The sequence below is a fragment of the Bradyrhizobium sp. SZCCHNRI20481 genome (assembly GCF_032485055.1).
In the GTDB taxonomy this organism is placed as follows: Bacteria; Pseudomonadota; Alphaproteobacteria; order Rhizobiales; family Xanthobacteraceae; genus Bradyrhizobium.
On record NZ_JAUEUE010000018.1, the window covers coordinates 112,769 to 169,824 of the forward strand.

The following is a 57,056-nucleotide window of genomic DNA, read 5'->3' on the forward strand; positions in this document are numbered from 1 at the left end:
TTGCGGCGATGCTGATGCTGGGGGCGGAGGGCGTGCTGCTCGGCACGCGCTTTTATGCCAGCCGGGAGGCTGCCGGCGCCGACGAGGCCAAGCGGCGGATCTGCGCGGCAAAATCCGGCGAGACCGTGCGCGGCATCATCTTTGATCTGTCGCGCAACAATGTCTGGCCAGCGCCGTTCACCGGCCGCTGCCTGGTCAACGATCATGCGCGCCGCTGGATGGGGCGCGAGGTCGATCTGCTGCAGCAGGTCGAGACCGTCTCGGCCGACTATATGAAGGCACGCGCCAACGGCAATTTCGACATTGCAGCGGTCATCGCCGGCGAGGCGGTCGGTCTGATCCATGATATCCCACCGGCCGGCGAGATCGTCGCGCGCATCGTCAGCGAGGCCGAGCACATTCTTCAGGGACGGCGCAATTCATCCGCCGTCTCAGCCGAGCAATAGGAGCAGACCATGTGGCCCGATCGCCGTTTCGCTGATCTCGTCAAGACCGACCATCCGATCGTGCTCGCCCCGATGGCGGGCGTGGCCGACGCCGAGCTTGCGATCGCTGTGGCCGAAGGCGGCGGGTTGGGGTCGCTGGCGTGTGCGATGATCTCTGCCGACAAGATGCGCGAGCAGGTCAACATCTTCCGCCAGCGCATTGCCGCGCCGATCAATGTGAATTTCTTCTGCCACACCGCGGTCGAGGCCGATGCGATCAGCGAGGCCGGCTGGAGGCGGCGGCTGGCCTCCTACTACCGCGAGTACGGCATCGATCCCGATGCGGAGGTCCAGGCGGCCAATCGCGCGCCGTTCGATGAAGCGATGTGCCTTGCCGTCGAGGAGCTGAAGCCGGAGATCGTCAGCTTCCATTTCGGCCTGCCTGAGCCCGGGCTGCTCGCGCGCGTGAAGGCGACCGGCGCGGTCGTGCTGGCGTCGGCGACCGTCGTGCGCGAGGCGGTCTGGCTGGAGCGGAACGGCGCCGACATCATCATTGCGCAAGGTGCCGAGGCGGGCGGCCATCGCGGCATGTTCTTGACAGACAAGCTCGCCGAGCAGGTCGGCACGTTTGCTCTCGTGCCGCAGATCGTGGACGCCGTGAAGTTGCCGGTGATCGCGGCCGGCGGCATCGCCGATGCGCGCGGCATTGCCGCTGCGTTCGCACTCGGCGCCTCCGGCGTGCAGATCGGCAGCGCTTTTCTGCGCAGTCCCGAATCCAAGGTCAGCGTGCCGGCGCGCGCGGTGCTGGCCGCCGCCAGCGACGAATCGACCGTCATCACCAACGTGATGACCGGTCGGCTCGCCCGCGGCGTCGCCAACCGGGTGATGCGCGAGGTCGGGCCGATCTCGCCGGATGCACCGGCCTTTCCGCATGCGGCGACGGCGCTCGGACCGCTGAAAGCCGCAGCCGAGAAGCAGGGCCGGGTCGATTTCACCAATCTCTGGGCCGGGCAGGCGCTCCCGCTTGGGCGCGAGATGCCGGCGGCCGAACTGACGCGGATGCTGGCCGCACAGGCTCTGGCGCGGCTGCGGAGCATGGCGGGCTGACACCTCGGGCGGGATGTTGCCCCAGGAAAGTCCAACGGCTGCCGGTTGCGGCGCGAAAGCGGGCTCTGCTATAGGGCGGGTTCACCTTGTCCCGTGAGGCCCTATATAATGTCGGTCGATGCCGCCACCGTCCGCCGGATCGCGCAATTGGCGCGGATCGCTGTCACTGACGCCGAGGTCCCGCATCTGCAGGGCGAACTCAATGCGATGCTGGCTTTCGTCGAGCAGCTGTCGGAGGTCAATGTCGAGGGCGTCGAGCCGATGACCTCGGTGACGCCGATGGCGATGAAGAAGCGTCAGGACGTCGTCAATGACGGCGAGATCGCCGACGACATCGTCAAGAACGCGCCGGCGACCGAGAACCACTTCTTCCTCGTGCCGAAGGTCGTGGAATAGCCAAGGGGTTGGATTGGTCGCTGCTCCGGCGCGATCGACCCGAGCCGTAACCGACAAGCGAGCCAACGCCATGTGCCTGCTCTGCGACGATGAAGCGGCCTACAAGGCCTATATGGACTATCTCGACGCGATGGAGCGGCAGGGCAAGGCCGCCGATCCGGACAAGGCCGTGAACGAGATTCTCGACCAGCTCGAAGCGGCCGCCAATATCAAGAAAGCCTCCCCTGCGAAGAACAAGTTCTTCGCGGACGACCCGGCCGACGACAAGACGCTTTCTCCTTTCTTCTGCAGCCCGATCAACAAATGACCGATTTGACTTCGCTGACGCTCGCCGATGCCCGCAAGGGCCTCGCGAGCAAGACCTTCACGTCGCTCGAGCTGACCGACGCCCATCTCAAGGCGATCGAGGAGGCGCGGGCGCTCAATGCCTTCGTGATGGAGACCCCGGACCAGGCGCGCGCGATGGCGCGCGACGCCGACGCCAGGATCAATAAGGGCGAAGGCGGGCCGCTGGCCGGCATTCCGCTGGGGATCAAGGATCTGTTCGCCACCAAGGACGTCCGCACCACGGCGTGCTCGAAGATCCTCGGCAATTTCGTGCCGCCCTACGAGTCGACCGTGACCTCGCAGCTCTGGCGCGACGGCGCGGTCATGCTCGGCAAGCTCAACAATGACGAGTTCGCCATGGGCTCGTCGAACGAGACCTCGTGCTTCGGCCCGGTCGGCAACCCGTGGCGCCGCGAGGGCTCCAACACCACCTTGGTGCCGGGCGGCTCGTCCGGCGGCTCGGCTTCGGCGGTGGCCGCGCTGCTCTGCATGGGCGCGACCGCAACCGACACCGGCGGCTCGATCCGCCAGCCGGCGGCGTTCACCGCCACCGTCGGCATCAAGCCGACCTATGGCCGCTGCTCGCGCTGGGGCATCGTCGCCTTTGCCTCATCGCTCGACCAGGCCGGGCCGATCGCGCGGACTACCCGGGATGCGGCGATCCTGCTGCGCTCGATGGCCGGCCACGATCCGAAGGATACGACCTCGGTCGACATCCCCGTGCCGGACTACGAGGCGGCGATCGGCAGGTCGGTGAAGGGCATGAAGATCGGCATTCCCAAGGAGTACCGGCTGGACGGCATGCCGGCCGAGATCGAGAAGCTCTGGAGCGAGGGCGCGGCGTGGCTGAAGGCGGCCGGTGCCGAGCTGGTCGAGGTGTCGCTGCCGCACACCAAATACGCGCTCCCGGCCTATTACATCGTGGCGCCGGCCGAGGCGTCCTCGAACCTCGCCCGCTACGACGGCGTCCGCTATGGCCTGCGCGTGCCGGGGAAGTCCATCGGCGAGATGTACGAGAACACCAGGGCCGAAGGGTTTGGCGCCGAGGTCCGCCGCCGCGTCATGATCGGAACCTATGTGCTGTCGGCCGGCTATTACGACGCCTATTATCTGCGCGCGCAGAAGGTCCGCACCCTCATCAAGAAGGATTTCGAGGACTGCTTCGCCAAGGGCGTCAACGCCATCCTGACCCCGGCGACACCGTCGGCCGCCTTCGGCATCGGCGAGAAGGGCGGCGCCGACCCGATCGAGATGTATCTCAACGACATCTTCACGGTGACCGTGAACATGGCGGGACTGCCAGGCATCGCCGTGCCCGCCGGCAAGGACAGTCAGGGGCTGCCGCTCGGGCTGCAACTGATCGGCCGTCCGTTCGACGAGGAGACGCTGTTCTCGCTCGGCGAGGTCATCGAGCAGGCGGCGGGACGCTTCACGCCGGTCCGGTGGTGGTAAGCGTCGCCGATTTCAAGACGAGCCTCGCGGGCGACGCGCCCGCGGCCGGACTGTCGCCCGTGCTGACCGGCCTGTGGTGGCTGGCGAAGGGCGACTGGGACCGCTCGCACAAGATCATTCAGGACGAGACCGGCCGCGACGCGGCCTGGGTGCACGCGCATCTGCATCGCGTCGAAGGCGATCTCGGCAATGCCGCCTACTGGTATCGGCAGGCCGGGCAGCCCGTCGCCAAGGATGCATTGGATATCGAATTTGAGCGGATCGTCTCCGCGCTGATGGGGAGTTGAGGGCCATGACGGCAACCAGCGGCAAGCTGATGAAGGGCGCCACCGGCGACTGGGAGGTCGTGATCGGCATGGAGATCCATGCCCAGGTCACCTCGAAGTCGAAGCTGTTCTCGGGCGCCTCGACCGCGTTCGGCGGCGATCCCAACAGCCACGTCTCGCTGGTCGACGTGGCGATGCCGGGCATGCTGCCGGTCATCAACGAGGAGTGCGTCCGCCAGGCGGTGCGCACCGGGCTCGGGCTGAACGCCAAGATCAACCTGCGCTCGGTGTTCGACCGTAAGAACTATTTCTACCCCGACCTGCCGCAGGGCTATCAGATCAGCCAGTACAAGGATCCGATCGTGGGCGAGGGCGAGGTCGCGGTCGAGCTCGACGGCGGCAAGACCGCCACGATCGGCATCGAGCGCCTGCACCTCGAGCAGGATCCCGGGAAGATGCTGCACGACCAGTCGCCGTCGCTGTCCTATATCGACTTCAACCGCTGCGGCGTGGCGCTGATGGAGATCGTCTCCAAGCCGGACATCCGCGATGCCGAGCAGGCCAAGGCCTATGTGACCAAGCTGCGCTCGATCCTGCGCTATCTGGGCACCTGCGACGGCGACATGGAGAAGGGAAGCCTGCGCGCCGACGTCAACGTCTCCGTGCGCAAGCCGGGCGGCCCGCTCGGCACCCGCTGCGAGATCAAGAACATCAACTCGATCAATTTCATCGGCCAGGCGGTCGAGGCCGAGGCGCGGCGCCAGATCGAGATCATCGAGGACGGCGGCGCGATCGAGCAGGAAACCCGGAGGTTCGATCCCGACAAGGGCGAGACGCGCTCGATGCGGTCCAAGGAGGAGGCGCACGACTACCGTTACTTCCCGGACCCGGACCTGTTGCCGCTGGAGTTCAGCCAGGCCTTCGTCGACGAGCTGAAGGCGGGCCTGCCGGAGCTCCCGGACCAGAAGAAGGCGCGCTTCATTGCCGATGTCGGCCTCTCGCCCTATGACGCCTCGGTGCTGGTGGCCGAGCGCGAGAGCGCGGCGTTCTATGAGAGCGTGCTGGAGGCGCTGTCCGACCGGGCGCGCGACGGCAAGCTCGCCGCCAACTGGGTGATCAATGAGCTGTTCGGCCGGCTCAACAAGGAGGGCCGCGACATCGCGTCCTCGCCGGTGTCGGCTTCTCAGCTCGCCGCGATCGTCGCGCTGATCGGCGAGGGCACCATCTCCGGCAAGATCGCCAAGGACCTGTTCGAGATCGTTTGGAGCGAGGGCGGCGAGCCGCGCGAGCTGGTCGAGAGCCGCGGCATGAAGCAGGTGACCGACCTCGGCGCGATCGAGAAGGTGGTCGACGAGATCATCGCCGCCAATCCGGACAAGGTGGCGCAGGCGAAAGCGAAGCCGCAGCTGGCCGGCTGGTTCGTCGGTCAGGTGATGAAGTCGTCGGGCGGCAAGGCCAATCCGCAGGCGGTCAACGACATCCTGAAGAGCAAGCTCGGCATCTGAAACGGCGATCGCTCGTCTTCGTTCCAGCGGCGCGCACACGGTGCGCGCCGTTTTGTTTGACCCGACGACTTCGCGAATCGCTGCGCGCGATTCGCAAAAAAGCCACCATTGCCGAGCGTTCGAACGCACACGAGGGCGTGTGCAATGAAAATTTTTTCGTTGCCAAAATTTACGACTCAGAGTCCGCGCGCCGCCTTCATCGTGCGAGTCCGCGCCTTGCGATGTGCACGCCGCCACTTTCGCGCTGTCATGTAGCAGTTCAGAAAATGCTTGCAGCGTAGGCTTTTTCTGCAATGTCTATCAGTAGCGCGCTTGGCGTCGCGCGCAGCCGCGTGCGCGTTTGCGATGTCGAACCTCGCACTGCTTCGCGCGTTGCGTCAGCCGCGTGCGCGCGCGCCTGTCAACACTTCCTTAAGCCGGAAGCTGTTTTTTTTCACTCGTTGGTGTATCGATGAGGAGTGCAGCTCGATTCCCGAGTGCACGCATCGACTAAGCCATCTCACATCGGAGGGCAACATGGCCAAGAAAGCGAAGAAGGCGAAGAAGGCAGTGAAGAAGGTCGCGAAGACCGCGGCGAAGAAGACTGCCAAGAAGACCAAGAAGGTCGCCAAGAAGAAGTAACTCTCGCAGTCCTTGCGAGATGAGTCCGGCAGCTGATGCCGGCACGTCGTTGGAACGCAGGTCGGCATAGCTCCTCGCGAGCCGGGCAGATCTCCTGAAGCTCCAACAGACGATAGAGGGTGTCGGCGAGACATCAGGTCAACGGTCGGATCGAACTCGAGAGCGGATTCGCTCGCGGTGCGGTCCGGCAGAAGAAACAGGATTTCTTCGTTCGGTGCAGATCGCGTTTCCGGTCTGCAATCTCACGAGCGGCTATCAGCCAGAGTGGGATCTGATCCTGACGTGTTCGCCGACGCCCTCGATCCCTGAGCACCGCGCCTCCGGCGACTGTGTGCCTCCCAGTCTCCCATAGACGAACGACCTTATTAGCAGCTCGGTGCGCGCGTACTCGTGCTGCAGTGCGCTACGCAATCTCCCGCACCCTGTGTCAAGACGTGTCCGGTCCCAGTGCGGCTGTTGACCGCCTGCGTGGTGCGCTCCGCCCCGGCGCGGTGAAGCGCTTTCGCGGGATGGTTAGGGGTTTGCCAAACAGAACGGTAAACCGCTCTTTGCCGAGTTGAAGAATCCATTTCGAATCAATGCATTGAAGCCGTCCCGGGAAAATGCGGGGGTTCCGCGTTCAGGGCTCGTTCAGCACGATGTTTAAACTGCCTTTCAAACTTGATCGGTCATCCTTCGCGCATAAGCCGCGAGACGGCATGGGGATAACCAGGCGTTGAACAGTTGGACGGGGGCATGCTCGGGTGACCGGCCGCCTCCTCGGGCGAAGGAGAGCGACGATGTTTCAGGGACAACTCAATTTTGATGATGTGACCACCGCGGAGCAGGGCGCCAGCGGCGATGTCCTGTTCGAGCTCGGCATGCTCTATGCGAGTGGTCGCGACGGTGCGGTCGATCTGATCGCCGCGCACAAATGGTTCAATCTCGCCGCCCTCAGGGGGCGCGTCGACGCCGTGGCAATGCGCCGCGAGGTCGCCGAGCAGATGTCGGATGCCGAGATCGCGACCGCGCAGCGCGAGGCGCGCGCCTGGATGACTGCGCACTGAGCGAGCTAGGCCGCGACTTGGCGGATCTCGCTTTCGGTGCGAGCCATGCCGCACGAGCCAGTTCGCCGGCCGCCAACCGGGAGCGCTGGGGTGACCCGCGCTCGATCGTTCATTCTCGTGGGAAGCGGGCCTCGTCGCGCGCCTATGAATCTCCTATCTGTCGTCCGATGTGACGCAGGCAGGTGGGATTGATGGCATGGGCCAGGCACGGCGACAGGCGCGGCGGCAAGAGCTGATCGACTGCCATGACTGCGGCAGCGGCGTCTCCTTCAGCGCAGTGGCGTGCCCGCATTGCGGATCGACCGAGCCGGCCGGGCCTGCGGTGCAGAGCCGGCGCGAGTTGAAGCGTCTGCGGGTGGAGGCCCGCAACGACCGCCGCCTCGTCGTGGTGACCGTGCTCTGTGCGGGCCTCGGCGCCATCTACGGTGCCGTGATGGGAGCAGGAGGCGCGGCGTCATGGTGGGCTGCGATGGGCTATGGCTTCGTCGGCACCGTCATCGGCGTGCCCGCCGCCTTCGTGATCAACCTCAGCCGTGGTCTGTTCGATTGAACCCGCGCGTGATCGCGCGGCAACCGTGATCACGGCGGCCACGGTCCGTTGCGATCCGGCAGGTGCGTGAACGGCTCGGCCTTGGTGCGGATGATCAGGGGGAGGGGGCTGCTGGCCGCGCCGACGGGCGGCTGGCGGAGACGGAGGGATTCGAACCCTCGATAGGGCTTTAGGGCCCTATAACGGTTTAGCAAACCGCCGCCTTCAGCCACTCGGCCACGTCTCCAGCGAGGGTCGGTATGCCCGACGCCGCGCTGAGCCGCAAGCGGCAGATTGCATGCGGTTTCGAAATCCTCACAGGGCTGCGTCTTCGCCGGATCGGCCCCGGACGGTGATCTCCACCGTTGGCGATCGATCCGAGCTGAGCCTGCCGTTTGATCGGACGCGGCACGGCATGGAAGTCGACGGGCGGCGCAGGCCCTCTCGATGGTCCCTGATATAGAGCGTCACCAATATAGAGGGTCGCCTGGAACGACGGGCCGGTGGCAGGGGGCGCAGAGGGCATTGTCCTCCGGTCCGATTCTCGTTCAGCGCCTTGGCTGGATTCGTGGCCCCGTGCCTGACTTGGGGCGGGTTCCTGGCGGGCGAGTGCTCGCGGCCCTGAACACCCAAAATTGCGTTGTGACAAAACGATAACATAAACAGCAAGTTAGGTGTTCCCGCAGAACCACGGTCGCGTGCCTTTTGTGCAACACCAGTCCGAAAAGGCGCCGCCTGGGCGCCGCAATGATGGTTCCTTTGTTGCGTGTGCAAAGGCCTTCGGTAATTCTGCTCACACGACGAAGGGGGGCATCCCGACGTCGTCCCGTTTAGGTCGTTCGCTCAAGTCCCTCGCGTTCATGCGGGTGTGTCCCATAGCGCGAAGCGGCTGAGCGACGGGTCGAAGAGGGATAACGGTACCAACCCCAAGGGTGTCTCTCACCCAGCGGAGGCGGAACCTTCCCTGACTGAGCAACTTGGAGGTTTAACATTATGAACACGATCAAGAGCCTTGTCCTGGGCTCGGCGGCCGCTCTCGTCGCCATGTCCGGGGCTCAGGCAGCTGACCTTCCGATCAAGGCCAAGGCGGTCGAATATGTGAAGGTCTGCTCGCTTTACGGCGCCGGCTTCTACTACATCCCCGGCACCGACACCTGCATCAAGCTGGGCGGCTACCTGCGTGCTGAAACGTCGTTCGCCAGCAACGGCCAGTACAACAACGCCGTCAACGGCGTTGCCGGCGGCATGAACCGCCACAGCAACTACTACTACAGCCGTGCTCGTCAGGACCTCAACATCGACACGCGCACCGCGACCGAGTACGGCGTGGTTCGTACCTATGCCGATCTGACGTTCACCTGGACCAGCGGCACCTACGCCGGCTCGGGTTCGGCGACCGGCGCAACCGCCTACTCGACGGCTGGCGCTCCTGGCGCACAGGCCGACGGCAACATCGCGCAGGGTGGCCTGGGCGTGTACTACGCCTTCATCCAGTTCGCTGGCTTCACGATGGGTAAGGCCGTGTCGCAGTTCGACGCGCCCTGGACCAACTACCCGGGCAACAACTTCGACGGCCTGTGGGGCGGCGGCGGCACCGTGACCGGTGTCAACCAGTTCACCTACACCGCCGACTTCGGCTCGGGCATCACGGCTGCGATCTCGGCGCAGGACGCGACCCAGTACTACACGACGAACCTGTGGAACGTGTCGGGCATCACTGCAGCCAGCATCGTTGGCGGCTCCTACGGCACCAACTCGTTCGGCGGCAACGTTGCTCCGGACATCGTCGGCATGGTCCGCGTCGACCAGGCCTGGGGTCTGTTCCAGGCGTCGTTCGCGGCGCATGACAACCACACCGGCTACTACGGCGCCACCGAGCTCACCGGTCACCCGGCTGACAAGTGGGGCTGGGCGGCTCAGCTGGCCTTGTCGATCAAGAACATCCCGACCGGCCCCGGCGACACCATCAACATCCAGGGCGTCTACACCAACGGTGCGAGCCGTTACAACGCTCAGAGCCTGGTGCCGACCACCTACGCGATGTACGGCGGCAGCAGCACGGCTGGTGTCTACGGCACGCTCGGCTTCGCTGGCGTCAGCGACTCGGTCTTCGTGACCGGCGGTGAGCAGCAGCTGACCACGACCTACGGCTTCCGTGGTGCTTACACCCACAACTGGAGCCCGACCTGGAACTCGGCGATCTACGGTTCGTGGGCTGCCGTGAGCTACAACAACACTGCCAAGGGCCTGATCTGCGGCAGCGCGGCGATGGGTGCGATCGCGGGCGCAGGCTTCACCTGCAACCCCGACTTCAACATCTCCTCGCTCGGCTTGATCACCCGTTGGACCCCGGTCAAGAACCTGACCTTCTCGGCCGACGTGGCCTGGACCAACCTGGACCAGAAGTACTCGGGCAACATCGCGTACCCGGGTTCGGCCACGGTTTCCAAGCCGGCGGCGACCTACCAGCTCAAGGACCAGAACTCGGTGTCCTTGCTGCTCCGCGCTCAGCGCAACTTCTGATCCTGATCGTCTGATCGGGTTCAAGAGCCCCCGGCAGGAAACTGCCGGGGGTTTTTGCTGTTTGTGACAGCGCATTCCGGCCCAGCACCCGAGTCAGGCTTGCTCGAAGATCGATGCAAGATCGGCAACTGAGACAAATCAAAATCGACGGCTGAGGTAATGAGGAGGATTCCGAACGCCTCGTTGATCGAAAATCACTTTCTTTTCAGTGACTTGACAGTCTGTCGGTATTTTTTTAAATTGGTGTTGAAAACAGATGAGTTGATAAGCTAATTTTGTCACGCGCTGATAGCGATCCCTCCTCAAGAGGACACTGCCGATCCAAGTTCGACGATCATATGATGTTAGACTCCACGAAACCTCTGGCGATGCCCCGCCGGAGGTTTCTTCATTTCAGGATCTCCTCGTCGCCCGGTTCCTGAGGTTGGCTTTCGGTTGCAACGTACCGGTGCAACCGCTGCGCGTCAGCGCAAAGCATCCATCGTAGACCAAAGGTCGGAGCAAAATTCCTTGCGCATCGGCTTGACCGGGAAATCCCGGGTGGTCACGATGACCGCCAGATGACGGGGCCACACCGTCACGCCAGCGAGGAATCAGTCCAAGATGAGTTCGGAAGGCTCTGTGGGAGTGCTGCGTCCGTGGTCCGAGCAAGACGATCTGGCGGGCGCCATCACGCGGTTGCTGGAGGCGCGGCCGGAGGGCCGGGCCGAGCTTGCGGAATGTCTGGCGGTTGCGCAGCGGATCGACGCCAGCGACGACGAGTCCTGGTATCGCGAGTGGATGCAATGCGCGGATGCGATGAAGGCTGCCGCCGCCGACGCTGTGAGCAGCGGCCGTCCCGAGCTGGCGTTGCGCAAATGGTCGCGCGCGGTCGATTGTTATGAGGCTGCGGCCTGTCCGTTCAGCAGCTCACGCTCCCGCCAGGCCGTCGTGCTGTCCCGCATGCGCGAATGTGCGCGCGAATTCCTGCGCTGCGCCGATCCGCCAGGAGAGGTCGTCACGATTCCCTGGCGCGCGGACTATTCGCTCGAAGCCTATTTCCTGCCGGCGCGCTGCGGGGCAGGCAGGGCGCCCACCGTCATCTGCATCGGTGAGCCCGGCCGTCGCAAGGAAACCTCCCTGTTCAAGCTTGCAGCCCATGCGGAGCAGCGCGGCTTGGCGTTGCTGGTGGTCGATCTGCTGGGCAGCGGACCGGACTGCCGTTTCGAGGAGATCGTCGGCCGTCGCGATCTCGAATCAGCCATCGCGAGCGTGACGGACTACGTGACGTCCCGTGATGACGTGGACGAAGGCCGGATCGCGATCCTGGCCGACGACTGGAGCTCGTCCTTCGTCGCGCGCGGCATCGCACTCGATCCGCGTTATGCTGCGGCGGTCTGCGACGCCGGCTTGTGGGACATTCACGAGCGCGTCTTCCTGTCGCGCCGACCCGGTGCGGGCGAGCGGGGCAGGCTGTCGATCGCGACCGATGGGCTGGCGGCGCGGCAGATCATGTGTCCGCTGCTGGTGACGGTGCCGGAGGGTGGCTGGCTTCGAGCCGACATCGCAACCCGGCTGATCGCGCAGATCAAGCGCGAGCACCCGGACATCACCCTGAAGATCGTCTCCAGCGCGGGCGCCGATTGGCTCGAAGCCGATGCCTTCGTCTTCGACTGGATCGCCAAGCGTCTGGCGGGGTCTCCGCGGCCTCCAGGCTGACGCGACCCTATGTCTGCGCTCGCTGCCTGTAAGAGGCGGTCGGGCCGTGACCGCCTCGGGGGCCTCAGAGCCCCATCGTGAGTCGCGCGCTGGCCTTTTCGAAACGGTCCTTGAGGCCAGCCAACTTGTCCGTGAAGGTCGCGAGCTCACGAGCGTCGAATTCCTCGAAGATGAAGCCGAAGATCTGCGCTTGCTGAGCTTCCAGCTCGGCGAACTGCTCCGATGTCTTGGCGGTGAGCGACATCCGGACCACGCGCGCATCGTTGGGGGCGGGCTTGCGTTCCATGAAGCCCTTCTTCTCGAGCAGCTTCGACTGCGTCGTGACGAAGGAGGGGTCGACGTGCAGCCGCTTGGCCGCCGCATTCACGGCGACTCCCTCGCCTTGATCCAGTTCGGAGATCGCCATCAGGATCATCCATTGCGGGCCACTGATGCCGATTCTCTTGGCCCAGAAGTACCTCAGCTCCTCCAGATGGACGTTGATCGTGGAGATCTCCCTGGCGAAGCGAAGAATGCCGTCGCGATTCTTCGGCAGATGTTCGGCAGTCTTCGGTTGCGCGTCCGCTTCCACAGGTGCGGCAGACATGTTCTTCAAGGGCGCCATTGCTCAGGAGTTCCGGTACGAAGCTTGACCCTAAAGAAAAAAAATCCGCAACAAAATCACTTATCTAGGAGGACATCCGTCGTCCCCCGTGCGCTGCACAACAAGCTGCCATTGTGTTGCCCCCAAGACACATTTCGGCTTCATTCAATTACCTGACTGCATAAACTATTTTGCTTACCGAATGAGCGAAGGCATAGTTCCTGGCGACGGTGGGGGGTTACTCGATCGTCCCGTGACAGGTGGTTCGCTTAAGTCCCTCGCGTGATGCGGGTGTGTCCGATGGCGCGAAGCGGCTGAAGCGGTTTTTCGGGAGCGGAGGAAGCGGATCGTCCTGGGGGATCTTGGTCCGGTTCTTTCTCAAAAGAGCAACTTGGAGGTTTAAATGAAGACGGTTAAGAGCCTTGTCCTCGGCTCGGCGGCAGCTCTGCTCGCCATGTCCGCGGCTCAGGCGGCCGACCTTCCGATCAAGGCCAAAGCGGTCGAGTATGTGAAGGTTTGCTCCCTGTATGGTGCGGGCTTCTACTACATCCCCGGCACCGACACCTGTATCAAGCTGGGTGGCTATCTGCGCGCCGAAGTGGTCGCCGGCAGCAACAGCATCTTCAACGGAACGTTCAACGGCCAGGGCGGCGCACACAACCGCCTCAGCAACTACTACACCTCTCGTGCTCGTGAAGATCTGAACATCGACACCCGCACGGCGACCGAATACGGCGTGGTCCGCACCTTCGCCGACCTGACCTTCAGCTGGACCTCGGGCGGCTATGCCGGCACGGGTTCGGCCACCGGTGCGACCGCCTACTCGACGGCGGGTGCGCCTGGCGCTCAGGCCGACGGCAACATCGCGCAGGGCTCGCTCGGCGTGTACTATGCCTTCATCCAGTTCGCCGGCTTCACGATGGGTAAGGCCGTGTCGCAGTTCGACACGCCCTGGACCAACTATCCGGGCAACAACTTCGACGGTCTCGCCGGCGGCGGCGGCACGGTTACCGGCGTCAATCAGCTGAGCTACACCGCTGACTTCGGCTCCGGCATCACGGCCACGGTTTCGGCCCAGGATGCGACTGCCTACTACCAGAACAACCTCTGGAACGTGGCTGGTTCGACGGCGGCTGGCGTGATCGGTGGTGCTTACGGCACCAGCGCCTACGGCGGCAACGTTGCTCCGGACTTCGTCGGTATGGTCCGCGTCGACCAGGCCTGGGGTCTGTTCCAGGCGTCGTTCGCGGCGCATGACAACCATGTCGCTTACTACGGCGCGTCCGAGACCTCCGGCCACCCGGCCGACAAGTGGGGTTGGGCGGCTCAGCTGGCCCTGTCGATCAAGAACATCCCGACCGGACCTGGTGACACGATCAACGTGCAGGGCGTCTACACCAATGGTGCGAGCCGCTACAACATCCAGAGCCTGATGCCGAACAACTACTCGATGTACGGCAGCACGGGTCTGGCTGGCGCCTATCAGAGCATCGGCTTTGCGGGCGTGGGCGACTCGGTCTTCACGACCGGCGGTGAGCAGCAGCTGACCACGACCTACGGTATCCGTGGTGCTTATACGCACAACTGGAACCCGGCCTGGAACACTGCGATCTACGGGTCTTGGGCTGCCGTCCGCTACAACGGCACTGCCAAGGGCCTGATCTGCACCAGCCCCGGCGTTGTCGCGGCCTTCAACGCGGGTTCGACCTGTAATCCGGACTTCGATCTGGCCACCATCGGCCTGATCACGCGCTGGACCCCGGTCAAGAACCTGACCTTCTCGGCCGACTTCGCCTACTCCTGGCTCGACCAGAAGCACTCTGGTTCGGTGACCTCGCCGGCGGTTGCTGCCGTCGCGAAGCCGGCCGCAGTGTACGAGATCAAGGATCAGCAGTCGGCTGTGCTGCTGCTCCGCGCTCAGCGCAACTGGTGATCCAGACCGTTTCATGACGGTTTGACCAGCCCCCGGCAGGCAACTGCCGGGGGTTTTTCTTTGCCTGGCCAGCGCGTGCTCCAGCGCCGAGACCCGCATTCCTCGCCGCTCCGCTCTGTCGCTGACAAACATACTGCAGACCCGCCCGAGAACCACACCGCGCGGCCACGCGACGCAATGCGATCTGGATGGAATTTCGCGACCGACTCGTGGCCATCCGGCTCAAACATCCGTGAGAGGCGGTCGCCGGGTTCGTTCGGTTCGACCGCACGTTTGAGCCAAGCTTGGCCTGCGTGACCTCGGGCAGACGAGGGCGGGTGCCGCGATGGTCAGGCCGGAGAAGTGGGAGACTCGCGCTCGCCGCCCTTCTCGGCGCCCGTCCTGCTGCATTCCCGCCACGACCGCGACATGCATTCGGCGGCGAAAGTCTTCCCCGACACATTACTCTTGGAGATTTGGCAGCCGTGTGCCGTGCCGCGGCCGCGCCACATGCGTGATCCGGCCGGTCACGAGAATGGTCCGATAAAGCACCAAGTCCGCCTCTCGATCGTTCCGACTGCAACGCTATGCGCGAGCACTGTGGTGCAGCTGGAGACGGGCTGACCGTGGGGGCGGTCGTTCGATGTCGAGCCGGGCCGGTCTGAACTGAGCAATTTGGAGGTTAGTATGAAGACTGTGAGGAGCCTTGTTCTGGGCTCAGGGGCGGCGTTGCTCGCCATGGGTGGGGCTCAGGCCGCCGACCTTCCGATCAAGGCCAAAGCGGTCGAGTATGTGAGGGTCTGCTCCATGTACGGAGCGGGATTCTTCTACATTCCGGGCACCGACACCTGCATCAAGCTGGGCGGCTTTCTGCGTGCCGAAGCAGGCTTCGGTACGAATACGATCTTCCAGAATGCCGTGAACGGCGTCGCCGGCGGGCGAAATCGTCTCAGCAACTACTACACGACGCGTTCGCGTGCCGACCTCAACATCGACACCCGCACCGCGACCGAATATGGCGTCGTGCGCACCTTCTTCGATGGTGTCTTCCAGTGGACCGGGGGCAGCTACGCGGGGACCGGCTCCCCCACGGGCGCGACTGCCTATTCGACGGCGGGCGCGCCTGGAGCGCAGGCCGACGGCAACATCGCGCAAGGCGGGCTCGGTGTCTTCTACGCCTTCATCCAGTTTGCCGGCTTCACCATGGGTAAGGCCGTGTCGCAGTTCGACGCGCCCTGGGCCAACTATCCCGGCAACAATTTCGACGGTTTGACCGGCGGCGGCGGCACCATCACCGGCGTCAACCAGTTCACCTACACCGCGGACTTCGGCTCGGGCATCACGGCCGCGATCTCGGCCCAGGATGCGACGCAGTATTCGCAGTCGCAGATCTGGAATACGGCGGGACAGACGGCCGCCGGCGTGCTCACCGGCAGCTATGGCACGTCGAATTTCGGCGGCAACGTCGCGCCCGACATCGTCGGCATGGTGCGCGTCGATCAGGCCTGGGGTCTGTTCCAGGCGTCGTTCGCGGCGCATGACAATCACGCCGCCTTCTTCGGTGCCAACGAGACGACCGGCCACCCGGCCGACAAATGGGGCTATGCGGGTCAGCTCGCCCTGTCGATCAAGAACATCCCGACCGGCGCCGGCGACACCATCAATCTGCAGGGCGTCTACACCAACGGCGCCAGCCGCTACAACTTCCAGAGCCTCGCGCCGATCAACTACGCGATGTATGGCGGCAGCAACATGGCCGGCGCTTTCCAGAGCCTGGGCTTCGCGGGCGTGTCGGATTCGGTGTTCGGGGCGAATACGCAGCAGCAGTTGACCACCACCTACGGCTTCCGCGGGGCCTTCACCCACAACTGGGATCCGTTCTGGAATACGGCGGTCTACGGCTCCTGGAGCGGCGTCAGATACAACAACACCGCGAAGGGACTGATCTGCAACGGTGCAGGCATGGTCGCTCTCGGCATCACGCCTGCGAATTGCAACCCCGACTTCAACATCTCGACGGTGGGTGTGATCACGCGCTGGACGCCGGTCAAGAATCTGACCTTCTCTGCTGACGTCGCTTGGACCAGGCTGGACCAGAAGTTCACCGGCGTGGTGAACGCACCGGCGGTCGCGGCCGTTGCCAAGCCGGCCACGACCTACCAGTTGAAGGACCAGGACTCGGTCTCGCTGCTGGTGCGTGCCCAGCGCAACTGGTAAGTGCGGGCGAATGGCGAATAGGGAGTAGAGAATAGCGGTTGACGACGTAGCGGAGCCCAGGCTTCGCTACTCGCTACTCCACCACAGCGCCGCGGCGCAGATCGGCCTCGATCTGCAGCCGCGAGCCGCCGCCGAAGCGGGCGCGATAGACCTGCAGGTTCTCCATCACCCGCTGCACGTAGTTGCGGGTCTCCGAGAAGGGGATCAGTTCGACCCAGTCGACGGCATCGACCTTGGGATCGCGCGGATCGCCATAGCGCTCGACCCATTTTCTGACGCTGCCGCGGCCGGCATTGTAGGCCGCGAAGGTCATGATGTACGAGCCGCGATAGTCCTCGAGCAGGCCGCCGAGCTCGGCGGCGCCGAGCTGCGCGTTGTAGACCGGGTCGGTCTTCATCCGGTTCAGATCGAAGCTGACGCCCGCGCGCTTGCAGACGTAGCGACCCGCATCCGGCGTGACCTGCATCAGCCCATAGGCCTGTGCCGGCGAGACCACGGCCTGGTTGAAGGCGCTCTCCTGGCGCGCGATCGAGAAGACCACGCTCGGCTCGACCTCCGGTCCCAGCGAGCGGAACGCAGGAATGCCCGTGACCGGATAGGCGTAATGGTCGAACGGCAGCCCGCGATTGAGTGCGGCCTTGCCGACCAGCAGCATCGCTCGCGCATCGCTGTTTCGCGCGGCGATTTCCGCGAGTCCGACCAGCGCGTCGGGGTCGCCATTGTCGCCCATGTCAGCGAAGATCGGGATCGCGACCTCGCCCTCGTCGAGCTCGTAGAGCAGTTGCACCGCGCGCACCACCTCGAGCCGCTCGACGCCGCGTCCACGGCCGCTCGGCGCCGCATTGAGGCCGAGCTGCGGCAGGCCGAGCTTCGCGCGCGCCAGCTGTCCGTAATAGCTCGTGGACTGCTCGGCGGCCGACGTATAGGCCGCGCGCGCCTCCTGCATGCGCCCCATCGCTTCTGCCGCGCGGCCCTGCCAATAGCCGGCCCGCGCCAGGGTGGTCGGATTGACGCTGCCGACGCCGATGCGCGCAAAGTGCTGGGCCGCGGTGGCCGGATCGTTGAGGAAACGCAGTGCGATCCAGCCGGCAGTGAATTCCTGCTCGGTCTTGTAGATGTCGCGGTTCGGCAGCGCCGCATCCCGCGCGATCAGATAGGCGCTGCGATATTCGCCGGTGTCGATCATCTTTCGCGCCAGCAGTCGGCGCTCGATCCACCATTCGTCCAGATTGTGCAGGCGGCCGGGATCCTTGGGCGCGTTCAGCATCAGCTGCGCCGCCTCGGCGAATTTTTCGTCGCGCCGCAGCAGTTGGATGCGGCTGAAGATATAGCCTGCATCGCCGTGGAGTTCGCGCGGCACGGCTTCGAGCAGGCTCTGGCTATTGGAGGCTTTGCGGTAGGTCGCGATTCGCGCTTTTGCCAGCGCCACGTGGCCCGAGCCAAGCCGCCGGGCAGCGCGCATGGCGGCCTCGTGCTCGCTGCCATACAGCAGCGTGTCCATCCGCGCCTTGTGATCGCCGCCGGACAGCAGGGCACCGTACTGGTCCAGGATGTTGTTCTCGGTCTCCTCGGACATCGCGTCGTTGCGCCAGGCATCGCGCACCAGGCGCTCGGCATTGGCGCGGTCGCCGCGATTGAGCATCACCCGGGCCAGCGCGAACTTGCCCTTGGCCGACAGCGGCGATTCGTTCTCGAACCAGGACCACACCACGGCATCGTCGCGCTTGTCGTCCCACAACGCGGCCTCGAGCCGGCGCCGCAGGAAGGTCTGCGACGGCCAGGACGGGTTGGCGGCGATGAACGCGCGGTAGCGCTCCACGCTGGCATTGTTGTTGTCGCTGCGCAGGATCACCCACTCCGCGAGCTTGCGCGCCACGGGATCCGAGATCGCCTGCACGACCTCGGTGGCATCGCTGGGCTTGCGCTTGCGGACGAGCTCGATCACGTTTTCGAGCGCCTCCTTGTCGGATTGCGAGGTCGAGGACGTCGCGGCGATCGCAGCCGGCACCACATGCTTGCGGGAGACGGGCAGGGCGGCATGCTGGCGGGCCGGCAGGCTCGCAGCCGCCGCGCCGGGGGTGATGTCCCTCGGGGCCGCGCGCGGCGTCTCGCCGGCGCCTTTGGGGCTGCTCTTGACCTCGGCCTTCGCTTCGGCCCGCGCGTCGACCTCGCTCTTGGTCCCGGCGGCCTCGTGGGTGTTCGTCTTCGGAACCGCGCTGCGCGCGATCGGACGCGCCTTCGGCACCGGAACCTTGGCCGCGGGAGCCTTGGATCCCGAAACCTTGGACCCAGCAGCCTGGTCCTTGGCGAGAGCGCTATGTCCGGCGAGAGCCCATCCGAGTGTCAGGCCGGCGGCCAAGGACACCGAGAGTGACACCGACAGGGCGGTCGATCGCAATGCAGTGGCGCGGGCAGAAAAGGGCACGGCGTTCCTTTTGCGGCGGATGACTTCGATCCCCTGACCAACATGGGTCTATCGAAAAGGTGAACAAATCCTAAATATACCGGGAAGGACTGCAACCTGCGCCAACACCGCGGCGAAATCACGACCGAAGGGCGGCGTGCGGGCCGTGGGGCTTCAGCGAAGGGTGATCGCGGGCCTCGGCAATGCGATTCGAGCGATCCGTGTGCCTGTTGAGAAGGCAGCCCAACCGCGGGCGGGCCTTCCGCCTCGTCGGCAGACCCGGTATGAAGTGGCTCGTACAGGGGCCAAACGGCGTTTGGGAGGGAGTTTCATGGCAGCCAAGACGAATTTCCGGGGTTCTTTCACCGCCTTGGTCACTCCTTTCAAGAACGGCTCCGTGGACGAGGCCGCTTTTCGCAGCCTGGTGAACTGGCAGATCGACGAGGGCACCAACGGCCTCGTGCCGGTAGGCACGACCGGCGAGAGCCCGACGCTCAGCCATGACGAGCATAAGCAGGTGGTCGAGTGGTGCATCGCCGAGGCCCGGGGACGCGTGCCCGTCGTCGCCGGCGCCGGCTCCAATTCGACCAAGGAGGCGGTCGAGCTCGCCCAGCACGCCGAGAAGGCGGGGGCTGACGCAGTGCTGGTGGTGACGCCCTATTACAACAAGCCGACGCAGGAAGGCCTGTATCAGCACTTCAAGGCGATCAACGATGCGATCGGCATTCCGATCATCATCTACAATATTCCTCCGCGCTCGGTGATCGACATGTCCGTCGACACCATGAAGCGCCTGTTCGAGCTGAAGAACATCGCCGGCGTGAAGGATGCTACCGCGAGCATGGTGCGGGTGTCGCAGCAGCGCGCCGCGATGGGCGAGGAGTTCAACCAGCTCTCGGGCGAGGATGCGACGATCATCGGCTACATGGCGCATGGCGGCCATGGCTGCATCTCCGTCACGTCGAACGTCGCGCCGCGGCTGTGCTCGGAATTCCACCAGGCCTGGCAGAAGGGCGATGTCGCAACGGCGCTGAAGATCCACGACAAGCTGATGCCGCTGCACACCAATTTGTTCATCGAGTCCAACCCGGCGCCGGTGAAATACGCGCTGTCGCTGCTCGGCAAGATCGAGGAGAAGCTGCGGTTGCCGATGGTGCCGGTGTCGGAGCCGACCCGGGTCGCGGTGCGCGAGGCGATGGTTCATGCCGGACTGATCAACTAGGTTCCGAGGGAGCTCGGGATCGGCGAAGGTCGCGAGGATTTCTCGCAAGTCTGAGGGGGACGCGAGCATGTTGAAGGAATTTCGTGAATTCGCGATGAAGGGCAACGTCGTCGACCTCGCCGTCGGCGTCATCATCGGCGCGGCCTTCGGCGCCATCGTCACCTCGCTCGTCGCCGATGTCATCATGCCGATCATCGGCGCCATCACCGGCGGCCTCGATTTTTCGAACTACTTCATCCCGCTGTCCAAGACGGTCAATGCGGGCAACCTTGCGGACGCGAAGAAGCAGGGTGCCGTGCTGGCCTATGGACAGTTCCTGACCCTGACCCTGAACTTCTTCATCATCGCTTTCGTGCTGTTCATGATCATCCGTGTGATAAACAGGTTGAAGCGGAACGAAGCGGCAGCCCCCGCGGCGCCGGCGAAGCCCTCGGCCGAGGTCGAGCTGTTGACCGAGATCCGTGATCTCCTGAAAAAGTCCTGATGGCTGAAAAGAACGAACCCAAGATCACGGTCGCCGCCGAGAATCGCAAGGCGCGGTTCAACTACGCGATCGAGGACACCATCGAGGCCGGCATCGCGCTGACCGGCACCGAGGTGAAGTCGGTCCGCGGCGGCAAGTCGACGATCGCGGAATCCTATGCGGATTCGCGTAACGGCGAGATCTGGCTGATCAACGCCAACATTCCCGAATATCTGCAGGCCAACCGCTTCAATCACGAGCCGAAGCGGCCGCGCAAGCTGCTGCTGCATCGCAAGCAGATCAACAAGCTGATGGGTGCGGTCGAGCGCGAAGGCATGACGCTGATCCCGCTGAAGCTCTATTTCAACGAGCGTGGCCGCGCCAAGCTGCTGCTTGCCGTGGCCAAGGGCAAGAAGCTGCACGACAAGCGCGAGAGCGAGAAGAAGCGCGACTGGGGCCGCGAGAAGGGGCGCCTGCTGCGGGCGCGCGGCTAACGAGACCTTTGCCGTGCGCTCCTCGGCGGCACGCCTGAGCCTTGGGAAAGCATCCGATGAATCAGAAGAACCTCTTGGACGTCGACTGGAGCCGGATTCCGGCTCCGATCGACGACGGCGCAGCCGATCATCTGGTCGGGATGACCATTCCCGCGATCGGACTGCGTGCCACCGACGACACGCTGGTCACGCTGTCGGATCTGCCGGGACGGACCGTGGTGTTCGCCTATCCACGGACCGGCGAACCCGGCAAGGTGTCACTGGTCGAGGACTGGGACATGATCCCGGGCGCGCGCGGCTGCACGCCGCAGACCTGCAGCTTCCGCGACCTGTTCGGCGAGTTGAAATCAGCGGGCGCCGTGCATGTGTTCGGTCTGTCGACGCAGAGCAATGCCTATCAGACCGAGATGGCCTCGCGCCTGCACCTGCCGTTTCCGGTGCTGTCGGACGAGAAGCTCGAGCTGACCAATGCACTGCGGTTGCCGACGATGGAGATCGCCGGGCTGACCATGATCAAGCGGCTTGCCATGATCGTGGACGCCGCGCGCATCACCCACGTGTTCTATCCGGTGTTTCCGCCGGACAGGAACGCGGGCGACGTGCTGGTGTGGCTGAAGGACAACCGCGCATCTGGCGCGTGAGGGTGGGGCGTGCCGAACTAATCCAGCTCCGCCTTTACGCGCGCGAACACGGCGTGGAACATCTCGGTCGTGAGCACGCCGGTATTCGTGTTGTAGCGTGAGCAGTGATAGCTGTCGTACAGCCTGATCCTGCCGGCCTGGTGCACGGCGCCATGGGCGAACGGCGCCGCGACCGCGCGCAAGCCCAGCAGCTTCAGCAGCGTGTCGTGGGAGATGCGGCCGAGCGCGACGATGCTGCGCAGCCGCGGCATCGTGGCGATGGTGGCGCCGAGGAAGCTCCGGCACTGGTTGATCTCGGCCGGCAGCGGCTTGTTCTGCGGCGGCACGCAGCGCACCGCGTTGCTGATTCGACAGTCCACCAGCGTCAGCCCGTCGTCGGGGCGAGCTTCGAACCGGCCTTTCGCAAATCCGTAATGCAGCAGCGTCCCATAGAGCAGCTCGCCGGCGTAGTCGCCCGTGAAGGGACGCCCCGTCCGATTGGCGCCTTGCAGCCCCGGCGCGAGCCCGACGATCAGGAGCCGCGCATCGGGATCACCGAACGACGGCACCGGCGCGTTGAACCACGACGGCTCACGCGCGCGCTGCGCCTCGCGGAACTCCACGAGGCGAGGGCACAGCGGACAGTCTCGATCGGGATTGGTCGAGGACGGGGTGGATGGCGCAGATGTGGCGTCCGTCCGCCGCCTAGTCGTCGAAATCGTCATCGGTGGTGGGGGTGGTCGTGGTGGTGCGTGCGGCCGGTGCGGTCGTGCTGCGCTGGAGGAATTGCGGGGAATGGTGGCGCGGCTCGCGCGGGGCGGGGCGCTCCGACGGGTCGCGGCCGAGCTTGGACTGCAACTCCATGAGGTCGGTGAAGACGTCGGCCTGGCGGCGCAGCTCATCGGCGATCATCGGCGGCTGGCTGGAGATGGTCGAGATCACGGTGACGCGAACGCCGCGACGCTGCATCGCTTCGACCAGCGAGCGGAAGTCGCCGTCGCCCGAGAACAGCACCATCTGGTCGATATGCTCGGCGAGTTCCATCGCATCCACGGCGAGCTCGATGTCCATGTTGCCCTTGACCTTGCGGCGGCCGCTGGCGTCGATGAATTCCTTGGTCGCCTTGGTGACGACCGTATAGCCGTTGTAGTCGAGCCAGTCGATCAAGGGTCGAATCGACGAATACTCCTGATCCTCGATGATCGCGGTGTAATAGAACGCGCGGAGCAGCGTGCCGCGGCTCTGAAATTCCTTGAGCAGGCGCTTGTAGTCGATGTCGAAGCCGAGCGTCTTGGCCGTGGCGTATAGGTTGGCGCCGTCAATGAAGAGCGCAATCTTGTTGGTCGAAGATGACATTCAGTGTCTCGCGTTCAGTTAGATTCTATTTTTGGCGCGACTCCAGTCGGTCGCGCATTCCATTTCAAGATACTGCCAAGGCGTCGGCGGTCCATCTGGTGTGAGGTTACCGCAAACGGGAGTGATCGGGGCAACAAAGGCGCACTTGTGACGACGTAATGAAGCGTTTTCTTGTCCAACGCCCGAATTCCGCGGGTCTGGACGGAGCGCCAGTCAAGGTTGCCGAATTCGGTACACCTTGCCCCTTACCGAAACCTGACGCCAGTTTAGCCTTGCGAAAACCGGCCAGCCTCTATAACTAGCCCAGCATAATCAGCATATTAAGCACACAAAGGACCGGAGCGACAATGGCGCGCGTCACTGTGGAAGATTGTATCGATAAAGTCGACAACCGGTTCGACCTGGTCCTTCTGGCCGCGCATCGCGCGCGCATGATCTCGTCGGGATCACAACTTACAATCGATAGAGATAATGACAAGAATCCCGTCGTCGCACTCCGCGAAATTGCGGATTCGACCATTTCTCCCGAGGATCTGAAGGAAGAACTGGTTCATTCGCTGCAGAAGTTCGTCGAGGTCGACGAGCCGGAGCCGGACACGGTGCCGCTGATCGGCTCGGCCGGTGCCAGCGTCGATGCCGACGACACCGAGGTCGCCGTCGAGCGCATGACCGAGGAAGAACTGCTGAAGGGCCTCGAGGGCCTCGCTCCGCCGGAAGAGCAGCCCGAAGAGGACGAGTGACGGCCTCGTCGCCGTCAGCGCGCGCTCCAGTTCACTTGTGAGATTGTGAAGGCCCGGACCGCGTCCGGGCCTTTGCATTTGAACGTGATTCCGTGATTACCATAGGGCTGCGGCCAGCGCCTGCCGTCCGGCAGATTTGGTCACGAAGATAAAGGTTTAGTCATTTTCCATGGTGGTTTCGGGCCACATTCCTCAGCAGATGCAGGCGGCGGCCGAATCGGCCGCGTTGGCGCCTCCGCCGCCGGCTGAGCGGCCGCGGCCGCAGAAGCCGCGCTCCCGCATGATGCGGCAGTACGATCTGGTGGAACGGGTCCGCTCCTACAATCCGGATACGAACGAGGATCTCCTCAACCGCGCCTATGTGTACGCCATGAAGGCGCATGGGTCGCAGACCCGCGCGTCCGGCGACCCGTATTTTACGCATCCGCTCGAGGTCGCGGCCATTTTGACCGACCTGAAGCTGGATGACGCGACCATCGTCGCGGCGCTGCTGCACGACACGATCGAGGACACCGAGGCGACCCGCGCCGAGATCGACCGCTTCTTCGGGCCCGAGATCGGCGCTCTGGTCGAGGGACTGACCAAGCTGAAGCGGCTCGAATTGGTCTCGCGCGAGGCCAAGCAGGCCGAGAACCTGCGCAAGCTGCTGCTCGCCATCGCCGACGACGTGCGTGTCCTGCTGGTCAAGCTCGCGGATCGCTTGCACAACATGCGTACGCTCGAATTCGTGCCCGAGACGTCGCGCCGGCGCATCGCCGAGGAAACGCTCGACATCTATGCGCCGCTGGCGGGCCGGATGGGCATGCAGGAGATGCGCGAGGAACTCGAGGATCTCTCGTTCCGGACGCTCGACCCGCAGGCCTACAGCGTGGTGATGCAGCGGCTCGATGCGCTGGCGGAGCGCAACCGCAATCTGATCGGCGAAATCGAGAGCCAGCTGGCGCGCAAGTTTCGCGACCATGGCCTGACGGCCCGGGTGTTTGGCCGCCGCAAACGGCCGTTCTCGATCTGGACCAAGATGGAGCGCAAATCGATCGGGTTCGAGCAGCTCTCCGACATCTTCGGCTTCCGCGTGATCATGCCGGATCTCGAATCCTGCTATCGTGCGCTCGGTATCGTGCATACGACCTGGCCGGTCGTGCCGGGCCGTTTCAAGGACTACATCTCGACGCCGAAGCAGAACGACTATCGCTCGATACACACAACCGTGATCGGCCCGGGCAAGCAGCGCGTCGAGCTGCAGATCCGCACCGAGGACATGGATCAGATCGCCGAGCTCGGCATCGCCGCCCATGCCTTCTACAAGGACGACATCGGCTCGCCGACCGAACGGCTCAAACGCGAATCGAACGCATTCGCGTGGCTGCGCCACACCATCGGCATCCTCTCGGAGAGCGCAAATCCGGAGGAGTTCCTCGAGCACACCAAGCTGGAGCTGTTTCACGATCAGGTGTTCTGCTTCACGCCGAAGGGAAAGCTGATCGCGCTGCCGCGCCACGCAAACGTGATCGACTTCGCCTATGCCGTGCATACCGACGTCGGCAACAGCGCGGTCGGCTGCAAGATCAACGGCAAGTTCGCCGCGCTGTCGTCGGAGCTGCAGAACGGCGACGAGGTCGAGGTCCTGACCTCGGACGCGCAGTCGGCGCCGCCCTCGGCCTGGGAGACGCTCGCCGTCACCGGCAAGGCCCGCGCGGCGATCCGGCGCGCCACCCGCACCGCCGTGCGCGATCAATATGCCGGGCTCGGCCGCCGCATCGTCGAGCGTCTGTTCGAGCGCACCAAGCTCGAATATGCCGACGACAAGCTGAAAGGGGCGTTGCCGCGCCTGGCCCGCGCCTCGATCGACGACGTGATGGCGGCGGTCGGACGTGGCGAGATCAAGGCCTCCGACGTCGCGCGTGCGATGTATCCGGACTACAAGGAAGAGCGCGTCGTGCGCTACGGCGCCAAGAAGACGGCCGCCGCGCCGGCAGCCAAGGCTGCTGCGCCTGCGGCCGAGCCCCACCGCGGCCCGTTTGCGATCCCGATCAGCGGGCTCAATTCCGGCCTGCCGGTGAAGTTCGCGCCGAACGGTGGCGCCGTGCCGGGCGACCGCATCGTCGGCATCGTGACGCCGGGCGAGGGGATCACGATCTATCCGATCCAGTCGCCGGCGCTGAAGGATTTCGAGGAGGAGCCGGAGCGCTGGCTCGACGTGCGCTGGGATGTCGACGAGACCTCCCCGCAGCGCTTCCCGGCGCGCATTCGCGTCGAGAACGTCAACGAGCCCGGCAGCCTCGCCCAGGTCGCGACCGTGATCGCCGAGCACGACGGCAACATCGACAACATCAGCATGAGCCGCCGCTCGCCTGATTTCACCGAACTCACGATCGATCTCGAGGTCTATGACCTCAAGCATCTCTCGGCGATCATCAACCAGTTGCGCGCCAAGACCATCGTGGCGCGGGTCGACCGGGTGAATGGCTAATCTGCGGGGATGGCAGCGGCGTTCTGCTCCGGGATGCGCTAAACAAGCCGTAGTCTACTCGAAAGTCCTGCGAGCCGGCCCATGTCCGATCCGTCTAAGTCACATCCTCCGAAGCTGCGCCTCGGCGTCAACGTCGATCACATCGCCACCTTGCGAAATGCCCGCGGCGGCCGTAGCCCCGATCCGGTGCGCGCCGCGCTGCTCGCGATCGAGGCCGGGGCCGACGGCATCACGGCGCATCTGCGCGAGGACCGCCGGCACATCCGCGACGACGACATGGCGCGGCTGAAGGCCGAGATCTCCAAGCCGCTGAATTTCGAGATGGCGGCCACCGAGGAGATGGTGCGGATCGCGCTCGCGACGCGGCCGCACGCCTGCTGTCTGGTGCCGGAGCGGCGCGAGGAGTTGACCACGGAGGGCGGCCTCGACGTGGTCGGCCAGCACAAGGCGCTGGCACCGGCGATCGCCCGGCTGAGCGATGCCGGCATCCGGGTCTCGCTGTTCATCGCCGCCGACCCGGCGCAGATCGAGATGGCGGCCCGGTTGCGCGCGCCCGTGATCGAGATCCACACCGGCGGCTGGTGCGATGCCATCACCGACGGCCATGATGACAAGGCGGCTGCCGAGTGGGAGCGGATCGTGACCGGCGCCCGGCTGGCCTATGCGGTCGGGCTCGAGGTCCATGCCGGACACGGGCTCGACTATGCCACCGCCGAGCGGATCGCGACCCTGCCGGAGATCGTCGAGCTCAACATCGGCTACTTCATGATGGGCGAGGCGCTGTTCGTGGGTTTGCCCCAGTCGGTGCGGACCATGCGCGCGGCGATGGATCGCGGCCGCGCGCGGCTGGGGACATCAGCATGATCATCGGCATCGGCTCCGACCTGATCGACATCCGCCGGGTCGGCGAGGTCATCGGGCGCCATGGCGAGCGCTTCCTGAACCGCATCTTCACCGCGGCCGAGCGCGCCAAGGCCGAGCGGCGGGCCAAGAACGAGAAGATGGTGATCGCCACCTACGCCAAGCGATTCGCCGCCAAGGAGGCCTGCGCCAAGGCGCTCGGCACCGGAATCCGTCACGGGGTGTGGTGGCGTGACATGGGGGTGGTGAATCTGCCCGGGGGCAGGCCGACCATGCAGCTTACGGGTGGCGCGGCCGAACGGCTCAAGGCGCTGACGCCTGAGGGCCACGAGGCCCGCATCGACCTGTCGATCACCGACGACTGGCCGCTGGCGCAAGCCTTCGTCATAATTTCGGCGGTGCGCCGCGAGACATCCTGATGGGCGGCCGCCCCGCAGGAAAAACAAAAATGCGATCGATTCCAGCGAGTTATATAGTTTTGATACGGCGATTGATTGCGCGGCCCCGCGCAGTCGTCTAAAACCCGCCGGATTGAACCGGCTGCATCACGGGCGGATTCTGGGTCAAACCGGAGTTGGCCTTAACCACCAGAATCAGGACAGACTCCCTTAAGCCGCGGAACGGTATGGTGTTCGCGGGCGGAGGGGTGTTCGGCAACGGCTGGCGAATCGTCGGACCATTCGCCAAGGGACATTGAAAGAGCGATGAGCGTGACCTCCGGAACCAAGACTGAGAGCGGCCTCGGTGAAACCGTTCGCGTCGTCGTTCATGCGCTACTGATTGCGCTGGTGATCCGCACCTTCCTGTTCCAGCCGTTCAACATCCCCTCCGGATCGATGAAGGCGACCCTGCTGGTCGGCGACTATCTGTTCGTATCGAAATATTCGTACGGCTATAGCCACTACTCGATTCCGCTGTCGCCGCCGCTGTTCTCGGGCCGCATGTTCGGCTCGGAGCCGAGCCGCGGCGACATCGTCGTGTTTCGTCTGCCCAAGGACGACACCACCGACTACATCAAGCGCGTGATCGGCCTGCCTGGCGACCGCATCCAGGTGCGCGAAGGGCTGCTCTACGTCAACGACAAGCCGGTGCAGCGCGAGCGGCTCTCCGATTTCATCGGCGAGGATCCCTGCGGGCAGCCCGACTCGACCGCGCGCGTCAAGCGCTGGAAGGAGACCCTGCCGAACGGCGTCAGCTACGAGACGCTCGACTGCGTCGACAACGGCTATGTCGACAACACCGCGGTGTATACCGTGCCGGCCGGCAACTTCTTCATGATGGGCGACAACCGCGACAACTCGACCGACAGCCGATTCCTCAGCCAGGTCGGCTACGTGCCGTTCGAGAACATCGTCGGCCGCGCGCAGCTGATCTTCTTTTCCATTGCCGAAGGCGAGCATGCCTGGGCGTTCTGGCGCTGGCCGGTATCGGTGCGCTGGAATCGAATCTTCAAATTCGTCCGATGATCGACGACTCACCCGAAATCCAGACGACGCAGGCTGCCGCATCGAGCCCGCAACCCGGCACGGGTGCGCTGGAGGCGACGCCCAAGGCCGCGTCGCGGCCGAAGTCTGAGATCAAGCCTGAGCAGAAGAGCGAGCCCAAGATCGAGTCGAAGACCGATTCCAAGACCGATCCGAAGCCGAGCTTCAAGGCGGATACGAAGACCGTCGAGTCCGAATCGGCGATCGCGAGCCCGGACGCGGCGGGCACGGCCCTGCTCGTTGCCGAGACCGATCCCGACGGCAAGCCGCGCAGCAAGGCGAAGGGCAGTCGCCGTACCAAGAGCGCGGGGACCGGCGCCGCCAAGGGCGCCAAGGCCGCGGACAAAGCCGCCAATGCCGCGATCGAGGCGCGCATCGGTCATCACTTCGCCGATCCGTCACTGCTCAGCACCGCCTTCACCCACGTCTCGGCGCTGAAGTCGTCCAAGAAGCGTGGCGACAGCTATCAGCGGCTCGAATTCCTCGGCGACCACGTGCTCGGCCTGATCGTGTCCGACATGCTGTATCGCTCGTTTCCGAGCGCGGACGAGGGTGAGCTGTCGAAGCGGCTGGCCGATCTCGTGCGCAAGGAGAGCTGCGCCGACGTCGCCAAGTCGCTCGGCCTGCTCGACGACATCAAGCTCGGCGCGGTCGGCGCCGGCGCCGGGGCGCGGTTGCGCAAGTCGGTGCTGGGCGACGTCTGCGAGGCGGTGATCGGCGCGATCTTCCTCGACGGTGGCTACGCGGCCGCCGCGGGTTTCGTCGAGCGCAACTGGACCGAGCGCATGCACAAGCCGCGGCGCCCGCTGCGCGATCCGAAGACGGTGCTGCAGGAATGGGCCCAGGGCAAGGGCCTGCCGACCCCGGTGTACCGGGAGGTCGAGCGCACCGGCCCGCATCACGATCCGCAGTTCCGCGTCGCCGTCGACCTGCCGGGCCTGGAGCCCGCTGAAGGCGTCGGTGGCTCCAAGCGGGCGGCAGAAAAGGTGGCGGCATCGGTCATGATCGAGCGCGAAGGCGTCAGCGGCGGCAGCAATGACGGCTGAACAGCAATCAGTGCCGGCTGTCCAGACCCGCTGCGGTTTCGTTGCGCTGATCGGCGCGCCCAACGTCGGCAAATCGACGCTCGTCAACGCGCTGGTCGGCTCCAAGGTCACGATCGTCTCGCGCAAGGTGCAGACGACGCGAGCGCTGATCCGCGGCATCGTCATCGAAGGCGCGTCTCAGATCATTCTGGTCGACACCCCCGGAATTTTCGCGCCGAAGCGCAGGCTGGACCGCGCCATGGTCACGACGGCCTGGAGCGGGGCGCATGATGCCGATGTCGTCTGCGTGCTGCTCGATGCCAAGAAGGGCATCGACGACGAGGCGCAGTCCATCATCGACAAGGCGGCCGCGGTCGCGCACGAGAAGATCCTGGTGGTCAACAAGGTCGACCTGGTGCCGCGCGAGAAGCTGCTGGCGCTGGTCGCGGCTGCCAACGAGAAGCTGTCCTTCGCGCGCACCTTCATGATCTCGGCGATCTCGGGCGACGGAGTCGACGATCTCAGGCGGGCCTTGGCGGAGATGGTGCCTCCCGGTCCGTTCCACTATCCCGAGGACCAGATGTCGGACGCGCCGATGCGGCACCTCGCGGCCGAGATCACCCGCGAGAAGATCTATTCGCATCTGCATCAGGAGCTGCCGTATCAGTCCACCGTCGAGACCGACAGCTGGACCGAGCGCAAGGACGGTTCGATCCGGATCGAGCAGACGATCTTCGTGGAGCGGGACAGCCAGCGCAAGATCGTGCTCGGCAAGGGCGGCGCGACGATCAAGTCGATCGGCGCGCAGTCGCGCAAGGAAATCTCAGAGATCACCGGTGTGCCGGTGCACCTGTTCCTGTTCGTGAAGGTCCGCGAGAACTGGGGCGACGATCCCGACCGCTACCGGGAAATGGGGCTCGAGTTCCCCAGGGAATGACAATGAGCGTGCCGCGCAACGTGTTGTGGTTCGAAGTGCTGCTCTACATCTCGCTGATGCTGGATGCGTTGTCTGTTGCCGTCTCGGATCGGACGCCGACCTTCGACATGACCGAGGACATGATCACCGCGCAGACCGTGCTCAACGGGGTGGTCATCCTGCTGCTGTTCTATTTCGTCTATCTGGCGGCGCAGCGCCGCAAGAACTGGCCGCGCTGGGTGCTGCTGGCGGCGCTGGTGCTGTCCGACATCTCCCTGGTGCAGGTGATTGGTCAGAAGGGCATGACGCTCGATGCCGGCATCGAGGTCATCTCCTGCGCGCTGACGACGATGGGATTGTACTACTCGTTCACGGGCGATGCGCGCGGCTGGTTCAACGCGTGATGGATGGAATGCAGAATGCAGAGTCGGCAAAGCGCAGCGTGCCCACCCTGCGTTTGGCGCATAACGATCATTCCGTCATTGCGAGCGCAGCGAAGCAATCCAGGGCTGCGCGTGAAACTCTGGATTGCTTCGCTGCGCTCGCAATGACGGTGTTTGTGGCGGCAGCACGCGCGAGCAACGTTGGGGCTTGATCGTCGACTGGCGCTCACGGCTTGGCGTCTGCGAGTGGTGGAGAACCCACACCGATGGAATGGACCGACGATGGCATCGTGCTGGGCGTGCGGCGGCACGGCGAATCCTCGGCCGTCGTCGAGTTGCTGACCCGCGAGCATGGCCGGCATCTCGGTCTCGTGCGCGGGGCGAGCGGCAAGCGCATGCGGCCGGTGCTGCAGCCGGGCAACACGGTGCGCGCGATCTGGCGCGCGCGGCTCGACGAGCATCTCGGCATGTACGCCATCGACGCGCTGACCTTGCGGGCGGCGGGGCTGATCTCCGCGCAACACGGCGCCTACGGCGTGACGCATCTTGCCTCGCTGGCCCGGCTGTTGCCGGAGCGCGATCCGCACGAAGACATGTATCTGCGGCTCGAACATGCGCTCGATGATTTCGAGGATGCGGGCGGCGCCGCCGTCCACATCGTACGCTTCGAGCTGGCGATCCTCGCCGAACTCGGCTTCGGGCTCGATCTCGACTCCTGCGCTGCGACCGGTGAGACCTCGGACCTGATCTACGTATCCCCGAAGTCGGGCGGCGCGGTGTCGCGCACGGCCGGCGCGCCATGGGCCGACCGGCTGCTGCCGTTGCCGCCCTTCCTGCGCGAGAGCGACCAGGGCCATGGCTGGTCGCAGCAGGATCTGCTCGACGGTTTCCGGCTGACCGGCCTGTTCCTGTTGCGTCACGTGTTGGAGCCGCGCGGGCAGGGGCATTCCGACGCCCGCGAGGGCTTCATCAACGCCGTGACGCGGGCTAGGCCCGCCCCGCGATAGGGCTCGGTTTCGACGCTCGTCGTCATGTGCCCTCGCGCTTGTTCGCCAACGTCGAGACTGACGACACACGCGCCGGCATCACGGCAAAGCTGATCCGGATACCGTCTCCGACTGTGACGTCATTCACATCCGCCTTCACATGACCGACGTAGGATCATGCAACAATCCTGGTTGATGACCAGTTTCACATCATTTTGAGGTTGCGTCGTCCGCGGCTCATGGCGAAGATTGTAGCCCTTCGGCGAGATGCGTTTCGTGCGCGCCTTTTTTCATCACCGTGGGGCATTTCGATCATGAGCGATTTCGAGAACAGCAAATCCAGCAACGGGTTCACGTCCAAGCTGTGGCGTGGAGAGCGCATGACGATGATCGGCTTCGACGTCGCCGAGCCCGAACCCGATCTGGTCGGATTCTCGATCGAGGTGAAGTCGCCGGGCGCGCGGGATTTTTCCCAGTTGCGCAACAGGATCGCGTTTTCCTATCCGGCCGGGGCCGGCGCGGAGGTCGACGGCAACCGGAATTTCCCGTCGACCGAGGCGCCGTTCCAGAAATTCCGCTGGATCCATTTTCCTTACCGGCCCAAGGACGGAGTCTATACGTATCGCGTCGCCAAGCAGCACATGCGCAACGACGGCACGCTCGTGGCAGGGACCAGCCTCTCGCTCGACATCACGCAGAGCGCCGTGACCTATGATGGCCTCATCGACATCGGTTTCACCCGCAACTTCGCCTCGTCTCAGGCCTATCGCGATCAGTTCGGCAACAATGCCGAGATCATCCCCGTCGAGAGCCGCGACGGGCCGAGCTTCGAGAAGCTCGACCTCGCCAACGAGGCCGGCGACAGCGTCTACGAGTGGCTGGGGTTCGAGGCCTACGACCTCCTGTTCAGCTTCTTGAAAGAAGCCCTGGCGGATCCCGGGCTCACGCTCGACGTGATGGCCTATGACCTCAATGAGCCCGACGTGATCGGCCTGCTGGAGCAGTTCGGCCCGCGGCTGCGCGCGATCATCGACGACTCCAACGCCAAGGATAACAGCCACAAGCTGCCCGGCAGCGCGGAATCGCGCAGCGCCAAGCGCTTCAAGCAGGCGGGTGCTGCCGTGCTGCGCACGCATTTCAGCAATCTCCAGCACAACAAGGTCCTGATCTCGCGCCGCAACGGCAAGCCCGAGAAGGTGCTGTGCGGCTCGACCAATTTCACCTTCCGCGGCCTCTATATTCAGGCCAACAACATGCTGGTTTTTCATTCGCAGGACGTCGCCGGGCTGTTCGGCGAGATGTTCGACATCGCCTTCGAGGACCCCTCGGCCTTCCGGACGAATGATTTTTCCAAGAAGTGGCACGCCGTCCACACCGAGGGAAAGCCGACCGTACAGCTCTGCTTCTCACCGCATCAGGCCACTGATCTCTCGCTCAATCCGATCCGGGCCGCGATCGATCAGGCCACCTCGTCGGTGTTCTACTCGGTCGCATTTCTGAGCCAGCTCGGTGACGGTCCGACCAAGGAGGCGTTCGACCGCGTGATGGAGCGGCCGATCTTCAGCTACGGTACCGTCGACAAGCGCGGCGCGCTGGAGCTGCGCAAGCCCGACGGCTCGATCGGTCTCGTCGATTTCGCCTACCTCGCGAGCAAGGCGCCGGAGCCGTTCCGCAGCGAATGGTCCGGCGGCAAGGGCCGCAACATCCATCACAAATTCCTGGTGACCGATTTCAGCCTGCCGACCGCGAAAGTGTTCACCGGATCGAGCAACTTCTCGCCGAGCGGCGAGAAGGGCAACGGCGACCATCTCATCATGATCGAGGACCGAAAGATCGCCACGTCGTATGCGATCGAGGCCACCCGCGTGTTCGATCACCTGCAGTTTCGCAACCGGATGCGCGACGCGTTCCACGGCAAGTCCGAGCGGCAGCGCGCTGCATCCGCGCCTGCCGCGATCACGCTGCGCAAGCCGACCGCATTGTCCGGCAAGCCGGCCTGGTTCGAGCGCTTCTATGTCGAGGGGTCGCAGGCCGAACGCGATCGATTGCTGTTCTCGTCCTAGATATCGTTACGGACAGAGTTGGAGACGACCATGCCATTGAACGACTATTCGCTTCTCAAGGGTCGGCCCATCAACAATCGTCTGGCGACGGGAAGCAGTCCGCACTATCAGGTGCAGGTCTCTGCCGATGGTGAGCTCTATCGCATCGCCATCAATGTCCGCTCCCAGGATGGCAGCGAGGTCGAATTCCTGGTCCGCTCGCGCTTCGAACATCCGATCGTCGATGGCCTGAAGGCGTTTTCGGAAGGGCTGCATCCGCTGGAGAGCAAGCCCGGCGGCGTGGCACTCGATTTCATCCGGGGCAATCTGATGCAGCCATGGGAGCTGAAGCCGCTGCCGCTGTCGGCCGCGGGCCCCGACAACGATCTCAACGAGAAGATCGACGCCTACGTTCAGCGCGCCATGTCGGACGAGACGGCTCTCATCTACGCCTTCGGCGTCGCATGGGGACCGGAGGACAAGGCCGACCGCTATTTCGGCTTCAAGCCAGGCCGCGGCATCCACGACATCCATTTCAACCAGGGCAATCCGCCCGGCAAATACGCCAAGGACAACGGTCCCTGGCAGGATGGCGGACTGCTCTTCGAGTTTCCCGACCAGCAGCAATGGGTCGCCGTCTTCCTGAAATTCCAGACCCAGGCCTGGCATTCGGACGATGCCAGCGGAGGGGTCATCCTTCCGCCCGATCCCGATCACCCGAACGCGCCGCATACGCCTCCCGACCGTGACCACATTCCGCCGCTCGACGTGCCCGATGGGCTGGTGCGGATCATCGCGGCCTATGTCAACGACGTGCGCACGCCGGAGCACGAGACGGTCACGCTGCTGAACACCGCCGATGTCGACGTCGATCTCACTGGCTGGCAGATCAAGGACAGGCAGAAGAACGCCATGCAACTGAGCGGCACGATCGCGCGCGGCGCCACCTTGGTGGTGCCCATCGTCGCGCCGGTCGCGCTGTCGAACCGCGGCGGAATCATCACCCTGTTGAATGCCGCGGGCGTGAAGGTGCACGGCGTCTCCTATACGCGGGAACAGGCGGCGCAGCCGGGCCGCACCATCCCGTTCCAGTCGTGACCGCGTGTTTCGGCGGAGCCGTGCCTTGAAGCGCGGGCTCTCCGCTGGCGCAGCGGCGGAGCGATGTGTACTCCTGTCATGCGAGGGACCAAGGCAAAAGGGCGGCACATTGCCGCCCTCCGCCCAGGCCACGGTGTGAGAGGAGAGCGTGATGGGAGTCCTGGTCGACGGCCGATGGCACGACGTCTGGTACGACACGGCGGCGTCCGGCGGCCGTTTCATCCGCAAGGATTCGGCGTTCCGAAGCTTCGTCACGGCTGACGGCCGTCCGGGCGCGTCCGGCACCGGCGGCTTCGAGGCCGAAGCGGGCCGCTACCATCTTTATGTCAGCCTGGCCTGCCCATGGGCTCACCGCACCCTGATCATGCGCACCCTGAAGGGGCTCGATGACATGATTTCAGTATCGGTCGTGCACTGGCTGATGCGCGAGCAGGGCTGGACCTTTGCCGAGGGGCCGGGCGTCGTGGCCGACAGCGTCAATCACGCCGGCCTTCTGCACCAGGTCTACACCGCCGCGGAATCGCATTATTCCGGCCGCGTCACCGTGCCCGTGCTCTGGGACAAGCAAAACCGCACCATCGTCAACAACGAGTCATCAGAGATCATCCGCATGCTGAACTCGGCGTTCGACGGCGTCGGCGCTAAGCAAGGTGACTATTATCCGCGAGCCCAGCGTGATGAGATCGACGCCATCAACGCGCGCGTCTACGATACGCTGAACAACGGCGTCTACAAATGCGGCTTCGCGACCACGCAATCCGTCTATGAGGAGGCGATCGGCCCGCTGTTCGCCACGCTCGACTGGCTGGAGGAGCGGCTGTCGACGCGCCGCTTCCTGCTCGGCGACACCGTGACCGAGGCCGACATCCGGCTGTTCACGACCCTGATCCGCTTCGATGCCGTCTATGTCGGCCACTTCAAGTGCAACGTCCGCCGCATCGCCGACTATCCGCATCTTTCAGCCTACACGCGCGATCTCTACCAATGGCCGGGGATTGCCGCGACAGTGAATTTTGAGCACATCAAGCGGCACTACTACGAGAGCCATCGCACCATCAACCCGACCGGCATCGTCCCGGTCGGGCCGCTGCAGGATTTCACCGTGCCGCATGGTCGCGAGCGCCTCGCGGCGAACTGACGAGGATCCATGGCGGGCGAACCCAACCTCGATACGCTGCTGCGCACGATGGCTCCCGAGCTGCAGGACGGCGTATTCGTGTTCTGCACTGTCGATACGCATCACGACATCCCGGTCGAGCTGACACCGTTGATGCTGTTTCGAGAGCGCGAAGGGATCACGCTGATCGTCCGGTGCGAGGACGCCGAGCAGGTCGGGCTGCCGTATCAGTTCGTCGCGCGCCTGATCACGCTGTCGGTGCTATCAGCGCTCGATGCGGTTGGCTTCCTCGCCGCGGTCACGACCTGCCTCGCAGGGGCGGGCATCAGCGTCAACGCTGTCTCGGCCTTTCATCATGATCACCTGTTCGTCCCGGAAGCGCAGGGAGAGCAGGCGATACGGCTTCTGCAGGAGATGTCCCGCAGCGCGGCCAGCAGATGATTGCGCAAGGCCGGCGACCGAGTCAGGCTTTGCCCCTGGTGGGATGACGCGATTGGTTACGTCCGGTTGTGCTCGGCTTCTTGCGTGGGACGGGTCGAGACCGATGCGTGTCACGTGCGGCGCGGGGAGCTGGCGGCCGGCGTGGTCCGGTCAGCGTTCGCGCAGCTTGCGCGCGCACCAGGTCCATCAGCATCATCGCTGCGGGCGATAGGGTCCGTCCCTTCAGCCGCAGGATGCCGAACTGCGCCATCAGCAGGTCCGACGCGCGCGGCTCTTTCAGTTCGGCCACGTTGAGCCTGACCAACTGGCCGGAGGCGAGCTCATGGGTGAGCACGGCATCGCCGGCGACGAGCACGATGTCGGAGCGAATGGCCATTTGAATCAGCAGGCTCGCGTTCTCGGATTCGAGCGCGACGTCGAAGCCGCGGCCCTCCGGCGCAGCGATGAGCGCTTCCAGGCGCCTGCTGAATTCCGGTGGCAGCGCAACGGAAGCGAAGTGCTGGCCGGCGAGCTCGCGTGCCGAAAGCTCCCGTCGGCGCGCCAACGGATGAGTCGCCCGACAGTAAAAGTGTCCTGGAAGGCCGCCGAGCGGCTCGATGTCGAGGCTGTCGTCGGCGCGGATGTCGGTGATGTGCGCGAGGAAGAAATCGAGCTTTCCTTGCTGCAGCACCTCCATCAGGGCGCGCCAATTGTCCTGCACCACGATGATGCGCACGGACGGGTGCTCCGAATACAGCCGCGCCATGGCATCCGGCAGAAGCGTCAGCCCGGTGAACGCGCCGACGCCCACCGTCACCTCGCCGGCATCTCCCGAGCGCAGCAGGCGCATCTCGCGGCCAAGGTCGTCTGCGCTCGACAGGAGCGAGCGGGCCCGCGCCACCAGTCGCTCGCCGACCGGTGTGATCTCCACCGAGCGCGAGCTGCGGTCGAACAGCCGCATCCCGACGGCGTCCTCCAGGGTCTGCAAGCTGCGGCTCAGCGCCGACTGCGTGACGTGGGCGCGCTGGGCCGCCCGGGCGAAATGCCGCTCTTCCGCGAGGTAGACTAACTGCTGCAGCTGGCGCAGGGTGGGGGTGTACATCGATGCACCGAAATCATTGATCAAGCCATAACAATTCATTGGATTTCTGAGACCGTCAATTCCAAAATGGCGCAAATATAAACAGGGGAAATGCCATGGCGGGGCCGGCCAAGTCGCCCCGAGCTGCGGCAGTTTCCCCGCAACAGGCTTTTCTCATGCCCAACGGCGCACAAGCTCTGATACGGACCCTGGTCAATTCCGGCATTCGGGTCTGCTTCACCAATCCCGGCACCTCCGAGATGCATTTCGTCGCGGCGCTGGACTCCGCGCCGGAGATGCGCGCCGTGCTGTGCCTGTTCGAAGGGGTGGCGACCGGTGCGGCGGACGGCTACGCCCGGATGACCGGCACGCCCGCGGCAACGCTGCTGCATCTCGGTTGCGGCCTCGGCAACGGCCTCGCCAATCTGCACAATGCGCGCAAGGGCAAGGTGCCCGTCGTCAACATCGTCGGCGACCACGCCACCTATCATGTCCCTTATGACGCGCAGCTCCAGTCCGATATCGAGACCGTCGCGCGCAACGTCTCGCCGGAATTCGTCTGGACCTCACAGGTGACGTCGGAGCTGTGCCGCGACGCGGTGGCGGCCGTGAAGGCGGCGTGCTCCTGGCCCGGGCAGGTCGCGACGCTGATCCTGCCGGCCGACGTGTCCTGGGGGGAGGGCGGCGTCGCCGAGCCGGCGCCGGTGATCGAGCCGCCGGCGCCCGCTGACGATTCCGCCGTGCAGGCCGTCGCCGAGGCGATCAAGTCGGGCGGCCGCAGCGCGCTTCTGCTCGGTGGTACGGCGCTGCACGAGGAATCCCTGCTGGCGGCCGCGCGCATCGCCGCAGCCTGCGGTGTGAAGGTCTACGCCGAAACCTTTCCGACACGCATGCAGCGTGGAGCGGGCCTGCCGGCCGTCGAGCGGATCGCCTATCTCGCCGAGATGGCGCAGGTTCAGCTCAAGGAGATCGACACGCTGATCCTGGTCGACGCCAAGGCGCCGGTGTCGTTCTTCGCCTATCCCGGCAAGAAGAGCTATCTGCCGCATGACGGCTGCAAGGTGCTGACCTTGTCGACGCCGGCGCAGCACGCCGCGTGCAGCCTGACCAGGCTTGCCGCCGCCCTGGAGGCAGCGCGCGCCACGCCGGCGTTGTCACCGGCCTCGCGGCCCGGACGTCCGCGCGGCAAGAAGCTCACCGCGGAAAAGGTCTGCAAGGCCGTGGGTCATCTCCTGCCCGAGAACGCCATCATCATCGACGAGGCGATCAGCTCCGGCCTGATGCTGTCGAAATTCACCGCGGGCGCGCCGCGCCACGATCTGATCACCTTGACCGGCGGCGCCATCGGGCAGGGGCTGCCGAATGCGATCGGGGCGGCGATCGCCTGTCCGGACCGGCCGGTGATCGCGCTGATCGGCGACGGCAGCTCGATGTATACGATCCAGTCGCTGTGGACGATCGCGCGCGAGCGGCTCAACGTCACCGCCGTGATCTTCAACAATGCATCCTACTCGGTGCTCAACGTCGAGCTGGAGCGGGTCGGCGCCGAGGAGATCGGACCGAAGGCGCGGGCGCAGCTCGACCTTCACGGACCGGTCCTCAAGCTCGCGCAGATCGCCGACGGCATGGGGGTACGCGCGACCCGCGTCAGCACGCCGGACGAATTCACCAGCGCGTTGCAGGGGGCGCTGGCGCGGCCGGGGCCGCATCTGATCGAGGCCATGGTGCCGCCGGCGCTGACCGGCCTCAAGCTGAAGCTTTTGCCGCACCTCTTGGGATCGCTCGACCGCGTCCCGCTGCCGGTGGCGCGGATGCTCAAGCGCAAGATCGCGCCGTGACATGAGCGCGACGCTGCAATCCGATGTCGTTATCGCCGGCGGCGGTCTCGCCGGCATCGTCACCGCGCTGGAGGCACTGCGCGCCGGCAAGTCGGTGACCATCGTGGACAGGGACACGCCCGAGCGGTTCGGCGGGCTGGCGTTGTGGGCGTTCGGGGGCATGGCGCTGGTCGGGACGCCGTTGCAGGCGCGCATGAAGATCCCGGATACGCCCGAGATCGCGTTGCGCGACTGGATCAGGTTTGGCGAGCTCGACGCCGCCGAACACTGGCCGCTGCAATGGGCGCGCTACTACGTCGCGCATTCGCGCAGCGAGGTCTACGACTGGCTGCTGGCGCACGGCCTGACCTTCATGCCGGCGGTGAACTGGGTCGAGCGCGGCCGGCACGGCGACGGCAATGCGCTGCCGCGCTATCACATCGTCTGGGGCACCTCGCAGCGGCTCACGCGTGTGATGATCGAGGCGATGCGTGCGGCCGATAGCGGCGGCCGGCTGATGGTGCTGCACCGTCACTGCGTCGTCAGCCTCGATCGCGCTGCCGGCGCCGTATCGGGCGTTGTTGCCGTCAACGAGGAGACGGGCGCCGAAATCCGCATCGCCGCGCCGCTGACAGTGCTGGCGATGGGCGGCCTCAATGGCAGCCACGAGGAGGCCCGCGCCAATTGGGTGAAGAGCCGGCCGCTGCCGCAGGCGATGCTCAATGGCGCGCATCCGTTCTCCGACGGCAAGCTGCATCACCACGCGGCCGAGGCGCTCGGCGCCGAGATCACGCATGCCGGCGAGATGTGGAACTACGCCGCCGGCATCCCGCATCCGTTTCCGCATTTCGACGGCCATGGCCTGTCGCTGGTGCCGTGCAAATCGGCACTGTGGCTCAATCACAGGGGCGAGCGCATCGGGCCCGAGCCGCTGGTGACCGGCTTTGACACCCATGATCTGTGCCAGCGCGTCGCGGCGCAGGAGAAGCCGTATACGTGGCATCTGTTGAACTGGCGCATCGCCGCCAAGGAGTTCGCCATCTCCGGCGCCGAGCACAATCCGCGCATCCGCGACCGGCAGATGCCGATGTTCCTCAAGGAGACCCTGTTCGGCAATCATCGCCTGGTCAGGCAGATGCAGCGCGAGAGCCGGCACTTCCTGGTCGACGAGACGCTGGCCGGTCTCGCCGCGAAGATGAATGCGCTGACCGGCACCGGCGACGTGAAGCCGGAGGTGCTGCAGGCCACCGTCGACGCCTTCGACGCGAACTTTGGGAATGGCGACAAGCTCCACAACGACGACCAGTTGCGCCGCATCCTGCACGCGCGGCAATGGGGGCCCGACAAGCTCCGCACCTGCAAGCCTGCGCCGCTGCAGGCCCCGGGCGCCGGGCCTTACATCGCCATTCATATGCAACTCATCACCCGCAAGAGCCTCGGCGGCCTCAAGACCGATCTGCAGAGCCGGGTGCTCGACACCACGGGTGCGCCGATCGGCGGCCTCTGTGCGGTCGGCGAAGCGGCCGGCTTCGGCGGCGGCGGCGCGTCGGGCAAGCGTTCGCTGGAGGGTACGTTCCTGCCGGGTTGCATTCTCACCGCACGGGCGGCGGTGCGCGCAATGTGACGCTACGGGAACCGTACGAGTCGGCGGAACCGCCGCTGAATTTTTGCTCCGTCACTGTCGATCCGGTGCTGCTACGTTCGTCTTCAAGGCACAGGAGATGGAGACCCGTCATGAAGATCTACTGGATCAAGGCCCAGGCGCCGCGCCGCGTGCTGGCGCTGGTCAAGCACCTCGGCGTTCCCGCCGAGTTCATCGACATCAGCCGCGGCCTGAAGACGCCGGAGTTCGCCGCGCTCAACCCCAACATGAAGGCGCCGGTGCTGGTCGACGGCGACACCGTGCTGTGGGAGTCGACCGCCATCATGGCGCACCTCTGCATCCGCGAGAGCTGCGACATGTGGCCGGCGCGCGATCCGCAGGAGCAGATCGAGGTGCTGCGCTGGCTGGCGTGGAACGACTGCCATTGGGCGCCGGCGGTCGGACCGTTCTATTTCGAGCACATCGTCCGCAAGACGTTCGGCCTCGGTGTGCCTGACCGTGCCGCGCTGGCCGGCAAGGTCGCCAACCTGAAGACCTTCGCCGCCGTGCTCGATGCGCATCTGCGGGCGCGCAGCCACATCGCCTGCGACCGGCTCACCATCGCCGATTTCGCGGCGGCGTCGATGGCGACCGACTGGCGCGAGGCCGAGATGCCGATGGAGTCGTTTCCGAACATCGTGCGCTGGCTCGATGGCCTGATGCGGCTGCCGGCGTGGGCCGAGCCGTGGCCGGAGAAGCGCTCGGTCGCGGCCTGAGCGTCACGGCTGCGCGATGCCGTGGCCGAGCTGCTTGGAGATCTCGGCCGCGCAGGCGCGCAGCCGCGTCGCCAGCGGTGACTGCCAGCCGGCGTCGAAGGTGCCGGCCGGGCCCATCGCGGTGATGACTAGTGCGACGTGGCCGGCGTGATCGAACACCGGCGCGGCGAAGGCGTTGACGCCGGGCAGCGGATCGCCGACGGCGCGCGCGAGCCCCTGCGCGCGCACCTCGGCCAGCATCTCCGCGACCTTCGGACTCCTGGGCGCGCGCTTCGGATTGTAGCCGACGCCGAGACGATCGAGGCCGGTGTCGAGCGCGGCCTTCACGGTCTTCGGCGGCAGGAACGCCGCGAAGGCCCGGCCGGTTGCCGTCTCCAGCAGCGCCATGATCGAGCCGACTCGCATCACGATGTGCACCGGATGGCTCGGCTCCTCCAGCCGCACCACGGTCGGGCCGTTGGTGCCCCACACGGCGAGCGACACCGCGTGATCGATGGCGCTGGCGAGCGCTGCGATCTTCGGCGTCGCGATCCGGACCGCCGACAACCGCCGCAGGCTGATCAGGCCGAGCTCGAGCGCGAGCGGGCCGATCTCGTAGCGTCCGGTGGTTTCGTCCTGTTCGATCAAACCGATGCGCGAGAAGCTGACGAGATAGGGATGCGCCTTGGCCGGCGGCAGCCCGGCCTCGCGCGCGAGGTCGCGCAGCATCATCGGCTCGCCGCTGCGCGCCAGTGCCTGCAGCAACGTGCCGCCGACCTCGATCGACTGAATGCCGCGGCTTTCTCGTCCCATGTCTCGTTGTGCCCCCTGGTCCGGCGCCGTGCCTACACCGCCAGGAAGCCGCCGTCGACCGGCAAGGTCACGCCGTTGACGTAGGACGCCATGTCCGAGACCAGGAACGCCACGGGGCCCGCGAGCTCCTCGGGCTGGCCGACGCGGCCGAGCGGCGTGCGGCTCATGAAGCCGGCGAGCCGCTCGGGATCGTTGCGGGTCGACTCCGTCATCGCGGTGGCGATCACGCCGGGCGCGATCGCGTTGACGCGGATGCCGTCGGCGGCGAGCTCGCGCGCCAGCGCCTGGGTCAGCGACTTCACGCCGCCCTTGGAGGGCGAGTAGCCGAGCGTGTTGCTGATGCCGATGAAGGAGGCGACGGAGGCGATGTTGACGATCGTGCCGCGCGTCGCGCGCAAGGCGGCGAGAAACGCGTAGGTGACGTTGAACACGCCGTTGAGATTGACGTCGAGCACGCGCTGCCAGTTCTGTGGCGCGCGGGCTGAGTCGATGCCCTCGCGAATGATGATGCCGGCGTTGTTGACGAGGATGGAGATGGCGCCGACCTCGGTGCGCAACTGCGCCGCCAATGCGGTGCAGCCCGCGGCGTCGGTGACGTCGAGCCGATGTGCCCACGCCTTGCGGCCGTGATCGCGGATCTCGGCGGCGCAGCGTTCGGCGCCGTCCAAGTCGATGTCGGTGATGACAACATCGGCGCCGCGGCCGGCGAGCCCCAGCGCAATCGCGCGGCCATTGCCGTGCGCCGCGCCCGTCACCAGCGCGAGCTTGCCGGCCAACATCTGACTGTCGCTCATGCGGCACTCCTTTGCCTGGCGCGTTCGGCGAGATGCCGGCCGGCAATGTAGCCGAAGGTCAGCGCCGGGCCCAGCGTGATGCCGGCGCCGGGATAGTTGCCGCCCATGATGCTCGCCATGTCGTTGCCGGCGGCATACAGCCCCTCGATCGGCTGGCCCTGCGCATCGAGCGCGCGGGCATGCTCGTCGGTGCGGATGCCGGCATAGGTGCCGAGATCGCCGATCACCATCTTGATCGCGTAGAACGGCCCGTCCTTGATCGGCGCCACGCACGGGTTCGGCCCGTGCAGCGCATCGCCCTGGTAGCGATTGTAGGCGCGCGAGCCCTTGCCGAAGGTCGGATCCTGGCCCAGCGCCGCATCGGCGTTGAAGGCGGCGACGGTTGCTTCCAGCGCCATCGCGTCGATGCCGGCTACGCGCGCGAGCTCGGCGAGCGTCGCGCCGCGCTTGAGATAGCCGGTGCTGAGATGATGCCCGAGCGGCATCGGGAACGGCGGCACGCAGCCGAGGCCGTAGCGGCGCAATGAGCGGTGATCGGTGATCAGCCAGGCCGCGATCTCGCGGCCGGGCTTGGCCGCCTTGACCATCGCCTGCACGAAGTCGTGGTAGGAATTGCCTTCATTGGCGAAGCGCACGCCGTCCGCGGTCACTGCGATCACGCCGGGCTTGGCACGGTCGATGAAGTGCGGCATCACGCCCTTGCTGCCGTCCTTGCGCGTGGTGACGGAGACCGGCACCCAGGCCGCCGCATGCGGCAGGCCGTCCTCGACCCGGCCGCCGACCGCTTCCGCCAGCCGCAAGCCGTCGCCGGTGTTGCCGACCGGGCCGGGCGACACATGCTCCTGGCCGGTCGGCGCATGCGGAAACATCGCCTTGCGCCTCTCGACATCATGCGGGAAACCGCCGCAGGCAAGCACCACGCCGAGCCGCGCATTCACTCGGATGCGCCGGCCCTGCCGCGTCACCACGGCGCCGCGCACGGCATCGCCGTCGCGGATCAGCTCCGCCACAGGCGACGACAGCCACAGGGGAATGCCGAGATCGAACGCGGATTTCGCCAGCCGCCCTGCCAGCGCGTTGCCGTTGGTGAGCGTCATGCCGCGGCCATGGCGCAGCACGTCCAGCGCATGTTTCGACAGCCGCTTGGCGACATAGAACGCGGACGCCAGCGACTTGGTCGCGCGCATGAAATGGATGATCTCCTTGCCGGAGCCGAGCATCATGCCGAACACGGTGAGCTCGGGCAGCGGCTGGCCGAGATCGTTGATGTGATCGCCCAGCTCGCGGCCGTCGAACGGCCGCGTCACCATCGAGCGGCCGCCCTGCGTGCCGCCCGGCGCCTCCGCGTGATAGTCAGGGAAGGTCAGCGGCATGTCGAACTTGAGTGCCGTCTTGCCGATGAAGAAGTCGACCGCCTCCGGGCCCTTGCTCAGGAACGCATCGACCCGCGCCGCATCGAAACTGTTGCCGGCTTCATGACGCAGATAGCTGCGCGCCAGCTCGGGTGGCTCGTCGATGCCCCAGGCCTTCGCCAGCGACGTGCCCGGAATCCACAGCCAGCCGCCCGAGCGCGCCGTGGTGCCGCCGAAGCGCGGCTCCTTCTCGGTGACGATGACCTTCAGCCCGGCATAGGCGGCGGTGACCGCCGCCGACAGCCCGGCGCAGCCGGAGCCGACCACCAGCACGTCGCAATCATAGCTGTCGCCGTCCTTGGTATCGGCTCCGCTCATGCGCGCGCTCCTACTTCTTCAGCAACGGGCACTTGGACTCGGAGACCGGCCGGAACGCATCCTCGCCCTTCACGGTCTTGACGATCTCCAGATAGTCCCACGGCTCCTTCGACTCCGACGGCTTTTTGACGCGGGCGAGGTACATGTCGCGGATGACCCGGCCATCCTCGCGCAACTTGCCGCCGTGAACGAAGGCGTCCTCGATCGGCAGCTCGCGCATCTTCGCCATGACAGCCTTGGGATCATCGGTGCCGGCCGCCTTGATCGCCTTGAGATAGTGCAGCACCGAGCCGTAGACGCCGGTCTGGATCATGGTCGGCATCACCTTGGCGCGGGCGTAGAACTTCTTCGACCAGGCGCGGGTGGCCTCGTCCATCGCCCAATAGGACGCCGTGGTCATGTAGGTGCCCTGCGCGGCCTCGAGCCCGATCGCATGCACGTCGGTGTCGAACATCAGGAGGCCCACCAGCTTCTGGCCGCCCTTCACCAGGCCAAACTCGCCGGACTGCTTGATCGCGTTGTCGGTGTCCTGGCCGGCATTGGCGAAGGCGACGACGTCGGCCTTGGAGCTCTGCGCCTGCAGCGCGAAGGAGGAGAAGTCGGCGGTGTTGGTCGGATGCTTGACGCCGCCGAGGATGGTGCCGCCGAGCTCCTTGATGAAGCGCGTGGCGTCCTTCTCCAACTGCTGGCCGAAGGCGTAGTCCGCGGTGATGAAGTACCAGGACTTGCCGCCCTGGCCGATCACGGCCGAGGTCGTCACCTTGGACAGCGCATACGTATCATAGGTGAAATGCACGGTGTTCGGGCTGCACAGCTCGTCGGTCAGCGAGCTCGCGCCGGGACCGGACAGCAGCGCGATCTTGTTGCGCTCGCGCACCATGTTGTGCACGGCAATCGCGATGCCGGAGTTGGGGATGTCGACGACGGCGTCGACCTTGCCGTTGTCGAACCAGTCGCGCACGACCGTCGTTCCGACGTCGGTCTTCATCTGGTGATCGGCGCTGATGATCTCGATCGGCTTGCCGAGCACATTGGGGCCGAACTCCTCGACCGCCATCTTGGCCGCCTCGACCGAGCCCGGCCCGCTGTTGTCGCGTCCCCAGCTCGAGAGATCGGTGAGTACGCCGATCCGCACCACGTCGTCAGAAACCTGGGCTGAAGCGCCTGTCGCGATGAATGATGTCGTTGCCAGGAACGCGCAGGCGAGCAGCTGCCGTCGCATGAAGATCCTCCCCGTTTTGCTCCGCTCTGTCGGCGGTGATGGGAATTAGACATTGACGAATAGATTTGTCAATTGCGAACGGGTGGGACGTGGCGCAGCGGCCGGGGGATAGAAGATGGAGGCCGGCGGCGCGTCAGGCGCGATCCGACGTCCTCATGGTGAGGAGCGCCGCGTGCGGCGCATCTCGAACCAAGAGGTCCGAAGTGAGCGCGTTGGGGATGCTTTACGACTGTAGGAAAGCCTGTGATCCGCTCTACATGCGCGGCATGATCTGCAGTTCGAGCAGCGCGAGCCGCTGCATCGCGGTGACGTCGCGCTCGCCGGCCTTGGCGGCACGCAGCACGGCTTCCGCAAGCAGGTTCACGTTCGTCGAACTCACCGGCTCAGGCAGCGCGGCGACCGACGCGTTGAGGGCTTCGGTCATCAGCGCGATGACATCAGGCGAAAAGGACGCATCGGAAAAATTCTTCATGCAAAGATGCCCGCCAGCAGGTCGTGCTTCGGTTGATATCGCATACGCATTACGTTGATGCGGAGAGAACGCGCTTTGGGCGCTATCGGTTCCCGCGGTCGCGCTGAGCTGCGTGCGGTCCCGTTTCTGATATGCAGAATTGCGCGATCTCCCATGCGCCAATTGCCCGTCGAGCCAATCTGCCGCAGTCCGCACGGCTTGTGTCGTCGGGCAAATCAGGACGATGTTTCCGCGCATCCCGCCTCACATCGGAGGGGCGTTGCGCGCGATCGTCACGACACGCGAGGCGGGGAGCGGTGGCCTGTCGGATCGCAGCGCGCTCGTTGCGCGTGGACGAACGAGTCCGGCAGGACGACGAAATCGCAGCGTCCTGGCGCCCCGATGCTGGCGTCAAGTTCGCGAATGATGCCTCGGAGCATCGCGCGGATGACGGTGGCTAACAAGCCCGGACACCGGGGAGACTGCGTATAAGTCGGAAGCCCATCGCGTAGGGAAGGCCGGGTCGTCCGGCTGACCTGTGGTACCTGCCGCCTGCATTTTTTTCGCAGGCGGGCCACGGGCCTCAGTCGAGGTCCGGCCTTCCCTGCGCCCTCTGTTAGGTGAGGGTGATCGATCCTGATAGCTCGGGCGCCGATGGCGTCGCGAGACGGCAGACATGCATGCCGTCGTCATTGCGAGGAGCCGAAGGCGACGAAGCAATCCAGAATCGCAGTGCCGGCTCTGGATCGCGTCGCTGCGCTCGCGATGACGGCAATTGTAGAACGCAGTCATCGCCGGCGCAGGCGGGCGACCCAGCAATCACCGGCAGTCCGGGAGGAGTCGGATGTTAAGGTGTACGGGATCCCCCCGCCTACGCGGGGGGTGACGTGGTGTGTGAAATGCGCGACGGGATCGCGGTAAACCTAGCCCCTGATGAACGCCAGCAGGTCCGCATTGATCACGTCAGCATGCGTCGTTGCCATGCCATGCGGAAATCCCGGATAGGTCTTCAACGTCCCGTGCTTCAACAGCTTGATGCCGATGCGCGCGGAATCGTCGATCGGGACGATCTGGTCGTCCTCGCCGTGCATCAGCAGCACCGGCACGTCGATCGCCTTCAGGTCCTCGGTGAAGTCGGTCTCCGAGAACGCCTTGATGCAATCGTAATGGGCCTTGGTGCCGCCCATCATGCCCTGGCGCCACCAGTTGCGGATCACGCCTTCGGAAACCTTGGCGCCGTCGCGGTTGAAGCCGTAGAACGGGCCGGTCGGAATATCGAGGAAGAATTGCGCGCGGTTGGCGGCGAGCGCCGTGCGGAAGCCGTCGAACACCTCGATCGGCAGTCCGCCGGGATTGTTCGCCGTCTTCAGCATGATCGGTGGCACCGCTCCGAGCAACGCGGCCTTGGCGACGCGGCCCTTGCCGTGCTTGGCGACGTAGCGCGCGACCTCGCCGCCGCCGGTGGAGTGGCCGACATGGATCGCGTCTCGCAGGTCGAGCTTCGCGGCAAGCGCAGCGACATCGGCAGCGTAGGTGTCCATTTCATTGCCGGTCTCCGTCTGGCTGGAGCGGCCGTGACCACGCCGGTCGTGCGCGATGACGCGAAAACCCTTGTCGAGGAAGAACAGCATCTGCGCGTCCCAATCGTCGGACGACAGCGGCCAGCCGTGGTGGAAGACGATGGGCTGGCCCGATCCCCAGTCCTTATAGAAGATCTGCGTGCCGTCCGATGTCGTCACGAATCCTGAGCTCATGGAGCATCTGCCTTTCTCACTGGATGGGATCTGCCGCGTTCAAGGCGCGGCGCGATGGCTCTCCTCGCAGGGCCGTTGCGTCGGCGAGGATGAACGCCGTCACCTTAGCGACGGCGGGTGACGATCTCAGCTACACAGACTCGTGTGCGACATCGTTGCACCTCAACGGGACGCGGGTCGGCTGCTCAATCCGTGAGCGTTGCGACATGCGTCGGCGTCACGCGAACTGCATGATTTTCGGGCCGGGTTGCGGTTCCGCGGCCGAAGTCCCGGCTTTTTCCTCGGGGAACCGGGCAGGGCCGTCATTGCGCCCCAGCGCATCATCGCATAAAGCCTGTTCCCAAATCGTTCACGCTAGCTCAGGCTCAAGGGCTAACCCACTGAAAGCTCAACGCGAATGGGAAAATCACTGATTCCGCCGGAACCAGCCGAGATTCACGAGGTGACGCTCCGGGATGCGCTGGAAGAGCGCTATCTCGCCTACGCGCTCTCGACCATCATGCACCGCGCACTGCCGGACGCGCGCGACGGCCTCAAGCCCGTGCACCGGCGCATCCTCTACGGCATGCGGCTGCTGCGGCTCGACCCGGGCACGGCGTTCAAGAAATCCGCCAAGATCGTCGGCGACGTGATGGGCTCGTTCCATCCGCATGGCGACCAGGCGATCTACGACGCGATGGTCCGCCTCGCGCAGGACTTTTCCTCGCGCTATCCGCTGGTCGACGGCCAGGGCAATTTCGGCAATATCGACGGCGATAATCCGGCGGCCTATCGCTACACCGAAGCGCGCCTGACCGACGTCGCGCGTCTGCTGCTGGAAGGCATCGACGAGGACGGCGTCGAGTTCCGGCCGAATTATGACGGCCAGTCGAAGGAGCCGGTCGTGCTGCCCGGCGGCTTCCCGAACCTGCTGGCCAACGGCGCCCAGGGCATCGCGGTGGGCATGGCGACCTCGATTCCGCCGCACAATGCCGCGGAGCTCTGCGACGCCGCGCTGCATCTGATCGAGAAGCCTGACGCCAAGTCGCGTGCGCTGCTGCGCTGGGTGAAGGGGCCGGACTTCCCGACCGGCGGCACCGTGATCGATTCCAAGGAGTCGATCATCGAGGCCTACACCACCGGCCGCGGCTCGTTCCGTGTCCGCGCCAAGTGGAAGCAGGAGGAGGGCAACCGCGGCACCTGGATCGTCGTCATCACCGAGATTCCCTATCTCGTGCAGAAGTCACGGCTGGTCGAGAAGATCGCAGAGCTGCTCAACGAGAAGAAGCTGCCGCTGGTCGGCGACGTCCGTGACGAGTCGGCCGAGGACGTGCGGCTCGTGATCGAGCCGAAGTCGAAGAACGTCGATCCGGCGCTGATGATGGAATCGCTGTTCCGGCTCACCGATCTCGAGAGCAAGATTCCGCTGAACCTCAACGTGCTGATCAAAGGCCGCATCCCCAAGGTGGTGGGCCTGGCCGAGTGCCTGCGCGAATGGCTCGACCATCTGCGCGACGTGCTGCTGCGGCGCTCGAACTACCGCAAGAAGCAGATCGAGAACCGGCTGGAGATTCTCGGCGGCTATTTGATCGCCTACCTCAACATCGACGAGGTGATCAGGATCATCCGCACCGAGGACGAGCCCAAGCCGGTGCTGATGAAGACGTTCAAGCTCACCGAGGTGCAGGCCGAGGCCATCCTCAACATGCGCCTGCGTAGCTTGCGCAAGCTCGAGGAAATGGAGATCCGCACCGAGGACAAGAATCTGCGCGGCGAGCTGAAGGGCATCAATGCGCTGCTCGGATCCGAGGAGCTGCAATGGGCCAAGGTCGGCGAGCAGGTCAAGACGGTCCGCGACATGTTCGGGCCGAAGACGCCGCTCGGCAAGCGCCGCACCAATTTCGCCGACGCGCCTGAGCACGATCTCGCCGCTATTGAAGAAGCCTTCATCGAGCGCGAGCCGGTCACCGTCGTCGTCTCCGACAAGGGCTGGGTGCGCACCTTGAAGGGCCACGTCGCCGACCTGTCGAACCTGCAGTTCAAGACCGACGACCAGCTCGGCCAGGCGTTCTTCGCCGAGAACACCTCCAAGGTGCTGCTGTTCGCCAGCAACGGCAAGTTCTACTCGCTGGACGTCGGCAAGCTGCCCGGCGGGCGCGGCCACGGCGAGCCGATCCGCATGTTCATCGATCTCGACCAGGACGCTTCGATCGTGTCGATGTTCGTCAACAAGGGGGAGCGCAAGTTCCTCATTGCCGCCTCGGACGGTCAGGGCTTCGTGGTCAAGGAGGAGGATTGTGTCAGCAACACCCGCAAGGGCAAGCAGGTGCTCAACGTGACCGCGCCGGCGGAAGCGCGCGCGATCACGACGGTCGCGGGCGATCAGGTCGCGGTCATCGGCACCAACCACAAGATGGTGGTGTTCGGGCTCGACCAGGTGCCGGAGATGGCGCGCGGCCGCGGCGTCCGGCTCCAGAAATACACCAGCGCGCAGCTCTCCGACGTCACCACCTTCGAGCAGAAGCAGGGACTGGCCTGGAAGGATTCCGCCGGCCGCGACCAGGGGCTGAGCTGGAAGGAGCTCGCCGACTACCGCGGCAACCGCGCCGATGCCGGACGCATCGCGCAGGGGCTGCCGAAGTCGAACAAGTTCAACCGGCCGATCGAGTAGCGACGTAATAGTATCCGTCCAGCGGCCGTCTATATCAGGCAGCGGGCGATCGCGAGGTGCGCGATCGCCCGGGGGCACGTTGGATGGCGCACTCGCATTCTCATCATCACAGCCATGACCATTCCCATGATCATGGCCCCTCACATGCCCACGGCCATGCCGGCCACAGCCATGCGCCGGTGAGCTTTGGTGTGGCCTTTGCGATCGGCGTGTCGCTCAACACGGCCTTCGTCATCGCCGAGCTTGTGTTCGGCTATGCCGCGCATTCGCTGGCACTGATCTCGGACGCCGTCCACAATCTGTCCGACGTGATGTCGCTGCTCCTGGCCTGGGGCGCCCTGTGGCTGGCGGGCCGGCGGCCGACCGACCGCCATACCTACGGCTATCGCCGCGCCTCGATCCTGGCGGCGCTGATCAATGCGGGGCTGCTGCTGGTGGTGGTCGGCGGCATCGCCGTCGAGGCGTTCGATCGCCTGCGCAATCCGGGCGAGGTGGCCGGCACCACCGTGCTGTGGGTCGCCGCGCTCGGCATCGCCATCAACGGCGCCACCGCGATGATGTTCATGCGCGGCCGCGACACCGACCTCAACATTCGCGGCGCCTACCTGCACATGGCCGCCGATGCCGCCGTGTCGTTCGGCGTGGTCGTCGCGGCGCTGGTCACGATCTGGACGGGGTGGCTGTGGATCGATCCGGTGGTCAGCCTGGTCATCGCGCTCGTCGTGCTCCTGAGTGGCTGGGATCTCGCCCGCGACAGCGTCAATCTGGCGCTCGACGCCGTGCCGCGCGACATCGCGCTGCCGGAGGTGCGCGAATATCTCGCCTCCCTCGACGGCGTCAGCGAGGTGCACGACCTCCACATCTGGGCCATGAGCACCAACGAGACCGCGCTGACGGCGCATCTGGTACGGGCAGGCGGAACGGATGATGCATTCCTGCATCGCGTTTGCGCCGAGCTGTCACATCGCTTCAACATCCAGCATCCGACCCTGCAGATCGAGGCCGATGGCTGCGCCTGCAAGCTCGCTCCTGCCGACGTGGTGTGAGCCGCGATGGGTCAGCTCCCGCCAGCCAGTCTGCACAGCGCGCCGGCGATTTCCCTCGACCGGCGGAGTTCCCATTCCGGCCGGCGGCGGCGCCGTGATAACAGTGACCATTTCCCGCATCGCGGCCGCACCATCAGGGACACGATGCGTGGGGTGAGACGCATGGCACGGGAATGTGCCTTTGGAACGCAACGACTGGACAGCCCATGCCCGTGACGATCTTTCACAATCCGGCCTGCGGCACGTCGCGCAACACGCTCGCGATGATCCGCGCCTCGGGTGAGGAGCCTGAGGTGATCGAATATCTGAAAAGCCCGCCGAGCCGCGAGCAGCTGATTGCGCTGATCAACGCGATGGGCGTCAAGGTGCGCGACGTGCTGCGCGAAAAGGGCACGCCCTGTGCCGAGCTTGGGCTGGGCGATTCCAAATGGACCGACGACCAGCTGATCGAGGCGATGCTCGCGCATCCGATCCTGATCAACCGGCCGATCGTGGTGACCAGCAAGGGCGCGCGGCTCTGCCGCCCGTCCGAACTTGTGCTCGACCTGCTCGATCATCCCGTCTCCTCCTTCACCAAGGAGGACGGCGAGGTGGTGAGCCGGCCTGCCTGAAGCTTTCCGGATCGTGACGCGTTGGTGAGCTGAAACCATGGACACGGCGACCCGTCTCGAAGTGGCGAACTGGCTCGTGGCTCAGAGCCTGACCGGCATGCCGGAAAATGAGATCCTGCGCGGCTTCTGCGAGCGCTGCCGCGTGGCCGGGCTTGAATTGTCGCGCAGCCTTGCGATCATCGATACGCTGCATCCGATTTTCGAGGGGCGTGGCTTCCGCTGGAACGATTTCGACACGAACGAAGCCGACAGCTTTGAATATGGCTCCAGCAATGAGGGAGAGGCGGCACAGAATTGGCGGCGCTCGGTCTTCCACCACATGCTGGAGAACGGCCATGACGAGTTCAGCATCGACTTCACGAATTGTGCGCATCTCGATTTTCCGGTCATCGAGGAGCTTTCCGCCCAGGGACATCGGCACTATCTCGCCTTCGTGCACCGGTTCGGGGAAGCCGGCACGCTCGGCCAGATGGACTGCTTCTATTCGAACTGGCTGACGCGGCGTGACGGCGGCTTCACCGACACGCAGGTCGGCGCATTGCGCGACCTGGTCCCGCTGCTCGCGCTGACGATCAAATCCGCGCAGCAGGTCGATATCGTGCGAACCCTTGGCCGCGTCTATCTCGGCCGCGATGCGTCGGAGCAGGTGCTGCGCGGCCGGATCTCCCGCGGTGTCACCGAGCGCATCAATGCGGTGCTGTGGTTCTCCGACCTGCGCAGTTCGACTGCGATCAGCGAGAGCATCTCGCCGGACGAGATCATCCCGCTGCTCAACGACTATGCGGAGGCATCGATCGACGCGATCTACGAGTCGGGCGGCGACGTGCTGAAGCTGATCGGCGACGGCGTGCTGGCGATCTTCACCGGCGGCGACATGGCCTCGGCCCGTCACGCTGCGCTGCGCGCCGAGCATCGCTTTCGGCTGAACATCATGAAGCTGAACGCGCGGCGCGCCGGCGAGGGACGGCCCGTCACCTCGGCCTATGTCGGCCTGCATGTCGGCGAGGTGTTCTACGGCAATATCGGCAGCGAGGACCGGCTCGACTTCACCGTCGTGGGACCGGCCGTCAACGAGGTCAGCCGCATCGCCTCGATGTGCCGCTCGGTCGATCGCGAACTGTTGGCATCCTCCGAGTTCTGCGAGGGGCTCGACGACGAAGGCCGCCGCTATCTGGTGTCGACCGGGCGCTACGCGCTGCGCGGCATCGGCCGCGCGCAGGATCTCTTCACGCTCGATCCGGAACTTGCCGGCAGCGCATCGGCCACGCGGGCCTACGAGAACTACCTGGCGGACGAGATGTCGCACCCTTGACCCACGTCAATGCCCCGCAGAAGCGAGTCTGCCCAGCATGCTCTGCCGGGAGGTGAAAGCTCATGTACAAACATATTCTGCTGCCGACCGATGGGTCCGACCTTTCCAAGGCCGCAATCAAGCACGGTATCGCGCTCGCCAAGGCGACCGGAGCCAGGGTCACGGCGTTGGTGGTGTCGACGCCGCTGCATTCGCTGGTCGTCGATCCCCACGCTGCGACCAAGGCGCTTGCGCAATACAAGTCGCTGGTGGCCGATCAGACCGCGAAATACCTCGATCATGTGAAGGACGACGCGGAGCAGGCCGGCGTCGCCTGCGCCACGCTCTGCGTCGAGCACGACAAGCCCTATGAGGCGATCGTCGAGACCGCCCGCAAGCAGCATTGCGATCTGGTGCTGATGGCCTCGCATGGGCTGCGCGGCGTCTCGGCGATCCTGGGCAGCGAGACCTTGAAGGTGCTGACGCATTCGACCGTGCCGATCCTGGTCTATCGCTAGGCGGGCTGCGGCTCCGGCTGGCGCGCGATCGCGACGACCGGCGAGGCGAGGATGACGAGCGCCTGCAGGCCGAAGATGGCGGCGACGAGGTAGAGACACATGTCGGCGCCGTAACGGCCGCCGACGACCGCGCCGAGCAGCGAGCCCAGCGGACGGGCGCCGTAGCTCAGGATGTTGATGGCCGACACCCGCCCGAGCAGGCCCGCCGGAGTCACCGACTGCCGCAGCGTCGTGGTCGAGATCACCCAGAGGATCGGCCCGGCGCCGAGCAGGAAGAAGCTGAGGGCGGCAAGGTAGGGCGAGGGGACGAACGTGGTCAGTGCCATGATGAGCGCCGCGGCGAAGCCGGTGACGGGGCCGAGCCCGATGACGGTGCCGAACGGCAGCCGCCGCATGATGCGCGTCGCCAGCAGCGCGCCGCACACCATGCCGACGCCGAACATCGACAGCACCGTGCCGACGCCTCCCGCCGACAGGCCGAGCCGGTGCACCGCATAGGGCACGAACACCGCGAGCAGCAGGAAATGCGCGGTGTTGAAGATGAACTGGGTGACGAACACCGGCCGCAGCAGCGGATGATGCAGCACGAAGGCGGCGCCTTCGCGGATGTCGGCGAGCGGATGGCGGCGCGGCACCGGCACACGGGCGGGCTCGGCGATGCCGGCCAGGCACATGGCTGCGATCAGCGAGAGCGCCGCGGCGCAGCCGAAGGCCGGAGCGCCGCCGATCCAGCCGACCAGTATGCCGCCCAGCGCGGGCCCGGTGGCAAAGGCGATGGTGCGGGCAAGCTCGATGCGCGCATTCGCGGACGCCAACTGGGCCGGGGCGACGAGGCTCGGCACCAGGGCAGGCGCTGCGACGCTGAACGCGACCGTGCCGCACACCGCCGCGAATCCGAGCGCCGCCAGCAGCGGCAGCGTGAGCGCGCCGGACGCGAAGGCGATGAGGATCGCGAGCAGCGCGAGCGCGCGAAGCGTCTCTGCCAGGGCCATCAGCAGCCGCCGCGGCATCCGGTCGGCGAGCAGCCCCGCGGGGATCGCGAACAGCACGAAGGGCGCGGTCAGCGCCGTCTGCAGCAGGCCGGTCGCGCCCTCGCCAACGCCGAGGGCGAGCACCGCGACGATCGGTGCTGCGGCGAGCGCGATCTGCTCGGCCGATTGCGCGGTGAGGTTCGACCAGGCGAGGCGGTGGAAGCCGGCGGGCAGGGCGGGAGAAGGAGGCATGAAGAGGAACCTGATGTGATGATGCGGCCATCATCACCACGCCGCCTCCTTGCGCCCACCCGCTTCCTGATCTCCGGTATCGGCCGTCGTGCTGCGGACGGCCTATGCCGCGGTCGGTGCCTCGGCCAATCCCCATTCCGGGGGCAGCGTGCGGAACGCCAGATGGGTGCCGGCATTCAGCGGCGCCGTCTTGAAGCCGAACCGGTGCCAAGCCAGCGCCAGCGCATGCTGGGTGTAGATCGAGATGTGGCCGTTGCGCGGCGCGATGTACCACCAGGACATGCCCTGGCTGTCGAAGTCGTCCGGCTGGGTCAACGTCGAGTAGAACACCGCGCCCGGTTCGGCCACGCAGGCCGCCATGGCTCCGATCGTCGCCAGCGGATCGGGCACGTGCTCCAGCGTCTCGAAGCAGGTGACGAGATCGAACTTGCGATCGGGGCGGGTGGCGTGCTCGGCCACCATCGGATCATAGGTGACCGCTTCCGCAAAGCCTTGAGCACGCAGGCCGGTGCAGAACACGTCGTTGCCGCCGCCGAAGTCGAGCACCCGCATGCCGGCCTTGTGTGGCGCCCAGAAGCGGGCGACGGCCGCCGCATTGTCGGTCGGGCGCTTGACCCGATAGTCGGGATCCACGGCTTCGTAGCCGTCGTTGTAGATGTGGGTCTTGAACTGCTCGATGCTCCAGTCGTCGAAGGCGTCGGTGAACAGAAAGCCGCAGTCCGCGCAGCGCCGGTAATAGATGGGCACACCCGAGAGCGGCGCGCGATACGCATGCGCCGTCTGGCATGGGCGGTTCATGTCGACGACGCCGTAGAGGTCGGCAGGACCGTCACAGATCTTGCAAGGAACAGGCGCGTTGGAGATCGGTCGGAGGCCAAGGTTGGCAGACATGTTGGATCCGGTCAGTGGGGAGACGGGGACCCGGCCGCGCCGATTCGTGTGTGCTTCAGGCGCTCTCGCGAATCGGCAAGGGCGAGCAGCTGCCATGATGGAATGGTATTGGATTAATA

General features: G+C 65.4%; 51 protein-coding genes and 1 tRNA gene (1 of these 52 cut by a window edge). 38 read left to right on the forward strand and 14 right to left on the reverse strand.

All coding sequences use genetic code 11. The features are described from left to right. From QX132_RS26855 to QX132_RS26895, 9 genes are all read left to right on the forward strand, one after another. On the forward strand, positions 1-446 hold the 3' end of the coding sequence (locus QX132_RS26855) for a nitronate monooxygenase (protein ID WP_315740278.1). Its footprint begins 541 nt before the window's first position; the window shows 446 of its 987 coding nt (coding positions 542-987); its start codon lies off the left edge, out of view; it ends in the stop codon at positions 444-446. Between the two features lie 9 nt (positions 447-455). Continuing rightward, on the forward strand, positions 456-1,532 hold the full coding sequence (locus QX132_RS26860) for a nitronate monooxygenase family protein (RefSeq protein WP_316163284.1): 1,077 nt from the start codon (positions 456-458) through the stop codon (positions 1,530-1,532). A 108-nt stretch (positions 1,533-1,640) separates the two neighbouring features. Beyond that, on the forward strand, positions 1,641-1,928 hold the full coding sequence (gene gatC, locus QX132_RS26865) for an Asp-tRNA(Asn)/Glu-tRNA(Gln) amidotransferase subunit GatC (protein ID WP_316163285.1): 288 nt from the start codon (positions 1,641-1,643) through the stop codon (positions 1,926-1,928). A 70-nt stretch (positions 1,929-1,998) separates the two neighbouring features. Next, the gene (locus QX132_RS26870) at positions 1,999-2,235 is read left to right on the forward strand and encodes a hypothetical protein (protein WP_316163286.1); all 237 of its coding nucleotides are present in this window, start codon (positions 1,999-2,001) and stop codon (positions 2,233-2,235) included. Further along, entirely contained in the window at positions 2,232-3,707 is a 1,476-nt protein-coding gene (gene gatA, locus QX132_RS26875) for an Asp-tRNA(Asn)/Glu-tRNA(Gln) amidotransferase subunit GatA (protein ID WP_316163287.1), read from the forward strand. Before QX132_RS26870 ends, gatA begins: the two co-directional genes overlap by 4 nt. Beyond that, positions 3,698-3,994: a hypothetical protein gene (locus tag QX132_RS26880; RefSeq protein WP_315740273.1), complete on the forward strand. Its 297-nt coding sequence runs from the start codon at positions 3,698-3,700 to the stop codon at positions 3,992-3,994. The genes gatA and QX132_RS26880 overlap by 10 nt, the downstream gene beginning before the upstream one ends. A gap of 5 nt (positions 3,995-3,999) precedes the next feature. Next, a complete protein-coding gene (gene gatB / locus QX132_RS26885) occupies positions 4,000-5,478 on the forward strand; it encodes an Asp-tRNA(Asn)/Glu-tRNA(Gln) amidotransferase subunit GatB (protein WP_315784483.1) in 1,479 nt (492 codons plus the stop codon). A gap of 1,400 nt (positions 5,479-6,878) precedes the next feature. Continuing rightward, positions 6,879-7,145, forward strand: coding sequence for a hypothetical protein (locus QX132_RS26890; protein WP_315740271.1), 267 nt, complete (start codon positions 6,879-6,881; stop codon positions 7,143-7,145). 196 nt (positions 7,146-7,341) lie between these two features. Continuing rightward, positions 7,342-7,695: a hypothetical protein gene (locus QX132_RS26895; protein ID WP_316163288.1), complete on the forward strand. Its 354-nt coding sequence runs from the start codon at positions 7,342-7,344 to the stop codon at positions 7,693-7,695. Between the two features lie 132 nt (positions 7,696-7,827). Here the strand turns inward: QX132_RS26895 and QX132_RS26900 are convergent. Beyond that, a tRNA-Ser gene (locus tag QX132_RS26900) sits at positions 7,828-7,921 on the reverse strand. Positions 7,922-8,667: 746 nt separating this feature from the next. Here QX132_RS26900 and QX132_RS26905 point away from each other — a divergent pair. Together QX132_RS26905 and QX132_RS26910 are read left to right on the forward strand one after the other, a co-directional pair. After that, positions 8,668-10,197, forward strand: a complete 1,530-nt coding sequence (locus QX132_RS26905; RefSeq protein ID WP_315784479.1) for a porin — start codon at positions 8,668-8,670, stop codon at positions 10,195-10,197. 621 nt (positions 10,198-10,818) lie between these two features. After that, positions 10,819-11,895, forward strand: a complete 1,077-nt coding sequence (locus tag QX132_RS26910) for a hypothetical protein (protein WP_315784477.1) — start codon at positions 10,819-10,821, stop codon at positions 11,893-11,895. 64 nt (positions 11,896-11,959) lie between these two features. On the opposite strand, the gene QX132_RS26915 is transcribed toward QX132_RS26910, so the two are convergent. Further along, positions 11,960-12,481: a MarR family winged helix-turn-helix transcriptional regulator gene (locus QX132_RS26915; protein WP_316163289.1), complete on the reverse strand. Its 522-nt coding sequence runs from the start codon at positions 12,479-12,481 to the stop codon at positions 11,960-11,962. Between the two features lie 400 nt (positions 12,482-12,881). On the opposite strand from QX132_RS26915, the gene QX132_RS26920 reads away from it, so the two are divergent. Both QX132_RS26920 and QX132_RS26925 read left to right on the forward strand, forming a co-directional pair. Beyond that, positions 12,882-14,411 (forward strand): porin, encoded by a 1,530-nt coding sequence (locus QX132_RS26920; protein ID WP_315784475.1) that lies wholly within the window; start codon positions 12,882-12,884, stop codon positions 14,409-14,411. A gap of 666 nt (positions 14,412-15,077) precedes the next feature. After that, the gene (locus QX132_RS26925; protein WP_315740265.1) at positions 15,078-16,607 is read left to right on the forward strand and encodes a porin; all 1,530 of its coding nucleotides are present in this window, start codon (positions 15,078-15,080) and stop codon (positions 16,605-16,607) included. Between the two features lie 73 nt (positions 16,608-16,680). Here QX132_RS26925 and QX132_RS26930 read toward each other — a convergent pair whose 3' ends face one another. Continuing rightward, positions 16,681-19,032: a lytic transglycosylase domain-containing protein gene (locus QX132_RS26930; protein ID WP_316163290.1), complete on the reverse strand. Its 2,352-nt coding sequence runs from the start codon at positions 19,030-19,032 to the stop codon at positions 16,681-16,683. Between the two features lie 310 nt (positions 19,033-19,342). On the opposite strand from QX132_RS26930, the gene dapA reads away from it, so the two are divergent. The 4 genes from dapA (at position 19,343) to QX132_RS26950 (ending at position 21,831) form a co-directional block, all read left to right on the forward strand. After that, positions 19,343-20,233, forward strand: a complete 891-nt coding sequence (gene dapA / locus QX132_RS26935; RefSeq protein WP_315740263.1) for a 4-hydroxy-tetrahydrodipicolinate synthase — start codon at positions 19,343-19,345, stop codon at positions 20,231-20,233. 67 nt (positions 20,234-20,300) lie between these two features. Beyond that, positions 20,301-20,717: a large conductance mechanosensitive channel protein MscL gene (gene mscL, locus QX132_RS26940; protein WP_315740262.1), complete on the forward strand. Its 417-nt coding sequence runs from the start codon at positions 20,301-20,303 to the stop codon at positions 20,715-20,717. Continuing rightward, positions 20,717-21,190: an SsrA-binding protein SmpB gene (smpB, locus tag QX132_RS26945; RefSeq protein ID WP_315711387.1), complete on the forward strand. Its 474-nt coding sequence runs from the start codon at positions 20,717-20,719 to the stop codon at positions 21,188-21,190. Before mscL ends, smpB begins: the two co-directional genes overlap by 1 nt. A 56-nt stretch (positions 21,191-21,246) precedes the next feature. Then, positions 21,247-21,831, forward strand: a complete 585-nt coding sequence (locus tag QX132_RS26950) for a peroxiredoxin (RefSeq protein ID WP_316163291.1) — start codon at positions 21,247-21,249, stop codon at positions 21,829-21,831. A gap of 17 nt (positions 21,832-21,848) precedes the next feature. On the opposite strand, the gene QX132_RS26955 is transcribed toward QX132_RS26950, so the two are convergent. Both QX132_RS26955 and QX132_RS26960 read right to left on the reverse strand, forming a co-directional pair. Next, positions 21,849-22,535, reverse strand: a complete 687-nt coding sequence (locus tag QX132_RS26955; RefSeq protein ID WP_316163292.1) for a uracil-DNA glycosylase — start codon at positions 22,533-22,535, stop codon at positions 21,849-21,851. Next, positions 22,516-23,166 (reverse strand): NYN domain-containing protein, encoded by a 651-nt coding sequence (locus tag QX132_RS26960; RefSeq protein ID WP_315740259.1) that lies wholly within the window; start codon positions 23,164-23,166, stop codon positions 22,516-22,518. The genes QX132_RS26955 and QX132_RS26960 overlap by 20 nt, the downstream gene beginning before the upstream one ends. 347 nt (positions 23,167-23,513) lie before the next feature. Between QX132_RS26960 and rpoZ the strand changes: the two genes are divergently transcribed. The 13 genes from rpoZ (at position 23,514) to QX132_RS27025 (ending at position 36,729) form a co-directional block, all read left to right on the forward strand. Then, positions 23,514-23,906, forward strand: a complete 393-nt coding sequence (gene rpoZ / locus QX132_RS26965; protein WP_006612728.1) for a DNA-directed RNA polymerase subunit omega — start codon at positions 23,514-23,516, stop codon at positions 23,904-23,906. Between the two features lie 169 nt (positions 23,907-24,075). Further along, entirely contained in the window at positions 24,076-26,376 is a 2,301-nt protein-coding gene (locus QX132_RS26970; protein WP_315784467.1) for a bifunctional (p)ppGpp synthetase/guanosine-3',5'-bis(diphosphate) 3'-pyrophosphohydrolase, read from the forward strand. A gap of 81 nt (positions 26,377-26,457) precedes the next feature. Continuing rightward, positions 26,458-27,240 (forward strand): pyridoxine 5'-phosphate synthase, encoded by a 783-nt coding sequence (locus tag QX132_RS26975; protein WP_316163293.1) that lies wholly within the window; start codon positions 26,458-26,460, stop codon positions 27,238-27,240. Beyond that, positions 27,237-27,656 (forward strand): holo-ACP synthase, encoded by a 420-nt coding sequence (gene acpS / locus QX132_RS26980; RefSeq protein WP_315758597.1) that lies wholly within the window; start codon positions 27,237-27,239, stop codon positions 27,654-27,656. Before QX132_RS26975 ends, acpS begins: the two co-directional genes overlap by 4 nt. Before the next feature lie 285 nt (positions 27,657-27,941). Beyond that, positions 27,942-28,703, forward strand: coding sequence for a signal peptidase I (gene lepB / locus QX132_RS26985; protein ID WP_315740255.1), 762 nt, complete (start codon positions 27,942-27,944; stop codon positions 28,701-28,703). Next, positions 28,700-29,767 carry a ribonuclease III gene (gene rnc, locus QX132_RS26990; RefSeq protein WP_316163294.1) on the forward strand — a complete coding sequence of 356 codons (1,068 nt, stop codon included), beginning with the start codon at positions 28,700-28,702 and terminating at the stop codon, positions 29,765-29,767. The genes lepB and rnc overlap by 4 nt, the downstream gene beginning before the upstream one ends. Next, a complete protein-coding gene (gene era / locus QX132_RS26995) occupies positions 29,757-30,683 on the forward strand; it encodes a GTPase Era (RefSeq protein WP_315758593.1) in 927 nt (308 codons plus the stop codon). The genes rnc and era overlap by 11 nt, the downstream gene beginning before the upstream one ends. Before the next feature lie 2 nt (positions 30,684-30,685). Then, positions 30,686-31,066: a hypothetical protein gene (locus QX132_RS27000; protein ID WP_315740252.1), complete on the forward strand. Its 381-nt coding sequence runs from the start codon at positions 30,686-30,688 to the stop codon at positions 31,064-31,066. A 245-nt stretch (positions 31,067-31,311) separates the two neighbouring features. Beyond that, positions 31,312-32,052, forward strand: a complete 741-nt coding sequence (gene recO / locus QX132_RS27005; RefSeq protein ID WP_316163295.1) for a DNA repair protein RecO — start codon at positions 31,312-31,314, stop codon at positions 32,050-32,052. 293 nt (positions 32,053-32,345) lie between these two features. Next, a complete protein-coding gene (locus QX132_RS27010) occupies positions 32,346-34,094 on the forward strand; it encodes a phospholipase D-like domain-containing protein (RefSeq protein WP_316163296.1) in 1,749 nt (582 codons plus the stop codon). A gap of 30 nt (positions 34,095-34,124) precedes the next feature. Beyond that, positions 34,125-35,171, forward strand: a complete 1,047-nt coding sequence (locus QX132_RS27015) for a DUF2278 family protein (protein WP_316163297.1) — start codon at positions 34,125-34,127, stop codon at positions 35,169-35,171. A 151-nt stretch (positions 35,172-35,322) separates the two neighbouring features. Beyond that, complete coding sequence (locus tag QX132_RS27020; RefSeq protein ID WP_316163298.1) at positions 35,323-36,309, forward strand: glutathione S-transferase family protein; 987 nt, start codon at positions 35,323-35,325, stop codon at positions 36,307-36,309. Between the two features lie 9 nt (positions 36,310-36,318). Then, positions 36,319-36,729, forward strand: coding sequence for an ACT domain-containing protein (locus tag QX132_RS27025; RefSeq protein ID WP_316163299.1), 411 nt, complete (start codon positions 36,319-36,321; stop codon positions 36,727-36,729). A gap of 22 nt (positions 36,730-36,751) precedes the next feature. Here QX132_RS27025 and QX132_RS27030 read toward each other — a convergent pair whose 3' ends face one another. Further along, positions 36,752-37,810, reverse strand: a complete 1,059-nt coding sequence (locus tag QX132_RS27030) for a LysR family transcriptional regulator (RefSeq protein WP_316163315.1) — start codon at positions 37,808-37,810, stop codon at positions 36,752-36,754. A gap of 155 nt (positions 37,811-37,965) precedes the next feature. Between QX132_RS27030 and QX132_RS27035 the strand changes: the two genes are divergently transcribed. The 3 genes from QX132_RS27035 (at position 37,966) to QX132_RS27045 (ending at position 41,964) form a co-directional block, all read left to right on the forward strand. Further along, positions 37,966-39,627 carry an acetolactate synthase large subunit gene (locus QX132_RS27035; RefSeq protein ID WP_316163300.1) on the forward strand — a complete coding sequence of 554 codons (1,662 nt, stop codon included), beginning with the start codon at positions 37,966-37,968 and terminating at the stop codon, positions 39,625-39,627. A 1-nt stretch (position 39,628) separates the two neighbouring features. Then, a complete protein-coding gene (locus QX132_RS27040; protein ID WP_316163301.1) occupies positions 39,629-41,230 on the forward strand; it encodes an FAD-binding protein in 1,602 nt (533 codons plus the stop codon). Positions 41,231-41,340: 110 nt separating this feature from the next. Further along, positions 41,341-41,964, forward strand: coding sequence for a glutathione S-transferase family protein (locus tag QX132_RS27045; RefSeq protein ID WP_315784453.1), 624 nt, complete (start codon positions 41,341-41,343; stop codon positions 41,962-41,964). Between the two features lie 3 nt (positions 41,965-41,967). Here QX132_RS27045 and QX132_RS27050 read toward each other — a convergent pair whose 3' ends face one another. The 6 genes from QX132_RS27050 to QX132_RS27075 form a co-directional block, all read right to left on the reverse strand. Further along, entirely contained in the window at positions 41,968-42,756 is a 789-nt protein-coding gene (locus QX132_RS27050) for an IclR family transcriptional regulator (protein ID WP_316163302.1), read from the reverse strand. 32 nt (positions 42,757-42,788) lie between these two features. Next, positions 42,789-43,550: a glucose 1-dehydrogenase gene (locus tag QX132_RS27055; protein ID WP_315812799.1), complete on the reverse strand. Its 762-nt coding sequence runs from the start codon at positions 43,548-43,550 to the stop codon at positions 42,789-42,791. Further along, complete coding sequence (locus tag QX132_RS27060) at positions 43,547-45,280, reverse strand: FAD-dependent oxidoreductase (RefSeq protein ID WP_316163303.1); 1,734 nt, start codon at positions 45,278-45,280, stop codon at positions 43,547-43,549. Before QX132_RS27060 ends, QX132_RS27055 begins: the two co-directional genes overlap by 4 nt. A 10-nt stretch (positions 45,281-45,290) precedes the next feature. Next, on the reverse strand, positions 45,291-46,502 hold the full coding sequence (locus tag QX132_RS27065; RefSeq protein WP_315775178.1) for an ABC transporter substrate-binding protein: 1,212 nt from the start codon (positions 46,500-46,502) through the stop codon (positions 45,291-45,293). Positions 46,503-46,755: 253 nt separating this feature from the next. Continuing rightward, positions 46,756-47,211 carry a hypothetical protein gene (locus QX132_RS33085; RefSeq protein WP_410052895.1) on the reverse strand — a complete coding sequence of 152 codons (456 nt, stop codon included), beginning with the start codon at positions 47,209-47,211 and terminating at the stop codon, positions 46,756-46,758. Between the two features lie 665 nt (positions 47,212-47,876). Beyond that, complete coding sequence (locus QX132_RS27075; RefSeq protein WP_316163304.1) at positions 47,877-48,707, reverse strand: alpha/beta hydrolase; 831 nt, start codon at positions 48,705-48,707, stop codon at positions 47,877-47,879. A 397-nt stretch (positions 48,708-49,104) separates the two neighbouring features. Between QX132_RS27075 and parC the strand changes: the two genes are divergently transcribed. The 5 genes from parC (at position 49,105) to QX132_RS27100 (ending at position 54,823) form a co-directional block, all read left to right on the forward strand. Continuing rightward, the gene (parC, locus tag QX132_RS27080) at positions 49,105-51,357 is read left to right on the forward strand and encodes a DNA topoisomerase IV subunit A (RefSeq protein ID WP_316163305.1); all 2,253 of its coding nucleotides are present in this window, start codon (positions 49,105-49,107) and stop codon (positions 51,355-51,357) included. 83 nt (positions 51,358-51,440) lie between these two features. Continuing rightward, the gene (locus tag QX132_RS27085; protein WP_316163306.1) at positions 51,441-52,403 is read left to right on the forward strand and encodes a cation diffusion facilitator family transporter; all 963 of its coding nucleotides are present in this window, start codon (positions 51,441-51,443) and stop codon (positions 52,401-52,403) included. Between the two features lie 206 nt (positions 52,404-52,609). Continuing rightward, the gene (arsC, locus tag QX132_RS27090) at positions 52,610-53,014 is read left to right on the forward strand and encodes an arsenate reductase (glutaredoxin) (RefSeq protein WP_316163307.1); all 405 of its coding nucleotides are present in this window, start codon (positions 52,610-52,612) and stop codon (positions 53,012-53,014) included. Between the two features lie 37 nt (positions 53,015-53,051). Continuing rightward, positions 53,052-54,326: an adenylate/guanylate cyclase domain-containing protein gene (locus tag QX132_RS27095; RefSeq protein ID WP_315786325.1), complete on the forward strand. Its 1,275-nt coding sequence runs from the start codon at positions 53,052-53,054 to the stop codon at positions 54,324-54,326. A 62-nt stretch (positions 54,327-54,388) separates the two neighbouring features. After that, the gene (locus QX132_RS27100) at positions 54,389-54,823 is read left to right on the forward strand and encodes a universal stress protein (RefSeq protein ID WP_315740234.1); all 435 of its coding nucleotides are present in this window, start codon (positions 54,389-54,391) and stop codon (positions 54,821-54,823) included. Here QX132_RS27100 and QX132_RS27105 read toward each other — a convergent pair. Beyond that, positions 54,820-56,046 (reverse strand): MFS transporter, encoded by a 1,227-nt coding sequence (locus QX132_RS27105; protein WP_315798027.1) that lies wholly within the window; start codon positions 56,044-56,046, stop codon positions 54,820-54,822. The genes QX132_RS27100 and QX132_RS27105 overlap by 4 nt on opposite strands. 102 nt (positions 56,047-56,148) lie before the next feature. Next, positions 56,149-56,937 (reverse strand): class I SAM-dependent methyltransferase, encoded by a 789-nt coding sequence (locus tag QX132_RS27110; protein WP_315740232.1) that lies wholly within the window; start codon positions 56,935-56,937, stop codon positions 56,149-56,151. Positions 56,938-57,056 lie beyond the last annotated feature (119 nt).

Excerpts from the sequence above, each read along its gene's own strand:
- rnc (WP_316163294.1), top strand. The coding sequence starts at position 28,700 with ATGATCGACGACTCACCCGAAATCCAGACGACGCAGGCTGCCGCATCG.
- QX132_RS33085 (WP_410052895.1), bottom strand. The coding sequence starts at position 47,211 with ATGCGCGGAAACATCGTCCTGATTTGCCCGACGACACAAGCCGTGCGG.
- QX132_RS26975 (WP_316163293.1), top strand. The coding sequence starts at position 26,458 with ATGTCCGATCCGTCTAAGTCACATCCTCCGAAGCTGCGCCTCGGCGTC.
- QX132_RS26920 (WP_315784475.1), top strand. The coding sequence starts at position 12,882 with ATGAAGACGGTTAAGAGCCTTGTCCTCGGCTCGGCGGCAGCTCTGCTC.
- gatC (WP_316163285.1), top strand. The coding sequence starts at position 1,641 with ATGTCGGTCGATGCCGCCACCGTCCGCCGGATCGCGCAATTGGCGCGG.
- dapA (WP_315740263.1), top strand. The coding sequence starts at position 19,343 with ATGGCAGCCAAGACGAATTTCCGGGGTTCTTTCACCGCCTTGGTCACT.
- QX132_RS26955 (WP_316163292.1), bottom strand. The coding sequence starts at position 22,535 with ATGACGATTTCGACGACTAGGCGGCGGACGGACGCCACATCTGCGCCA.
- QX132_RS26970 (WP_315784467.1), top strand. The coding sequence starts at position 24,076 with ATGGTGGTTTCGGGCCACATTCCTCAGCAGATGCAGGCGGCGGCCGAA.
- arsC (WP_316163307.1), top strand. The coding sequence starts at position 52,610 with ATGCCCGTGACGATCTTTCACAATCCGGCCTGCGGCACGTCGCGCAAC.
- QX132_RS27025 (WP_316163299.1), top strand. The coding sequence starts at position 36,319 with ATGGCGGGCGAACCCAACCTCGATACGCTGCTGCGCACGATGGCTCCC.
- QX132_RS27100 (WP_315740234.1), top strand. The coding sequence starts at position 54,389 with ATGTACAAACATATTCTGCTGCCGACCGATGGGTCCGACCTTTCCAAG.
- QX132_RS27075 (WP_316163304.1), bottom strand. The coding sequence starts at position 48,707 with ATGAGCTCAGGATTCGTGACGACATCGGACGGCACGCAGATCTTCTAT.
- QX132_RS27110 (WP_315740232.1), bottom strand. The coding sequence starts at position 56,937 with ATGTCTGCCAACCTTGGCCTCCGACCGATCTCCAACGCGCCTGTTCCT.
- QX132_RS26925 (WP_315740265.1), top strand. The coding sequence starts at position 15,078 with ATGAAGACTGTGAGGAGCCTTGTTCTGGGCTCAGGGGCGGCGTTGCTC.
- mscL (WP_315740262.1), top strand. The coding sequence starts at position 20,301 with ATGTTGAAGGAATTTCGTGAATTCGCGATGAAGGGCAACGTCGTCGAC.
- QX132_RS27065 (WP_315775178.1), bottom strand. The coding sequence starts at position 46,502 with ATGCGACGGCAGCTGCTCGCCTGCGCGTTCCTGGCAACGACATCATTC.
- gatA (WP_316163287.1), top strand. The coding sequence starts at position 2,232 with ATGACCGATTTGACTTCGCTGACGCTCGCCGATGCCCGCAAGGGCCTC.
- QX132_RS26860 (WP_316163284.1), top strand. The coding sequence starts at position 456 with ATGTGGCCCGATCGCCGTTTCGCTGATCTCGTCAAGACCGACCATCCG.
- QX132_RS27015 (WP_316163297.1), top strand. The coding sequence starts at position 34,125 with ATGCCATTGAACGACTATTCGCTTCTCAAGGGTCGGCCCATCAACAAT.
- QX132_RS26870 (WP_316163286.1), top strand. The coding sequence starts at position 1,999 with ATGTGCCTGCTCTGCGACGATGAAGCGGCCTACAAGGCCTATATGGAC.
- rpoZ (WP_006612728.1), top strand. The coding sequence starts at position 23,514 with ATGGCGCGCGTCACTGTGGAAGATTGTATCGATAAAGTCGACAACCGG.
- QX132_RS27105 (WP_315798027.1), bottom strand. The coding sequence starts at position 56,046 with ATGCCTCCTTCTCCCGCCCTGCCCGCCGGCTTCCACCGCCTCGCCTGG.
- QX132_RS27010 (WP_316163296.1), top strand. The coding sequence starts at position 32,346 with ATGAGCGATTTCGAGAACAGCAAATCCAGCAACGGGTTCACGTCCAAG.
- acpS (WP_315758597.1), top strand. The coding sequence starts at position 27,237 with ATGATCATCGGCATCGGCTCCGACCTGATCGACATCCGCCGGGTCGGC.
- QX132_RS27085 (WP_316163306.1), top strand. The coding sequence starts at position 51,441 with ATGGCGCACTCGCATTCTCATCATCACAGCCATGACCATTCCCATGAT.
- QX132_RS26950 (WP_316163291.1), top strand. The coding sequence starts at position 21,247 with ATGAATCAGAAGAACCTCTTGGACGTCGACTGGAGCCGGATTCCGGCT.
- smpB (WP_315711387.1), top strand. The coding sequence starts at position 20,717 with ATGGCTGAAAAGAACGAACCCAAGATCACGGTCGCCGCCGAGAATCGC.
- QX132_RS27040 (WP_316163301.1), top strand. The coding sequence starts at position 39,629 with ATGAGCGCGACGCTGCAATCCGATGTCGTTATCGCCGGCGGCGGTCTC.
- lepB (WP_315740255.1), top strand. The coding sequence starts at position 27,942 with ATGAGCGTGACCTCCGGAACCAAGACTGAGAGCGGCCTCGGTGAAACC.
- QX132_RS26960 (WP_315740259.1), bottom strand. The coding sequence starts at position 23,166 with ATGTCATCTTCGACCAACAAGATTGCGCTCTTCATTGACGGCGCCAAC.
- QX132_RS27020 (WP_316163298.1), top strand. The coding sequence starts at position 35,323 with ATGGGAGTCCTGGTCGACGGCCGATGGCACGACGTCTGGTACGACACG.
- QX132_RS27035 (WP_316163300.1), top strand. The coding sequence starts at position 37,966 with ATGCCCAACGGCGCACAAGCTCTGATACGGACCCTGGTCAATTCCGGC.
- QX132_RS27030 (WP_316163315.1), bottom strand. The coding sequence starts at position 37,810 with ATGTACACCCCCACCCTGCGCCAGCTGCAGCAGTTAGTCTACCTCGCG.
- QX132_RS27060 (WP_316163303.1), bottom strand. The coding sequence starts at position 45,280 with ATGAGCGGAGCCGATACCAAGGACGGCGACAGCTATGATTGCGACGTG.
- QX132_RS27050 (WP_316163302.1), bottom strand. The coding sequence starts at position 42,756 with ATGGGACGAGAAAGCCGCGGCATTCAGTCGATCGAGGTCGGCGGCACG.
- QX132_RS27055 (WP_315812799.1), bottom strand. The coding sequence starts at position 43,550 with ATGAGCGACAGTCAGATGTTGGCCGGCAAGCTCGCGCTGGTGACGGGC.
- QX132_RS26895 (WP_316163288.1), top strand. The coding sequence starts at position 7,342 with ATGGGCCAGGCACGGCGACAGGCGCGGCGGCAAGAGCTGATCGACTGC.
- gatB (WP_315784483.1), top strand. The coding sequence starts at position 4,000 with ATGACGGCAACCAGCGGCAAGCTGATGAAGGGCGCCACCGGCGACTGG.
- QX132_RS27095 (WP_315786325.1), top strand. The coding sequence starts at position 53,052 with ATGGACACGGCGACCCGTCTCGAAGTGGCGAACTGGCTCGTGGCTCAG.
- QX132_RS27000 (WP_315740252.1), top strand. The coding sequence starts at position 30,686 with ATGAGCGTGCCGCGCAACGTGTTGTGGTTCGAAGTGCTGCTCTACATC.
- parC (WP_316163305.1), top strand. The coding sequence starts at position 49,105 with ATGGGAAAATCACTGATTCCGCCGGAACCAGCCGAGATTCACGAGGTG.
- QX132_RS26890 (WP_315740271.1), top strand. The coding sequence starts at position 6,879 with ATGTTTCAGGGACAACTCAATTTTGATGATGTGACCACCGCGGAGCAG.
- QX132_RS26905 (WP_315784479.1), top strand. The coding sequence starts at position 8,668 with ATGAACACGATCAAGAGCCTTGTCCTGGGCTCGGCGGCCGCTCTCGTC.
- recO (WP_316163295.1), top strand. The coding sequence starts at position 31,312 with ATGGAATGGACCGACGATGGCATCGTGCTGGGCGTGCGGCGGCACGGC.
- QX132_RS26915 (WP_316163289.1), bottom strand. The coding sequence starts at position 12,481 with ATGTCTGCCGCACCTGTGGAAGCGGACGCGCAACCGAAGACTGCCGAA.
- QX132_RS27045 (WP_315784453.1), top strand. The coding sequence starts at position 41,341 with ATGAAGATCTACTGGATCAAGGCCCAGGCGCCGCGCCGCGTGCTGGCG.
- era (WP_315758593.1), top strand. The coding sequence starts at position 29,757 with ATGACGGCTGAACAGCAATCAGTGCCGGCTGTCCAGACCCGCTGCGGT.